Source organism: Dermacoccus sp. CCH2-D9 (assembly GCF_001556795.1).
GTDB lineage: Bacteria > Actinomycetota > Actinomycetes > Actinomycetales > Dermatophilaceae > Dermacoccus > Dermacoccus nishinomiyaensis.
The window spans coordinates 1-57,671 of record NZ_LSJT01000004.1 but is presented as its reverse complement, the minus strand read 5'-3'; the positions used below and the strand labels follow the sequence as shown (position 1 = coordinate 57,671).

The 57,671-nt window shown below is 69.3% G+C and carries 50 protein-coding genes and 1 riboswitch (1 of these 51 running past the window's edge); of the genes, 36 read left to right on the top strand and 14 right to left on the bottom strand.

The features are described from left to right. Both AX669_RS00450 and AX669_RS00445 read left to right on the top strand, forming a co-directional pair. On the top strand, positions 1 to 114 hold the final stretch of the coding sequence (locus AX669_RS00450) for a hypothetical protein (RefSeq protein ID WP_136788323.1). It extends 513 nt beyond the left edge of the window; the window shows 114 of its 627 coding nt (coding positions 514-627); the start codon falls outside the window, past its left edge; its stop codon occupies positions 112 to 114. A gap of 177 nt (positions 115 to 291) precedes the next feature. Beyond that, positions 292 to 690: a hypothetical protein gene (locus AX669_RS00445; RefSeq protein WP_231729351.1), complete on the top strand. Its 399-nt coding sequence runs from the start codon at positions 292 to 294 to the stop codon at positions 688 to 690. A gap of 60 nt (positions 691 to 750) precedes the next feature. Here the strand turns inward: AX669_RS00445 and AX669_RS00440 are convergent, their stop codons facing one another. Beyond that, on the bottom strand, positions 751 to 1,152 hold the full coding sequence (locus AX669_RS00440; protein WP_006946872.1) for an uncharacterized HhH-GPD family protein: 402 nt from the start codon (positions 1,150 to 1,152) through the stop codon (positions 751 to 753). 98 nt (positions 1,153 to 1,250) lie between these two features. Here AX669_RS00440 and AX669_RS00435 point away from each other — a divergent pair, with 98 nt between their 5' ends. Continuing rightward, on the top strand, positions 1,251 to 2,525 hold the full coding sequence (locus AX669_RS00435; RefSeq protein WP_062255899.1) for an AI-2E family transporter: 1,275 nt from the start codon (positions 1,251 to 1,253) through the stop codon (positions 2,523 to 2,525). A 27-nt stretch (positions 2,526 to 2,552) separates the two neighbouring features. On the opposite strand, the gene AX669_RS00430 is transcribed toward AX669_RS00435, so the two are convergent. After that, positions 2,553 to 3,434: a sucrase ferredoxin gene (locus tag AX669_RS00430; protein ID WP_082740396.1), complete on the bottom strand. Its 882-nt coding sequence runs from the start codon at positions 3,432 to 3,434 to the stop codon at positions 2,553 to 2,555. Positions 3,435 to 3,684: 250 nt separating this feature from the next. Further along, positions 3,685 to 6,285: a DNA topoisomerase (ATP-hydrolyzing) subunit A gene (locus AX669_RS00425; RefSeq protein WP_062255895.1), complete on the bottom strand. Its 2,601-nt coding sequence runs from the start codon at positions 6,283 to 6,285 to the stop codon at positions 3,685 to 3,687. A gap of 270 nt (positions 6,286 to 6,555) precedes the next feature. On the opposite strand from AX669_RS00425, the gene AX669_RS00420 reads away from it, so the two are divergent. The 11 genes from AX669_RS00420 (at position 6,556) to AX669_RS00370 (ending at position 23,047) form a co-directional block, all read left to right on the top strand. Beyond that, complete coding sequence (locus AX669_RS00420) at positions 6,556 to 7,710, top strand: Fic family protein (protein WP_062255894.1); 1,155 nt, start codon at positions 6,556 to 6,558, stop codon at positions 7,708 to 7,710. 55 nt (positions 7,711 to 7,765) lie between these two features. After that, positions 7,766 to 8,638 carry a hypothetical protein gene (locus AX669_RS00415; protein ID WP_062255892.1) on the top strand — a complete coding sequence of 291 codons (873 nt, stop codon included), beginning with the start codon at positions 7,766 to 7,768 and terminating at the stop codon, positions 8,636 to 8,638. A gap of 69 nt (positions 8,639 to 8,707) precedes the next feature. Further along, on the top strand, positions 8,708 to 10,660 hold the full coding sequence (locus tag AX669_RS00410; RefSeq protein ID WP_062255915.1) for a class I SAM-dependent DNA methyltransferase: 1,953 nt from the start codon (positions 8,708 to 8,710) through the stop codon (positions 10,658 to 10,660). Next, complete coding sequence (locus tag AX669_RS00405; RefSeq protein ID WP_156444876.1) at positions 10,657 to 11,877, top strand: hypothetical protein; 1,221 nt, start codon at positions 10,657 to 10,659, stop codon at positions 11,875 to 11,877. Before AX669_RS00410 ends, AX669_RS00405 begins: the two co-directional genes overlap by 4 nt. Continuing rightward, positions 11,874 to 14,882 (top strand): type I restriction endonuclease subunit R, encoded by a 3,009-nt coding sequence (locus tag AX669_RS00400; RefSeq protein ID WP_062255888.1) that lies wholly within the window; start codon positions 11,874 to 11,876, stop codon positions 14,880 to 14,882. Before AX669_RS00405 ends, AX669_RS00400 begins: the two co-directional genes overlap by 4 nt. Continuing rightward, positions 14,879 to 16,228: a sialidase family protein gene (locus tag AX669_RS00395; protein ID WP_197418811.1), complete on the top strand. Its 1,350-nt coding sequence runs from the start codon at positions 14,879 to 14,881 to the stop codon at positions 16,226 to 16,228. The genes AX669_RS00400 and AX669_RS00395 overlap by 4 nt, the downstream gene beginning before the upstream one ends. 12 nt (positions 16,229 to 16,240) lie before the next feature. Continuing rightward, complete coding sequence (locus tag AX669_RS00390; RefSeq protein WP_062255884.1) at positions 16,241 to 18,913, top strand: bifunctional GNAT family N-acetyltransferase/acetate--CoA ligase family protein; 2,673 nt, start codon at positions 16,241 to 16,243, stop codon at positions 18,911 to 18,913. Between the two features lie 41 nt (positions 18,914 to 18,954). Further along, on the top strand, positions 18,955 to 19,557 hold the full coding sequence (locus tag AX669_RS00385) for a DUF5998 family protein (protein ID WP_062255913.1): 603 nt from the start codon (positions 18,955 to 18,957) through the stop codon (positions 19,555 to 19,557). Positions 19,558 to 19,565: 8 nt separating this feature from the next. Further along, positions 19,566 to 20,684, top strand: coding sequence for an alkaline phosphatase family protein (locus AX669_RS00380; protein WP_038567839.1), 1,119 nt, complete (start codon positions 19,566 to 19,568; stop codon positions 20,682 to 20,684). A gap of 11 nt (positions 20,685 to 20,695) precedes the next feature. Then, positions 20,696 to 21,421, top strand: coding sequence for a thymidine kinase (locus AX669_RS00375; RefSeq protein WP_062255883.1), 726 nt, complete (start codon positions 20,696 to 20,698; stop codon positions 21,419 to 21,421). Positions 21,422 to 21,427: 6 nt separating this feature from the next. Then, complete coding sequence (locus AX669_RS00370) at positions 21,428 to 23,047, top strand: MFS transporter (RefSeq protein WP_062255881.1); 1,620 nt, start codon at positions 21,428 to 21,430, stop codon at positions 23,045 to 23,047. Here AX669_RS00370 and sepH read toward each other — a convergent pair. Then, a complete protein-coding gene (sepH, locus tag AX669_RS00365) occupies positions 23,016 to 24,731 on the bottom strand; it encodes a septation protein SepH (protein ID WP_062255879.1) in 1,716 nt (571 codons plus the stop codon). The genes AX669_RS00370 and sepH overlap by 32 nt on opposite strands. 87 nt (positions 24,732 to 24,818) lie before the next feature. On the opposite strand from sepH, the gene AX669_RS00360 reads away from it, so the two are divergent. The 8 genes from AX669_RS00360 to AX669_RS00325 all read left to right on the top strand — a co-directional run bounded on the left by AX669_RS00360 (position 24,819) and on the right by AX669_RS00325 (position 30,376). Continuing rightward, positions 24,819 to 25,457, top strand: coding sequence for a trimeric intracellular cation channel family protein (locus AX669_RS00360; protein ID WP_062255877.1), 639 nt, complete (start codon positions 24,819 to 24,821; stop codon positions 25,455 to 25,457). Then, positions 25,454 to 26,572 carry a ferrochelatase gene (locus tag AX669_RS00355; protein WP_062255875.1) on the top strand — a complete coding sequence of 373 codons (1,119 nt, stop codon included), beginning with the start codon at positions 25,454 to 25,456 and terminating at the stop codon, positions 26,570 to 26,572. Before AX669_RS00360 ends, AX669_RS00355 begins: the two co-directional genes overlap by 4 nt. Before the next feature lie 4 nt (positions 26,573 to 26,576). Next, positions 26,577 to 27,455 (top strand): inositol monophosphatase family protein, encoded by an 879-nt coding sequence (locus AX669_RS00350; RefSeq protein WP_062255873.1) that lies wholly within the window; start codon positions 26,577 to 26,579, stop codon positions 27,453 to 27,455. Between the two features lie 99 nt (positions 27,456 to 27,554). Continuing rightward, positions 27,555 to 27,851: a DUF4193 domain-containing protein gene (locus tag AX669_RS00345; RefSeq protein WP_006945221.1), complete on the top strand. Its 297-nt coding sequence runs from the start codon at positions 27,555 to 27,557 to the stop codon at positions 27,849 to 27,851. 2 nt (positions 27,852 to 27,853) lie between these two features. Then, complete coding sequence (gene dut, locus AX669_RS00340; protein WP_062255871.1) at positions 27,854 to 28,339, top strand: dUTP diphosphatase; 486 nt, start codon at positions 27,854 to 27,856, stop codon at positions 28,337 to 28,339. Between the two features lie 2 nt (positions 28,340 to 28,341). After that, positions 28,342 to 29,208, top strand: a complete 867-nt coding sequence (locus AX669_RS00335; RefSeq protein ID WP_062255869.1) for a DUF3710 domain-containing protein — start codon at positions 28,342 to 28,344, stop codon at positions 29,206 to 29,208. Beyond that, positions 29,208 to 29,606, top strand: coding sequence for an OB-fold nucleic acid binding domain-containing protein (locus tag AX669_RS00330; protein ID WP_051805820.1), 399 nt, complete (start codon positions 29,208 to 29,210; stop codon positions 29,604 to 29,606). The genes AX669_RS00335 and AX669_RS00330 overlap by 1 nt, the downstream gene beginning before the upstream one ends. After that, positions 29,603 to 30,376, top strand: coding sequence for a DUF3159 domain-containing protein (locus AX669_RS00325; RefSeq protein ID WP_062255867.1), 774 nt, complete (start codon positions 29,603 to 29,605; stop codon positions 30,374 to 30,376). The genes AX669_RS00330 and AX669_RS00325 overlap by 4 nt, the downstream gene beginning before the upstream one ends. Before the next feature lie 31 nt (positions 30,377 to 30,407). Here the strand turns inward: AX669_RS00325 and AX669_RS00320 are convergent, their stop codons facing one another. Both AX669_RS00320 and AX669_RS00315 read right to left on the bottom strand, forming a co-directional pair. Then, positions 30,408 to 31,109, bottom strand: coding sequence for a TrkA family potassium uptake protein (locus tag AX669_RS00320; protein ID WP_062255865.1), 702 nt, complete (start codon positions 31,107 to 31,109; stop codon positions 30,408 to 30,410). A 41-nt stretch (positions 31,110 to 31,150) separates the two neighbouring features. Further along, complete coding sequence (locus AX669_RS00315) at positions 31,151 to 31,891, bottom strand: TrkA family potassium uptake protein (protein WP_006945206.1); 741 nt, start codon at positions 31,889 to 31,891, stop codon at positions 31,151 to 31,153. Between the two features lie 84 nt (positions 31,892 to 31,975). Here AX669_RS00315 and AX669_RS00310 point away from each other — a divergent pair, with 84 nt between their 5' ends. The 4 genes from AX669_RS00310 to AX669_RS00295 all read left to right on the top strand — a co-directional run bounded on the left by AX669_RS00310 (position 31,976) and on the right by AX669_RS00295 (position 37,355). Further along, positions 31,976 to 33,259 (top strand): class I SAM-dependent RNA methyltransferase, encoded by a 1,284-nt coding sequence (locus tag AX669_RS00310; RefSeq protein ID WP_062255863.1) that lies wholly within the window; start codon positions 31,976 to 31,978, stop codon positions 33,257 to 33,259. Positions 33,260 to 33,512: 253 nt separating this feature from the next. Continuing rightward, complete coding sequence (gene acnA, locus AX669_RS00305) at positions 33,513 to 36,317, top strand: aconitate hydratase AcnA (protein WP_006945233.1); 2,805 nt, start codon at positions 33,513 to 33,515, stop codon at positions 36,315 to 36,317. Positions 36,318 to 36,462: 145 nt separating this feature from the next. Next, the gene (locus AX669_RS00300) at positions 36,463 to 36,615 is read left to right on the top strand and encodes a CopG family transcriptional regulator (RefSeq protein WP_062255911.1); all 153 of its coding nucleotides are present in this window, start codon (positions 36,463 to 36,465) and stop codon (positions 36,613 to 36,615) included. Continuing rightward, positions 36,612 to 37,355 carry a VOC family protein gene (locus AX669_RS00295; protein WP_062255861.1) on the top strand — a complete coding sequence of 248 codons (744 nt, stop codon included), beginning with the start codon at positions 36,612 to 36,614 and terminating at the stop codon, positions 37,353 to 37,355. Before AX669_RS00300 ends, AX669_RS00295 begins: the two co-directional genes overlap by 4 nt. A gap of 121 nt (positions 37,356 to 37,476) precedes the next feature. Here the strand turns inward: AX669_RS00295 and AX669_RS00290 are convergent, their stop codons facing one another. The 3 genes from AX669_RS00290 to AX669_RS00280 form a co-directional block, all read right to left on the bottom strand. Continuing rightward, positions 37,477 to 38,436, bottom strand: coding sequence for a phosphotriesterase (locus AX669_RS00290; protein WP_062255860.1), 960 nt, complete (start codon positions 38,434 to 38,436; stop codon positions 37,477 to 37,479). Beyond that, on the bottom strand, positions 38,433 to 39,923 hold the full coding sequence (locus tag AX669_RS00285; protein ID WP_231729350.1) for an AMP-binding protein: 1,491 nt from the start codon (positions 39,921 to 39,923) through the stop codon (positions 38,433 to 38,435). The genes AX669_RS00290 and AX669_RS00285 overlap by 4 nt, the downstream gene beginning before the upstream one ends. Positions 39,924 to 40,111: 188 nt before the next feature. Continuing rightward, on the bottom strand, positions 40,112 to 40,819 hold the full coding sequence (locus AX669_RS00280) for a B3/4 domain-containing protein (RefSeq protein WP_062255854.1): 708 nt from the start codon (positions 40,817 to 40,819) through the stop codon (positions 40,112 to 40,114). Between the two features lie 443 nt (positions 40,820 to 41,262). Here AX669_RS00280 and AX669_RS13495 point away from each other — a divergent pair, with 443 nt between their 5' ends. Both AX669_RS13495 and AX669_RS14025 read left to right on the top strand, forming a co-directional pair. Next, on the top strand, positions 41,263 to 41,571 hold the full coding sequence (locus tag AX669_RS13495) for a hypothetical protein (protein ID WP_197418810.1): 309 nt from the start codon (positions 41,263 to 41,265) through the stop codon (positions 41,569 to 41,571). Beyond that, positions 41,496 to 41,825, top strand: a complete 330-nt coding sequence (locus tag AX669_RS14025) for a M15 family metallopeptidase (RefSeq protein WP_255356498.1) — start codon at positions 41,496 to 41,498, stop codon at positions 41,823 to 41,825. The genes AX669_RS13495 and AX669_RS14025 overlap by 76 nt, the downstream gene beginning before the upstream one ends. Before the next feature lie 213 nt (positions 41,826 to 42,038). Here AX669_RS14025 and AX669_RS00265 read toward each other — a convergent pair whose 3' ends face one another. Continuing rightward, complete coding sequence (locus AX669_RS00265) at positions 42,039 to 42,668, bottom strand: hypothetical protein (protein ID WP_156444875.1); 630 nt, start codon at positions 42,666 to 42,668, stop codon at positions 42,039 to 42,041. An 89-nt stretch (positions 42,669 to 42,757) separates the two neighbouring features. Continuing rightward, on the bottom strand, positions 42,758 to 44,035 hold the full coding sequence (locus AX669_RS12835; protein ID WP_369815045.1) for an MFS transporter: 1,278 nt from the start codon (positions 44,033 to 44,035) through the stop codon (positions 42,758 to 42,760). A gap of 44 nt (positions 44,036 to 44,079) precedes the next feature. After that, a riboswitch (TPP riboswitch) is annotated at positions 44,080 to 44,185 on the bottom strand. 112 nt (positions 44,186 to 44,297) lie between these two features. On the opposite strand from AX669_RS12835, the gene AX669_RS00260 reads away from it, so the two are divergent. The 3 genes from AX669_RS00260 (at position 44,298) to AX669_RS00250 (ending at position 47,920) form a co-directional block, all read left to right on the top strand. Further along, positions 44,298 to 44,675 (top strand): hypothetical protein, encoded by a 378-nt coding sequence (locus tag AX669_RS00260; RefSeq protein WP_074039193.1) that lies wholly within the window; start codon positions 44,298 to 44,300, stop codon positions 44,673 to 44,675. Positions 44,676 to 44,847: 172 nt separating this feature from the next. After that, positions 44,848 to 46,884, top strand: coding sequence for a 1-deoxy-D-xylulose-5-phosphate synthase (dxs, locus tag AX669_RS00255; protein WP_062255847.1), 2,037 nt, complete (start codon positions 44,848 to 44,850; stop codon positions 46,882 to 46,884). A gap of 13 nt (positions 46,885 to 46,897) precedes the next feature. Further along, positions 46,898 to 47,920 carry a phosphotransferase family protein gene (locus AX669_RS00250; protein WP_062255845.1) on the top strand — a complete coding sequence of 341 codons (1,023 nt, stop codon included), beginning with the start codon at positions 46,898 to 46,900 and terminating at the stop codon, positions 47,918 to 47,920. Between the two features lie 20 nt (positions 47,921 to 47,940). On the opposite strand, the gene AX669_RS00245 is transcribed toward AX669_RS00250, so the two are convergent. Both AX669_RS00245 and AX669_RS00240 read right to left on the bottom strand, forming a co-directional pair. Further along, positions 47,941 to 48,333, bottom strand: a complete 393-nt coding sequence (locus AX669_RS00245; protein ID WP_062255843.1) for a VOC family protein — start codon at positions 48,331 to 48,333, stop codon at positions 47,941 to 47,943. 231 nt (positions 48,334 to 48,564) lie between these two features. After that, positions 48,565 to 49,350 (bottom strand): glycerophosphodiester phosphodiesterase, encoded by a 786-nt coding sequence (locus AX669_RS00240; RefSeq protein ID WP_062255841.1) that lies wholly within the window; start codon positions 49,348 to 49,350, stop codon positions 48,565 to 48,567. 276 nt (positions 49,351 to 49,626) lie between these two features. Here AX669_RS00240 and AX669_RS00235 point away from each other — a divergent pair, with 276 nt between their 5' ends. Then, complete coding sequence (locus AX669_RS00235) at positions 49,627 to 51,555, top strand: BCCT family transporter (protein WP_006945296.1); 1,929 nt, start codon at positions 49,627 to 49,629, stop codon at positions 51,553 to 51,555. 76 nt (positions 51,556 to 51,631) lie between these two features. Here AX669_RS00235 and AX669_RS00230 read toward each other — a convergent pair whose 3' ends face one another. Further along, positions 51,632 to 52,414, bottom strand: a complete 783-nt coding sequence (locus tag AX669_RS00230; RefSeq protein WP_038567879.1) for an IclR family transcriptional regulator — start codon at positions 52,412 to 52,414, stop codon at positions 51,632 to 51,634. A gap of 153 nt (positions 52,415 to 52,567) precedes the next feature. Here AX669_RS00230 and hutH point away from each other — a divergent pair, with 153 nt between their 5' ends. The 4 genes from hutH to AX669_RS00210 form a co-directional block, all read left to right on the top strand. Beyond that, positions 52,568 to 54,130, top strand: a complete 1,563-nt coding sequence (gene hutH, locus AX669_RS00225; RefSeq protein WP_062255909.1) for a histidine ammonia-lyase — start codon at positions 52,568 to 52,570, stop codon at positions 54,128 to 54,130. 103 nt (positions 54,131 to 54,233) lie between these two features. Further along, a complete protein-coding gene (gene hutU / locus AX669_RS00220) occupies positions 54,234 to 55,889 on the top strand; it encodes a urocanate hydratase (RefSeq protein ID WP_062255839.1) in 1,656 nt (551 codons plus the stop codon). Positions 55,890 to 55,989: 100 nt separating this feature from the next. Further along, positions 55,990 to 57,231 (top strand): allantoate amidohydrolase, encoded by a 1,242-nt coding sequence (locus tag AX669_RS00215; protein WP_062255837.1) that lies wholly within the window; start codon positions 55,990 to 55,992, stop codon positions 57,229 to 57,231. Then, a partial coding sequence (locus AX669_RS00210; RefSeq protein WP_156444874.1) for an amidohydrolase family protein occupies positions 57,228 to 57,671 on the top strand: 444 nt, incomplete at its 3' end. The genes AX669_RS00215 and AX669_RS00210, both read left to right, overlap by 4 nt.

The window sequence follows — 57,671 nt, the reverse complement described above, 5'->3', positions numbered from 1 at the left end:
ATCACCCCCTCGGCCGTCAGCCAACGCGCGCGGGCCGCAGCCGTCGAGGAGAGCGACGCCGGCATGCGCCTCGCCACGCGCCTCATGGACGCTGCGCGCGCTCAGCCCTGCTGAGGGGCGGCGCCGCTCGAGAGGCGACATGGTCTGAGCGTGTGCGCCCGCGGCATGACGGCTGTGGGCGCGCTCGGATCACCAGCCCGGCCCTCACCCGGCTCGGCGTTGCGCCTGACGGAACGGGTCGTCCCGGCCTGTGTCTTCACCACTGTCGGTGGCGGCGTCTACCGTCGGGCCATGGATGTCAGGGGTGTTCTCGTCGTCACGCTGTTCGGGTCACTGGCGCTCGCGGGTGGTGGTGTCATGACGACGCTCGTGTTCCGCAGCGTCGATCGTCGGTCGTCCGAGGTGGGGGAGAGCCTGCCGGAGTCCTCGGACGGGGTCGAACAGGCCGCCACGATCCTGCGCGGCGGCGCGTGGATCGGTGCGCTTGAGCGGTTGGCGATCTTCGCGGGGCTCGTCGCGTCGTGGCCGGAGGCGATCGCGATCGTTCTCGCCGTCAAGGGGCTCGGGCGTTATCCGGAGCTGCGCAGCGGCGAGAAGTCGGCCGTCGCCGAACGGTTCATCATCGGCACGTTCGTCAGCGTCCTGTGGGCGTGCGGCTGCGCGGGTCTCGTGGCGTGGTTGCGCACCTGAGCCCCCCTGGCAGCGCGGCGTCCCTCGCCCAACGTCGGCGAGGTGCCGCTGACGCCGCCGTCACGATCGGGCTGCGGCCTTCTTCGCCGCCTTCATCTCACGTTTCGTCTCGCGAACCTTCTGCAGCGAGTCGGCGGCGTCGTCCGTCGCCCATATGGGGTGGGTGCCGCCGTCGTAGTCGTCGCGCACGGCGGCGAGCTTCTGCACGCGCTCTGCCATCGAGCGGCCGTGACGGTGAAGGGCGGGAGGCGTCGTGCACTTCTCGACGAACTCACCCGGTTCGATCGCGGCGATCTTCGTCGGATCGAGCGTGCCGAACCGGTCGTAGATCTTGGCGGGGCCGGAGAACGCCACCTCCATCGCGATCTGCTGCTCGAGCAGCATTCCGACGAGCAGCCCGAACAGACGCTCCGAGATGACGGCGTCGGCACGGTCGTTCTGGGCGATGTGCAATCGGGGCATGCAGGCATCGTAGGGCGGCGCGGCCCAAGGAACATGTCGATGTCACCACCTCGTGAGAGGATCACGCCAGATCACTCAGCGAGCGAAACGACGACGACATGACACTGTTCAGGCGCGCCGATGTCGGTGACGACGAACCGCAGCACCTCAAGGTCTCTCTGGACCTCAAGTCGGTGTGGCATGCCACCTGGATCGTCATCGGCGCCCTCGCCCTGCTCACCGCCCTCGGTTATCTGACGGGGTCGGCGGGTTCGGTCGTCTTCAACGTCGTCATGGCGTTCTTCCTCGCCGCAGCCATCGAACCGGCCGTGTCGCGCTTCGCGATGCACATGCCGCGTGCGCTCGCGACGGGTCTCGTCGTCCTGCTGCTGGCGTGCGCCGTCGTCGGGTTCTTCGCCGCGTTCGGGGGCCTCCTCGTCGACGAGGTGCAGGCGCTCATCAGTGCGGCGCCCGGCCTCGTCACGGATTGCGTCGACTGGGTCAACCGCAAGTTCGACACCGACTACGACATCAACAAGCTGCTCTCGAGCGTCAACCTGACGCCCGACAACGTCGCGAACTACGGTTCGCAGCTGGCCGGCGGCGTCCTCGGGCTCGTGACGAGCGTCGTGTCCACGGCGTTCAACCTGTTCGTCCTCATCTTCTTCACCTGTTACATCTCGGCCGGCCTACCGCGTCTGCGCACCTGGGTGGCAGGGCTGTTCCCGCCGCGTCAGCAGCGCGTCGTGCTGACGGTGTGGGAGGTGTTCGTCGCAAAGGTCGGCGGGTACGTCGCGGCGCGCTTCATCCTCGCGACGATCTCGGCGACGATTCACGGCACGTTCATGATGCTCATCGGCATGCCGTACTGGCTGGCGCTCGGGTTGTGGACGGGCATCATCGCGCAGTTCGTGCCCAACATCGGCACGTACATCTCGATCGTCCTGCCCGTCCTCGTCGGCGCGACGAGCGACAAACCGATCACCGGCCTGTTCATCCTCATCTTCGCGATCGTCTACCAGCAGATCGAGAACGTCACGATCGAGCCGAACATCAGCGCACGCGCCGTCGACGTCCACCCGGCCGTCTCGTTCGCATCCGCCCTCGCCGGCGCGAACATGTTCGGCCTCGCCGGCGGTTTGCTCGGTGTGCCCGCCGCCGCGACGGCCATGGCCATCCTCGACCTCTACAAGACGCGCTACGAGGTGAAGAGCTCGACGCTCGACGCCGCGCAACGCGACGCGAAGAAGGATCTCGACGACGACGACTCTGCGACGAATGACGACCCACCGGGCCAGCGCGACCCCGTCGAACTCGCGGGGGCCGATTCAACAGCCGATGCTGCGCCTGACAGTGCCGTCAACACGGAGGCAGGCGGGTCGACGAAGGCATGACGCCCTGAGCATGTGATCGAGGAGAACTCAGCTCACCCGCGCGCTGTAGGACGCGGACGGTTTCGCGTCCTTGAGGCACGAGTCGCGAAGCGGCTCACCGACGACCGACGTGACGGCCAGGGTCGTTCCGTCGGGCAGGGAGACGAGCCACCCGTCCTGGCGGTCGGCTACGGGTACCCCGATGTCGTTGACGGGGGCCATCGTCAGGCCCGGATGGCGCTCGCGCCACCACGTCTCTGCCACCTGAGCGACGGGCGGCAGGTCGATTCGCCCGCGGTGTGTGGTCGATGAGAACGACTGCTGCACAGCAGGATCGAGCGTCGACGTCATCGTCGTCCTCGCGAGCTGAGCGGCCACCTGACCAGTGAGCCGGCCAAACGTCTGGCCGCTCGGCAGATGGATCGCCGTCGGCGCGAACCGATGTCCGCCGATGTGCGAGATCTCCCACACGTTGTCGGGTGCGGCGGCATGCGCAGCCTCCGCGACGGGCCGGGCACGGACGGCACAGCAGGCATCGCGGCGGCCGTTTGTGCACACGAGCAGCACAGGCTCGGGGCGTGCGGCGAAACCGAAAGACGTCAACCTCGCGTGATCTGCCACATCGCCGGTGAGCAGACCTGTCACGTCTTCGCGTCGCAGGGCCGCTTCGACGAGCCACGGTTCGTCACCGAAACCACCGCTGACGAACACCCGGGCCGTCTCACCCGCCACGGCATGTCGCCCGACACGACGGATGAGGTACAGCGTTGCGTCCGCAGGTTGCGGCAGCCCGGAATCGCCGACGGCATCGCGTCCCCACGCGCCCGGCACCTCGACGGCGACGATGACGCGCGCCACCTTCGCCGTCCCCCACGCAGGCATGCCAGCCGCTTCCCAATCGAGCGAGCACGAACTGGGTGACGTCATCATGCCCCCAGCCTAGAGGCGCGCCAAGGCACGATGGGTCTCGCGCTCTGATGCGAGCGCCTCAGATGACACGCGCTCAGCAGAACCCTGGCCGTCACCCGGCGCGCCCGCCGCAGCTGCGTCACGTGGTGGTGGTTGTGTCAGTCCTGACTGACACAGCGGCAACCAAGTGACTCAGCTGTCGATCCGAACTGCACCAGGGGCCGCCATAGAGGCCCGCAGCGCCCCGCGCCAGCACCCACCCCGCCGAACGTCAGGCGTCGTCACCGTCGAACAGACTGAGGCGGCTTCCGTCGTCGCCGATCGCACCGTCGTCAGTCTCTTCGCCCGCCGTCACCGGCGTCTGCTCGGCCACTTCGGCGGACGACGCATCGGCGGCCACCGACGCGTAGGGCGCCGTCGTGCCGATCGCGGCGATCTGGCCGGGGGCGGTGTCGCCGGAACCGTCGCGCTTGCCGTCTGCGTCGTCGAGGGTGAGCAGCTTGCCGATCGCCTTGCCCGAAGCATCCGCCGCGCGCGCCGGCGCGGAACCGACCCACGCGAACGTCAGGTGGTTCTCGCCGCGCAGGAAGCGGTGGGCGCGGACGCCGGCTGTCGCGCGTCCCTTGGCGGGGAACTCGGTGAACGGTGCGACCTTGAGCGAGGTGATCTCACCGTTCGGCGAGCCCGGGTGCCCCGCGCCGGTGACGACGATGCCGTCGCGCGAGACGGAGCCGAAGAAGATCGCTCGTGCGCCGGCACCGAGCTTGATGCCGGCGACACCGCCGCCGGTGCGGCCCTGCGGGCGCACGTTCGCAGCGTTGAAGTGCAGCAGTTGCGCCTCGTTCGTGACGAACGTCAGCTCCTCGGTGCCGGTCTGCAGTTCGACGGCACCGACGACGACGTCGTCGCCCTTGAGCGTGATGACCTCCATGATCGGCTTGTTCGCGTACTCCGTCGTCACGCGCTTGACGACGCCCGCTGCGGTACCGAGTGCGAGGCCGGGGGAGTCGGCGCGCAGCGACGTCACCGTCAGCACCTTCTCGCCGGGTGCGAGGTCGACGAACGCGGCGACGGGCGCGCCGCCGTCGAGGACGGGCGCTGCGTGCGTGTCGACGAGGTGCGGCAGTTCGAGCGCGCTGACACGGAACAGCCGACCTGCGGACGTGACGACGCCGAACTCACCGCGCGCGCTGGTGCGCGCGGCGGCGAGGACGACGTCGTGCTTGCGGCGGCCACCGTCGGTCGACAGCGGATCGGCCGAGGTGGTGCGCGCGATGAGGCCGGTTGACGACAGCAGCACCCAGCACGGGTCGTCGGGGATCTCCAGCGGCATCGACGACTTGGATGCCGTCTTCGCCACCGCCTGCGTGCCGTTTCCCTCGAGCAGGACGGTGCGACGCGGCGTCCCGAATTCCTTGGCGACGGCGAGCAGTTCGTCGCAGACGACCTTGTGCAGCAGTTTGACGTCGGCGAGGATCGCGCGCAGCTTCTCGATCTCGGCGCGCAGCTCGTCGGCTTCCTTCTCGAGCTCGAGGCGGCTGAACTTCGTCAGGCGGCGCAGCTGCAGGTCGAGAATGTACGTCGCCTGCGCCTCGGACAGGTCGAACACCTGCATGAGGCGCGCCCGCGCCGTCGCGGAGTCGTCGGAGGAGCGGATGATCTGGATGACCTCGTCGATATCGAGGATCGCGATGAGCAGGCCGTCGACGAGGTGGAGGCGGTCCTCCTTCTTGCCGAGGCGGTGCGTGGTGCGCCGGCGTACGACGTCGATGCGGAAGTCGGTGTAGACGCGCAGCAGCTCTTTGAGCCCGAGGGTGCGCGGCTGGCCGTCGACGAGTGCGACGTTGTTGATGCCGAAGCTCTCCTCCATCGGCGTCAGCTTGTAGAGCTGCTCGAGTACCGCTTCGGGGTTGAAGCCGTTCTTCAGTTCGATGACGAGGCGCAGGCCGTGGTGGCGGTCGGACAGGTCCTTGACGTCGGAGACGCCCTGCAGCTTCTTCTGCCCGACGAGGTCTTTCATCTTGTCGATGACCTTCTCGGGCCCGACGAGGTACGGCAGTTCGGTGACGACGATGCCCTTGCGGCGCGGGGTGACGTTCTCGATGGTCGCCGTCGCGCGCGTGCGGAACGTACCGCGGCCGGTGAGGTAGGCGTCGCGGATGCCGTCGAGGCCGATGATGCGCCCGCCCATCGGCAGGTCGGGGCCCGGCACGAAGCGCATGAGGTCGTCGAGGCTGCAGTCGGGGTTCTTGATGAGGTGGACCGCGGCCTGCACGACCTCGCCGAGGTTGTGCGGCGCCATGTTCGTCGCCATGCCGACGGCGATACCGCTCGCGCCGTTGACGAGCAGGTTCGGGAACGCGGCGGGCAGGACGGACGGTTGCTGCAGCGAGTCGTCGTAGTTGGGCACGAAGTCGACGGTGTTCTCGTCGAGGCCGGCCACGAGCGTCAGCGATGCGGGCGCGAGACGCGCCTCGGTGTAACGCGACGCCGCGGGGCCCTGGTCGAGCGAGCCGAAGTTGCCATGGCCGTCGATCAGCGGCAGGCGCATCGTGAAGTCCTGCGCCATGCGCACGAGCGTGTCGTAGATCGCCGAGTCGCCGTGCGGGTGGTACTTGCCCATGACCTCGCCGACGACGCGCGAGGACTTGACGTGGTTCTTGTTCGGCGTCAGGCCGAGTTCGTCCATCGAGAACAGGATGCGCCGCTGCACCGGCTTGAGCCCGTCACGCGCGTCGGGAAGGGCACGCGAGTAGATGACGGAGTAGCTGTACTCGAGGAAAGCCGCCCGCATCTCGTCCTCGACATCGATGTCGATGATGTTCTCGACGATGTCCTCGTCCGGCATCTCGGGCTTCTTCGTGCGTGCCACTGCGCTTCCTCACTAGCTCGCTGACGCCCGGTGCCCGGGCAGGGTGCATCGCTCATCCTCGCGCATCCGCGCGCTGACGGGGGTTCGCGACACGCGGCGGAGGTGTGGGTGCATCCTGTGGCAGTCATGTCTCTATGTCGTTTGCATTAGGACATAGAGACGCGGCGGGTTATTGTCTCTATGTCCTAATGCAAACGACGCGGCGGGTTACTGTCTCTATGTCCTAATGCAAACGACATCGAGAAATCGGGACACGACGGAGGGGTGGCCATGTTGTACGAGACACCGGACCTCGACGAGGTCGACGTCGCTGTGCTCGACGAGATCGATGCCATCCGTCGCGAGATGGCCGCTGTGCTGCGCGCCCCGAAACGATGGTCCGGGGGCCTGCGCCGGACGACCCAAGCGCGTGCCATCAGGGGGTCGAACAGCATCGAGGGGTACGACGTGACCCCCGAGGATGCGGCGGCTGCAGTCGAGGGCGATGAGCCGCTGACGGCGGATGAGCGCACGTGGAAGGAGATCGAGGGCTATCGGCGCGTGCTCACGTACGTGCTGCGTATGGCGACGTTGCCGGGGTTCGCTCTCGATGCTCACACGCTCAGGACGATGCACTTCATGCTCCTCGAACATGACCTGTCGAAGAGCCCCGGCGAGTCTCGGCGGGCAGCCATCTACGTTCAAGACGAATCGACCGGAGCCAACGTCTACGAGGGGCCCGATCCGGACGACGTGCCGGCTCTCATCGACGCCCTGGTCGGCGCCATGAGTGCGTCATCGGGGGAGCACAGCATGGTTCGTGGTGCCATGGCTCACTTGAACTTCGTCATGATCCACCCTTTCCGTGATGGCAACGGACGTATGGCCCGCGTCCTGCAGACGCTGGTGCTCGCCACCGACGACATTCTCGAGCCGGAGTTCTCCAGCATCGAGGAGTGGTTGGGCGCCAACACGCGGGCCTACTACGACGTCCTGGCCGCGACGGGGCAGGGTGCCTGGAACCCCCAGCGCGACGCGACGGCGTGGGTGAAGTTCTCCCTCAGAGCCCACCACCAGCAGGCCCAGACGCTCCGGCGGCGCTTCCGCGACGCGGAGAACGTCTGGAGCGCGCTCGACGGCCTGGTGGCGACGACAGGGGTGCCGGAGCGCTCGGTCGATGCACTCTTCGACGCTGCCCTGGGCATCCGCATCCGGCGCAGCACCTACGTCAACCGCACCGGTGTGGAAGAACGCACGGCGACACGTGACCTGGCGGCGCTGGCAACGGCGGGTTTGCTCAGCCCCGAGGGGACGACGCGCGGCCGTGGCCGCTACTACCTTCCGGGCGAACTCTTGCAGAACGTCGTGCGCGAAGCGCGCGGCGAGCGCACCCTCGTCGACCCGTACCCCGACCTCATGCGGCAGATCCGCAATTCCCTCCCTTAGTGGCCTCTGAAGCGATCAAGACCGTAACCATGCAGACCCGATCGAGGGAGAACAGATGGTCTGGAGCATCTTGTGGGGCGGCGGCATCGCGCTCGGGCTTCGGTGGTTATACCGCTACCTGTCAGTGGAGTGGCCCGAGAGGTACGTTGCGCCCGATCAGCTCGTCAGCATCATCGTGAGCAGAACATGGTGGACATACGCGATGTTTCGGTGCGGACCGGTGGCCATGGCTGGGATCCTGACCGTCCACGGTGCTGATCAGCTCGCCCTGCCGTCGCTGGCTGCGCTAGTCGCCATGACTGTGGTTCACGTGCTTTCTTCGTCTGTCTTCGCGATGTGGACGATGCCGAAGAATGAATGGGCCCGGCAGGCGAGGCTGCAATTTCACGCAATTAGCGCGGTGGGAGTAATTCTCACAGCGGGCCTGGTGTGGTTCACTCGCGGATGGACGGCGGGGTTAGCGCCGGACGTCCATGGTCTGAGCACGAACATTTGGGCGACGGTGTTGGGCCTGATTCTGGCGAAGGGCTGCTACGACGTGCTCTCGAAAACGCCCCGGCGAGAATATCTGCATTCCTGGGCTGCCAGATCGGTGGACCAGGAGCTGCTTGCAAGGATTACCAGCGCAGGGTGCAGCCACACTGGCGCTCTCGAGGCCATCGCTCTGGCTGAGGCAGTAGAGCGGCCCCGCTGGTTCCGCCGGATAGAGCGATTCGCGCCAGGTGTCGAGTCGACCGGTGTCATGCAGATCAAGGGTGGGGGCATCCTGACCGACCAAGAGTCGGTCGATCTGTTTCTCGTCAGACACCAGCAGGACTGTGGGCGCCTGGAGCGCGAGGGCGCGACGGATGATGCCATCTACCGGCACCACAACCCTGATCCTCACTTCGTGGAAATGTGTCGCCAACTGCGGCCGGAGTGGGGGTAGGCCGATTGACACGCCCGACCAACGGCCACGACGCCCCCTGGCGTTCGACCGGCTGATTGAATGGCCCGCATGGCATCACCGCAGGGTTTCGAGGACAAGGTCGCGTTCGTCTGGAAGGTCGCCGACACGCTGCGCGGCACGTTCCGTCAGCACGAGTACGGCCAGGTGATGCTGCCGCTGCTCGTGCTGCGCCGCATGGATGCGGTGCTCGTCGACACCAAGCCCGCCGTGCTCGCGAAGGCGAAGACGTTCGAGACGATCGCCGCCCCGCAGGCGATGATGCTGAAGAAGGTGGCGGGGCAGCGGTTCTACAACATCTCGCGCTTCACGTTCACGAGCTTGCTCAGCGACGACAAGGCGCTCGCGGAGAACCTGTCGAACTACATCCGCGGTCTGAGCAGCGACGCGTACGTCGTCATGGAGGCGTACAACCTCGACGACAAGATCGCCCGCATGGATCGCGCGGGCATCCTTTACCGCGTACTCGCCGACTTCGCCGACCTCGACCTGCGCCCCAGCGTCGTGAGCAACGAGGCAATGGGTTACATCTTCGAAGACCTGTTGCGGCGCTTCTCGGAGATGAGCAACGAGACGGCTGGTGAGCACTACACACCGCGTGAGGTGATCCGCCTCATGGTCGAGCTGCTCGTCGGCGGCGAAGCGCACCGCGAACTCGTCGAGAGCCCCCTGCCGGTGCGCACCGTCTACGACCCCGCGGCGGGCACGGGCGGCATGCTCATGACGGCGATGGAGCACATGAGGGCGCTCAATCCCGAAACCGAGGTGAAGGTCTACGGCCAGGAGCTCAACGACGAGACGTGGGCCATCGCGCAATCGGACCTCATGATGCAGGACATCGACCCCAAGCAGATGCGCAACGGCAACTCGCTGACGCAGGACGCGTTCGGCGCCGACCACTTCGACTTCATCCTCGCCAACCCGCCCTACGGCGTGAACTGGGCCGGCTACGCGGCGCCGATCAAGGAGGAGCACGCCAAGCAGGGCATGAACGGACGCTTCGGCGCGGGCCTGCCGCGCTCGTCCGACGGGTCGCTGCTGTTCCTGCAGCACATGCTGTCGAAGATGAAGCCGACGGGTTCGCGCGTCGGCATCGTGCTGTCGGGCTCGCCATTGTTCTCCGGCGCAGCCGACTCGGGGGAGTCGCGCATCCGCCAGTGGATCCTCGAGAACGACTGGCTCGAAGGCATCGTCGCGCTGCCCGACCAGATGTTCTACAACACCGGTATATCGACGTACGTGTGGATCCTGACGAACGACAAGGCCGACGCCGACCGCGGGCTCGTCAAGCTCCTCGACGCGCGCGCCATGGGCACGAAGATGCGCAAGTCGCTCGGCGACAAGCGCAAGGAGTTGACGGCCGACGCCATCGCAGAAATCGGGCGCCTCTACGGCGGTGCCCTCGACGAAGCGGACGACGACGCGCGCGTCAAGGTGCTGCCGCGCGAGGCGTTCGGGTTCCAGCGCATCACGGTGGAGCGCCCGATGCGCCGTCGCTGGGAGGTGACGGCGGAGGCCGTCGCGGATACGCCGTTCGATGTGTTCGCGCCCCTGGCCGGTCAGCGGTTCGAGACGGAGAAGGCACTGCTCGCCGAGGCCGACGCGATCGCGAAGCTGACGGCGGCGCAGCGCAAGAAGTTCGCCACCGCGTGTGCCGTGGCCGACCCCGACGCGCCGATCGTCACGAAGAAGGGGCAGCCCGAACCCGACGCCGACCTGCGCGACACCGAGAACGTCCCCCTGCCCGACGGCTGGTTCTCCCTGGCCCCCGACGAGCGCACCGCCGCGCTGCGCGAGACGGCCGAGGCGCACCTCGAATCCGAGATCCGGCCCTACGTGCCGGACGCGTGGATCGACCACACGAAGACGAAGATCGGCGTCGAGATTCCCTTCACGCGCCAGTTCTACGTGTACGAACCACCCCGCCCGGTGGAGGAGATCGCCGCCGAGATCCGCGACCTCGAAACGCAGATTCAAGGCTGGATGAAGGACTTGGGGCTGTGAATGTCGCAGACATCCTTTCGTCAGGGATGCCCACCCGCAAACTAGGGGCGATGGCGAGCCGAGTTCAGGACGTGGGGCATGCGGGCGAAGAGCCACTTTCTGTGTTTCTTGAGCGTGGAGTCGTTCGCCGCAGCGATACCGAGGGTAACCACAATGTGCTCGGCGCTGATCTAGCCAAGTACCAACTCGTGCAACCAGGTGACTTGGTATTCAACCGATTGCGAACTTGGCAAGGGGGGTTCGGGGCGAGTGGCTATCGCGGAATCGTCTCTCCGGCCTATATTGTCCTGCGTCCTCGTGACGCGGACGCGCGTTTCCTGCAGTATGTCCTCTTGAGTCGCCCCTATCTAGCCGAACTTACTCGACTCAGCAAATGGATGCCGCCATCGCAATTCGACATCCTGTGGGCGGATCTCAAGACGATCGAACTACCCTGTCCGACGTTGACGGAGCAACGGCGAATCGCTGACTTTCTCGACGACCGCGTCGCACGTATCGACCAAATCATTGCCGCGCGGCGACTCCAGAGGGCTCTCGCGTTCGAGGCTCTACGAGCAGAGTTGGAGACCAGGCTGTGGCCTCAGCGAGAATCGGTTCCCTTGAAGACTCTCGTTGCGGATGTTACGAGCGGGCCGCGTGGATGGGGCGATCTAGTCTGCGAGGAGGGCGCGGAGTTCGTCAGGATCACCAACCTACGCCCCCTCGGCATCGAGCTCGATCGCACAAACCTTCTTCACGTTGCTCCACCCCCCGGGGCTGAGGCGACGCGCAGCCGGTTGGAAACGGGTGATGTTCTGTTGAGCATCACGGCTGTCTTCGGAGAGGTCAGTGTTTGGCGAGGTGGCACGGGTGCCTTCTCGCAACATGTGGCGCGCATCCGTCCGCTCAACCGCCGCGACTCCGATTGGATCGCCTGGGTGCTGCAATGTCACTCGCTGCACGACCAATATGCCCTGTCGGGTTACGGCGGGACGAAGGCGGGTATGGGGCTGGAACAGGTGCGCAGTCTCGCCGTCCCCCGAGTCGCAGCCGAAGAGCGGCGACGGGTCGGCGAATCGCTGAACGCCCTATGGGCGACTTACCAAACGGGATTGGATGGTCTGAACGGTTCAATGGCTGCTCTCGCCGAATACAAGCAGTCCCTCATCACAGCCGCCGTCACGGGTGAGTTCGACGTGACGACGGCATCCACGAAGATCCCTGGGGAGCACGCATGACCGTCACGCAGGAAAAGGCGTTCGAGGCGAACATCGAGGCGCACCTGCTCGGGGCGGGGTGGGTCAGCGTCGACCCGAAAACCTATGACCGCAAGCGCGGCCTGTTTCCCGACGAGGTGATCGCGTTCGTCGAGGCGTCGCAGCCGAAGGCGTGGGCGCAGCTCGTCACGCGTCACGGCGGCGAGCCTGCGGCGCGGGAGAAGTTCGTCACCGTAGTGCAGCAGCAGGTCGACCACCGCGGCACGCTCGACGTGCTCCGGGGCGGCGTCAAGGATTCCGGCGTGCCGGTGAAGCTCTGCTACTTCAAGCCCGCCTCGGGGCTCAACGACGAGATGCAGCGCAAGTACGACGCGAACCGGCTCGGCGTCGTGCGTCAGCTGCACCACTCCGAGTCGAACCCGCGCGATTCGCTCGACCTCGCGCTCGTCGTCAACGGCCTGCCCGTCGCGTCGGCCGAACTGAAGAACCCGCTGAGCGGGCAGGGCATCGAGCACGCGATGGCGCAGTACCGCAGCGACCGCAACCCGGCCGACCTCATCTTCGCGAGCCGCATGCTCGTCCACTTCGCCGTCGACCCGCACGCCGTCGCCATGACGACGCGGCTCGCAGGCTCGGCGACACGCTTCCTGCCCTTCAACCAGGGCTCCGCGGGCCCCGGCCACCCGGGCAGTGCCGGCAACCCGCCCGTCGACCCCGCGAGCGGTGGCTACCAGAGCGCCTACCTGTGGGAGCAGGTGTGGCAGCGCGACGCGTGGCTCGATCTGCTCGGCACGTTCCTGCACGTCAGCGACGGCACGGTGCTGTTCCCGCGTTTCCACCAGTGGCACGCGGTGCGCTCGATCCTCGACGCCACCCGCCGCGACGGCGCGGGCGTCGACCGGCTCATCCAGCACTCGGCGGGCTCGGGCAAGTCGAACACCATCGCCTGGACGGCGCACTCCCTCTCGCGCCTGCACGGCGAGGACGACACGCCGATCTTCGACAAGGTCGTCGTCATCACCGACCGCACGGTGCTCGACCGTCAGCTGCAGGAGACCGTCGCCGGCCTCGACCACACGCCCGGCACGATCGTGCGCATCGACAAGAACTCCGCGCAGCTCAAGAACGCGCTCGAAGGCAACGCCGCGCGCGTCATCATCACGACGCTGCAGAAGTTCCCCGTCGTCGTCGAACTCGCGAAGAAGGCAGCCGCCGAGGGGGAGACGAGCGAGGTGGCCGGCAAGCGGTTCGCCGTCATCGTCGACGAGGCGCACAGCTCCACCGGCGGCGACGGCATGAAGAAGCTCAAGGGAGTCCTGCGCGGCGACGTCCGCCTCGAGGCCGAGGAAGCTGCGCAGGCCGAAGCGGAGGAAGCCGAAGAGGCGAACGATGCGTTGCTCGCCTCCGCGAAGCAACGCGGCAAGAGCACGAACCTGTCGTTCTTGGCGTTCACGGCCACGCCGAAACCGAAGACGCTCGAACAGTTCGGGGAGAAGGACGCCGACGGTGACTACCGGCCCTTCCACACGTACTCGATGCGCCAGGCCATCGACGAGGGCTTCATCCTCGACGTGCTCGCCTCCTACACGACGTACGACGTCTACTACCGCCTCGCCAACACCGAGCCGCGCGACGACATCGACCTCGACACCCGCAAGGGCCGCGCCGCGCTCGCCCGGTTCGCGTCGCTGCACCCGTACGAGCTCGACGCGAAGGCCGAGGTCATCGTCGAGCACTTCCGCGCCAAGACGATGAGCAAGATCGACGGGCAGGCCAAGGCAATGGTCGTGACGCGCTCGCGGCTGCACGCGGTGCGCACGCAGGAGGCCATCGCGCGCTACATCGAACGCATGGGGTACGACACGGGCGCTCGTCCGCTGCGCGCGCTCGTCGCGTTCTCCGGCACCGTCACCGAGGACGGGGCGCCCGACGTCGTGCTCACCGAGGCGTCGATCAACGGCTTCGCCGAGTCGCAGCTCCCCAAGCGGTTCAAGGAGGACGACGACGCGAAGTTCCTCGTCGTCGCCGAGAAGTACCAGACCGGGTTCGACGAGCCGCTGCTGCACACGATGTACGTCGACAAGAAGCTCGCCGGGGTGAAGGCGGTGCAGACGCTGTCGCGGCTCAACCGCACGCGGCCGGGCAAGCAGGACACGTTCGTGCTCGACTTCGCGAACACCGCCGAGGAGATCCGCGACGCGTTCGCGCCGTTCTACGAGCAGTCGTTGGCGGCGCCGACCGACCCGAACATCCTTTACACGCTGCAGCACGACCTCGAATCGGCGGGCGTGCTGTCGCTCGCCGAGATGGAGGCGGCGGTTGTCGCCCTGCTCGACGGGGCGGACGCGAAGCAGCCCGCCATCTACGCGAACGTGGGCGCGGCCGTCGGGCGATTCATCGCCCTCGACGACGACGCGGCCGAAGAGTTCCGCAGCACGCTCGAACAGTTCGTGCGCGCGTACGCGTTTCTCGCGCAGGTCATGCCGTGGGTCGACGCGACGCTGGAGCGGCTGTTCCTCTACGGCAAGCTGCTGCTCGCCGACCTGCCGCAGCGCGAGAGCGACCCGATGCCTCAGCTGTCGAAGGCCGTCCAGCTCACGCACCTGCGGCTGTCGGTCTCGCACGAGGGTGACATCGGGCTCGAGGCGAGCGACGAGGCGGGCGTCGCACTGCCCGGTGAGGGCAAGGGCTCGCAGAACGAGCCGGAGAAGGACAAGCTCTCGGCGCTCATCGAGGCGATGAACGATAAGTTCGGCGCCGACCTGGGCGAGGGCGACCGCATCTGGATCGACCAGCAATGGGCCGCCGTCAAGGACAACGACCGCCTGCGCGTCGTCGCGCAGTACAACGACCGCTCCGCCTTCGAGCTGGTGCTCGAACAACTGCTCGCCGACGTCATGCTCGAACGGCACGACGCGAACGAGCAGTTCGTCAACTCCTACTTCGAGAAGCCGGGCCTCAAGCGGGCGCTGATCGGCCATCTCGCCGGCACGTACGACGAGTTCCGACGGGAGATGGTGGGGTGAGCGGGCAAGGCCGGCGCCCGTCCACGGCGGACCGGTGGCATCGACTGCGCCGCTCGCCGAGCATGCGGGCGGCGCTCGCGCTCGTGCTTGCGGCCCTGGGCGTCGTTGCGGTCATCTACGGCGCGCGCGCCATCGTCCGCGACCCGCTGCGCCCGGGCACCGTTCGCGCCGGCGAGCCGGTCGGCGGGGGCGTGGCGGCCGAGCCGTCGTCCGGCTCGTCGCCGAACGTCGAGATCGCGCAGGCCGCGACGCCGGCGTCGACGTCGTCGATCGTGTGGGCGCTGTCAGCGCGCTTCGGCCAAACCCAGTTCGCGCTCGCGCAGACGACGTGCGCGGGCACACCCTGCCCGGCCCTGCTGCGCACCCAGGACGGCGGCCGCACCTGGCAGCAGGTGCACTCCTTCACGCAGGCCGACGTGTCGTCCGCGCAGGGCGACGCGCAACCCCTCATCCAACCCGCCGGCGCGATCAGCGACTTGCGCTTCCTCGACGCGCGCACCGGGTACCTGTTCGGCTCCGACCTGTGGGTCACCCACGACGGTGGTCGCAGCTTCACGCAGGTGCAGCACCCCGGCGTCAGCGTTCTCGACGTCGCCGTTCACGACGGCCAGGCCCACGCCCTCACCGCCGCGAGCTGCATCCAAGGTGGCTGCACCGGACGCCTCGAGGTCGCCCGCATCGGCACCGGCCGCACGCCCGCCGTCACCGACGCCGTCGCGGGCGTCACGCCGCCCGGCGAGGTGAGCGACGCCGGCATCGTGACGGCCGGCGAGAACCTGCTCGTCCTCGCGCACGCCGAACGCAGCGGCGGCGAAGCCTCCGGCGCGTGGCGACTCACGGGCGACGCCCTCACGCCGCTGTCGACCCCGCCCGCGTGCAACGGCAAGACGATCGAAGCGGCGACCGGCCTCGGCGCGACGTCACGGATGGTCGCCGTCTGCGACGCCGTCGTCACGTCCCGCTCGACGAGCTACTCCACCGTCACGAGCGTCGACGGCGGCGCGACGTGGCAGCTCGTCGGCGCCGGCAACCTCACACTGCCCACGCAGGGGCACGTGACGATCGCCGCGAAGGATCCGACACACGTCGTCGCCGTCAGCGGCGGCCCACGCGAAGCCCTCGACGGCACGACGCGATCGCTCAGCGACATCGCCGTCGCCGCGAGCAAGGACGGCGGCGCGTCGTGGACGGAGGGTTCCCCGACGTCGCGCCCCAGCCCGGGAGGGTTCGACTCCCTGCAGGCGAGCCAGCCCGGCGTCGCCGCCGTCACGCGCCATGACGGCGACATCTGGACCTCCGCCGACGACGGCGTGCACTGGTCACGCCACGCTGTCGGCGCACGGTGATTGAATGACGACATGAGCGATGTGGAGCCCAGCATCCCGGCCGACTACCCCCGCGAGTGGGAGGCCGACGTCGTCCTGCGCGACGGTTCGGTGGCCCACGTGCGCCCCATCCGCCCCGACGACGCCGAACGCATCCACCGCTTCCACGCCGCGCAGAGCGAGGAATCGATCTACCTGCGCTTCTTCGCCCCGATCAAGCGCCTGAGCGATCGTGACGTGCGCCGCTTCACGCACGTCGACTACGTCGAACGTGTCGCCCTCGTCGCGACCGTTGGCGACGACATCATCGGCATCGGCCGCTACGACCGCCTCGGAGGGCGCGACGCGACGAGCGCCGAGGTCGCGTTCAACATCGCCGACAGTTTCCAGGGCCGCGGCGTCGGCTCCGTCATGCTCGAGCATCTCGCGGCGATCGGCGCCGAGAGCGGCGTCGCCGAGTTCGTCGCCGACGTGCTGCCGCAGAACCGCAAGATGATCCAGGTCTTCACCGAGGCCGGCTACGACGTCAGCCGCAACTTCGACGACGGCGTCATCTCCGTGCGCTTCGAGATCGAGCCCAACGAGAAGTCACAGGCCGTGCGCCTCGCGCGCGAGCAGCGCGCCGAGTCGCAGTCGGTGCGTGCGCTGCTCAACCCGTCGTCGATCGCCGTCGTCGGCGTCTCGCGCGACGGACGCTCCGTCGGCGGTCGTGTGCTTGCCAACCTCGTCGAGGGCGGCTACCGCGGCACGCTCCACGTCGTGCACCCCGAGGCAGAGACGATCGAGGGCCTGCCGACAGTGCCCTCGATCAGCGCGATCGGGAAACCGGTCGATCTCGTCGTCATCGCCGTGCCGGCTCCGAAGGTGCTCGACGTCGTCGCCGAGTGCGGCGGCGCGGGCGTGCGAGCGCTGCTCGTCGTCTCCGCAGGGTTCGCCGAGTCGGGCCCCGAGGGCGCCGAGCGTCAGGCCCAGCTGCTCGCGCTGGCCCGCCGACACGGCATGCGCGTCGTCGGGCCGAACAGTTTCGGGCTCATCAACACGCGCGAGGACACGCGCCTCAACGCCTCCATCGCCTACGAGATGCCGCCCGCCGGCCACCTCGGGCTGTTCGCGCAGAGCGGCGCGCTCGGCATCGCCGTGCTCGCGAGCGCCGGACGGCGTGGCCTCGGCCTGTCCGATTTCGCCTCCGCCGGCAACCGCATCGACGTCTCCGGCAACGACCTCATGCAGTACTGGATCGACGACGACGACACCCACGCCGTCGGCCTCTACCTCGAATCGGTCGGCAACCCGCGCAAGTTCACGCGTATCGCGCGGCAGCTCGCGCTGCGCAAACCCGTCGTCGTCGTGAAGTCCGAGGTCTCCGCGTTCGGACGCCCGCCCGGGCACCGCGTCCGGGAGACACGGACGCCTCCGCGTGCCTTCCGCGAGATGCTGCGCCAGAGCGGCGTCATCCGCGTCGGCAACGTCCACCAACTCTTCGACGTCGCGCAGCTCGTCGTCAACCAGCCGCTGCCGAAGGGGCGGCGCGTCGCCGTCGTCGCCAACTCCGACGCGCTCGGCGCGCTGTGCGGTGACGCGGCGCTGAGCTGGAAGCTCGACGTCACCCGCGGCCCCGTCGCCGTCGCCGCGGACGCGAGTGAGGACGCGTTCCGTGACGCGCTCGTCGCCGCGTTCGAGGACGAGAACGTCGACTCAGTCGTCGCGAGCTTCATCCCGCCGCTCATCACGGGCGGGCGTGACGTCGCGCGCACCGTCGCCGCCGTCAGCGCGCAGTACGACAAGCCCTGCGTCACGACGTTCCTCGGCATCGACGGTGTGAGCGACGACCTGTCGGCGTCCCCGCCCGACGGCTCGACGCGCATCGTGCCTTCCTACCCGATGCCCGAGGACGGCGTGCGAGCGCTCGCCGCCGCGACAAACTACGCCGAGTGGCGCGGGCGCGATCGCGGTGAACCCGTCGCGCCGCTCGGCATCGACCGCAAGGGCGTGCACGAGATGGTGCGTTCGATCATGGCCGAATCGCCCGACGGGCGGGAGCTCACCGCCGACGAGACCGCGCAGCTGCTCGCGCTCGCCAAGATCTCGGTGTGGCCCTCCGTCCCGGCGCGCTCGCCCAAGGAGGCGGTCGACGCGGCCGAGGAGCTGGGCTTCCCCGTCGTCGTCAAGTCGATCGCGCCGCAGGTGCGTCACCAGGTCGCGAGCGCGCTGCGCGCCGACCTGCGCTCGCCGCTCGCCGTCGTCGAGGCCTACGAGGCGCTCGCGGAGCGTCTCGAGGAGTACGGCCCCGACCAGTTCGTCGTGCAGAAGATGGCGACCCCCGGCATCGGCTGCTCCGTCACGAGCGTCGAGGATCCGCTGTTCGGTCCCGTCGTCTCGTTCTCCGTCTCCGGCCCGCCGACCGACCTGCTCGACGACGTCGGTTACCGCAACCCGCCGCTGACGACCGGTGACGTGAGCGAACTCGTCAGCTCGATCAAGGCGTGGCCGCTGCTCGACGGCAGTCGCGGGCGCGGCATCGACCGCGCCGCCATCGAGGATCTCGTGGCGCGGGTGTCCGTGCTCGCCGACGAGAACCCCGAGATCGCCCACCTCGAACTCAACCCGGTGAGCACGCACCCCGGCGGCCTCGACGTCCTCGGCGCGCGCATCACGCTGGCGCCCGCGTCGCTGCGTCAGGACTCGGGCCGACGGGCCATGACGTGAGGTCGCCCTCCAGAGGCGAGCGCGGGCCGCAGGATGGGATGATGGCAGGCATGGCTCAGAACCTTCCCACCGACCTCGCTCGTGCCATCGACAAGGCCGGCTACTTTCCTGCGCTCGTGCGCGACGTCGTGGCCACCGCGCTCGCCGGTGACGAGGTGCGCCAGCACCTCGTGCACGTGGAGACGACCTTCGAGCAGGACGAACTGCTGCGTCACATCACGGTGCTCGTGCTGACGCCGACGAAGCTCGTCATCGTTCACGCCGACGACCACGACGACTCAGCCGCCGGGGGTGTGCGCTCGACGCGTCAGGCCGTGACGGCGACATCGGAGACGGTCGCGCTGTCGTTCGTGCGCGGCGTGACGCTGACGCACGTCGTCACTTCCCCGGAGCGCTACCGCTCCGGCAGCCTCGGGCGCGAGGTGACGCTGACGATCGGCTGGGGCACGATCAGCCGCATCGACCTGCTGCCCGCGACGTGCGGCGACCCGAACTGCGACGCCGACCACGGCTACGACGGCACGATCACCGGCGACGACATCAGCCTACGCATCTCCGCCGACGCCGAGGGAGAGGGTCACCTGCAGCAGGCGATGACGTTCGCTCACGCCCTGTCGGCCGTCGTCGGCTCCGCGGCCCGCTGACGCCCGCGATGAAGGCTCCCCGCTACGACGCCGACGGGCTCGCCGGTGTGCTGCCGTCCGTGGCACGCAGCCTCGACCCCGTCGCGTTCGCGGGGGCCGGGCGCAAGCTGCCGCAGGCGCGCGCGGCGATCGTCGTCCTCGCCGACGGGCTGGGCGCGCGGCTGCTGCGCCGTCAGAGCGCGCACGCACCGTTCCTGCGCGAGCACCTCGAGCGGATGCAGACCCTCGCCGCGGGCTTCCCGACGACGACGGCGACGTCGATGGGCACGTTCGGCACCGGCCTGCCCCCCGGTGCGCACGGCCTGGCCGGCTACCTCGTCGTCGACCCCGCGACGGGGCGCGTGTTCAACGAGCTGACGTGGAAGGACGGGCCGAATCCGCAGGCGTGGCAACCGAACCCGACGGTGTTCGAACGCGCCGACGCCGCCGGGCTGCGTCCCGCCATGATCGGACCCGGCTACTTCGACGGCTCGGGCCTGACGAACGCCGCCCTGCGCGGCGCGACGTTCTACCCGGCCGAGGGGCTCGACGACCGCGTCGACGCGGCGCTGGCCGCCACCCGGCGCGGTCACCGACTCGTCTACCTCTACTGGGGCGAGATCGACAAGGCCGGCCACGTCCACGGCGTCGGCTCGCCGCAGTGGGCGCACGAGCTCGCCGTGTTCGACGACGCGATGGCGCGCCTCGACTTCGGGCGCCCCGCGGGCACGTCTCTCACGCTGACCGCCGACCACGGCATGGTCGACGTCCCCCTCGACGCGCGCGTCGACATCGCGACGACGCCGCACCTGCGAGACGGCGTCCGACGCGTCGGGGGAGAGATGCGCGCGCTGCACCTGTACGTCGAGCCGGGGGCGCTCGCGGACGTCGAGTCGCGTTGGCGCGCCGAGATCGGCGCGCACGGACACGTCTTCACCCGCGAACAGCTCGCCGACGCCGGCTGGGTCGGCGCGCTCGATCCCGCCACCGCCGGACGCTTCGGCGACGTCGTCGTCTCCGTCACGAGCGCACGCGGGTACGTCGACTCGCGTGTCATGAGCGACCGCGTGCTCACGCTGCTCGGCCAGCACGGTGCGATGACGCCCGACGAACTCGACGTGCCGTTCCTCCACCTCGGCGCGCGCTAGGGTGACTAACCGTGGCTGAGCTCGTGTTTTTCACCGGAACGATGGATTGCGGCAAGTCGACGCTGGCGCTGCAGATGGATCACAACCATGCCGCGCGCGGCCGTCGCGGCATCGTCCTCACCCAGCACGACCGCGCCGGTGAGGCCGTCATCTCCTCCCGCCTCGGCCTGCGCCGCGAGGCCCTCGAGGTGAACGCCGGCCTCGACCTGTGGGATCTCGCCGTCTCCGCGCGCGTCACCCTCGGCGAGCTCGACTACGTCATCGCCGACGAGGTGCAGTTCTACGAGCCCGAGCAGATCGATCAGCTCGCGCGCGTCGTCGACGAACTCGACGTCGACGTCTTCGCGTTCGGCATCACCGCCGACTTCAAGACCCAACTGTTCCCCGGCTCGCGTCGCCTGTTCGAACTCGCCGACCGCACACAGCTGCTGCAGGTCGAGGCGTTGTGCTGGTGCGGCAAGCGCGCGACGCACAACGCCCGCGTCGTCGACGGCACGATGGTCGTCGAGGGCGAGCAGGTCGTCGTCGGCGACACCGGCGACCAGGGCGAGACGCCGCTCGTCGAGTACGAGGTGCTGTGTCGTCGCCACTTCATGCGTCGGATGACGTCACATGCCGCGCGCACGATCGGGGCGCAGCAGATGCCGTTCGACCTCGACGTCTGCCCGGTGCCCGCCTCGACGTTCGTCGCGTCCGAGCCTGCGGGCGAATCGTCGACGGCACACGAAGGCCCCTGACTCGCCATGTCCACGCCAGGCTCCGGCCCTCGAGACGACGACGCCGACGACAAGACGCCGTACTGGGCGCGCGGTTCGTACGCTCCGAGTTGGCGCGCCGGGCGACCCGCCGCGGACGATGACACCCGCGGGTGGGACGAGACGACCGCGCGCGGTGACGCCCGGGAGCTGGACGAGACGCGCGAGCTCGCACGCGCGGCTGCATCGAATCGAGGCGACGAGACGGACGGCCCGGCGCCTGACGCCACCCAGGGCACGGCCGGAACGTCCGCATCCGACAACGCCCGACGCATGGCCGGTGGCGCACTCGCCGCGGGGCGCCTCGCCGGCCAGGGCGTGCGTGGTGCTGCTCGCCTGAGCGCGGGGGCGACGAAGGCGTCCCTGCGCGCGGCCCGCCGCGCGAGCAACGCCCAGGGCGCCGGCGAGAGCGGCCTGGGGCGCCTCATGGAGGTGCACGCGCTGTCGAACGCCGGGGACGCCGCCGTCACCGTCGGACTCGCCGGGACGCTGTTCATCTCCGCCCAGCCGGGGGAGGCGAAGAGCCACGTCGTGCTCTTCCTCGTGCTCACGATGCTGCCGTTCGCCATCGTCGCGCCCCTCGTCGGACCGCTGCTCGACCGCTATCGTCACGGTCGTCGGTGGGCGATGGGTGCGACGTTCGCGCTGCGCGGCTTCCTGTGCTGGGTGCTCGCCGACGCGATCGAACGCGACTCCGTCTGGCAGTTCCCCGCGGCGCTCGCCATCCTCGTCGCGAGCAAGGCCTACATCGTCACCCGATCATCGGCGACGCCGCGGTTGCTGCCCGACGGAATGACCCTCGTGCGCGCCAACAGCCGCATGAGCCTCGCGGGCGTCACGGGCGCGACGATCGGTGGCCCGCTCGCCGGTGGCGCGGCCGCGCTGTTCGGGGCGACGTGGGCGTTCCGCGCCGCGTTCCTGCTGTTCGTGTTCGGCACCATCCTCGCCATCCTGCTGCCGGCGAACATCGACTCCGACCGCCACGACGGTTCACTGCGCGCCCCGAAGCTGACGATGCCGCCCGCCGTCGTCGCTGCGCTGCGCACGAACACCGGGCTGCGCTGGGTCAGCGGCTTCCTCACGATGTTCATGGCGTTCCTCATGAAGACCCATCCGCTGCCCGGGTGGGAGGACAAGGTGACGACGCTGCTCGCCATCGTCGTCGGCGCCGCCGCCATCGGCAACGCGCTCGGTTCCGTTGCCGGAGCTGTCGTGCGCGCGCTCGCGCCGCGCGTCGTCATCCTCGCGTGCCTGCTCGCGGACACCGCGGCCGTCGTCGTCGCCGCGGTGCACTTCGATCTCATGACGGCCGTCATCGTCGGGCTCGTCGCCGGCCTCGGGCAGGCGCTCGGCAAACTGGCGCTCGACACGCTGATCCAGGACCATCTCGCCGAGGCCGTGCGCACCAGCGCCTTCGCGCGATCGGAGACGGTGCTGCAGCTCGCGTGGGTGCTCGGCGGCATCTTCGCCTGCATCATCCCGACCGACGCGACGATCGGCATGTACGCCGCCGCGGTCGTGCTGCTGACGTGGACCGCACTCGTCGTCGCATGGAACGCAGGGCGCGGTCCGCGCCTCACTTCTTGGGGCCGCGGCCCCCGAACATGATGTCGTCCCAGCTCGGCACGCTCGGACGCGAGCTCTTGCGGCTCTGACTCGCGCGCGGCGGCACCGCGGGCGAGGCGCCCTTCGAGGTGTCCTTCGACGACGCGTCCCTCGATGTGGTGTCGTTCTTCGTCGGCGCAGCTTCGCGGGTGTCGGTGCCGGAGGTTTCCTCGTGGGCCGCCGACGCGCTCATCTCGGCATCGTCGGAAGACTCGTTCTCGGCCTGTGCCGCTACCTCGTCGTCGAATTCCGCGGACGAGTCGGTCGCGACGTCATCGAACTCGTGTTCGCCGTCGTGCTCCGCGTCGATGGCATCGTCCTCGTAGACGTCGCCACCGTCGTGGTGGCCGGGCAGTTCGCCGAAGAGCGACTCGTCGTGCTCGTCGTCGTCATCGCGCAGTGCGCCACGCACAGATGCCTGTTCGACGCGGGCGCGCGGGCGGCGCGACTTGCGACGACGGGAGCCGCGCGCGGCCTTGCCGGACGCCTCGTCGACGTCTACATGGTGCGACGTCTCGCTGTTCGTGTCGTCACTCTGCGCGCCGGCGTGCGAGTCGTCGTCGCTCGCGCCGGTCACGCCCCGAGCGTCGGCACCAGAACCCGCGGCACTCGTCGTCACCGCATCGTTCGTGACGGCGTCGCCGTCACGACCCGACGAATCACGTTTGCCCCCAGCGGTATTCACGGGCGCCTCACGCGACTCGTCGCCGGATTCGGTGAGTTCTTCGGGACGCGGGTGAGAGGGCAGCGGCGGGGGAGTCGTGCCCACGTCGATGCGCTCGGTGCGTTCGGTCGGTGCCATCGACGCCGGCAACTGGGTGGCCCGTGACGTCGCCGACGTCGTGCCCGCGCCGCCGCTCGAACGCTGCGACGACGAGCGGCCACGGCCGCGGCTGGCCTGACGTGCGCGCATCGACGCGGTGAGGTCACCGGCGCCGGCGCGCGGGTCGGAGGGTGACAGGCGCGCACCGAGGTGCGGGTCCTGGGCATCGGCGAGGCCACCTTCGGCCTCGACGTCGTAGACGGGCGCGTCACGGTGCGTGCGGGCGCCGCCCTTGCGGGCGGCGGCCTTCTGACGCTGCGGGGAATCCTCGTCGGCCGCGGCGATCTCGTCGCCGCCGAGCCAACGGGCCTCGTCGTCGACGGTGCGCAGCGCGCGGTTGACCGGGTCGAACAGCCACGTCGCTTCGCGCTGACGGCCGCCTGCGGGGAAACGCACGATGACGGTCCAGTGCGTGTCGTCGTTCTTCCAGCTGTCCCACACGACGCGCTCGGCCTCGACGCCGCGTTCGGCGAGACGGCGGTCGGCGCGCTCGCGCAGCGTCGTCGTCTCACCGCGACCGAACAGTTGCACCCTCTGGGCAAGTTCGGAGACGTAGTCGCGCTCGGCGCGGATCGGGCCCTCGTAGCGCTGCACCTTCTCGAGCGACCAGCCGGCGCGCTCGGCGATCTCCTCGAGCGGCACGCCGCCGCGAATGAGGCCCTGCACGTCGCGCGGACGCAGCGGGTTCTCCTGCTTGGCCTGGCGGTCGGCGCTGGCCGGCTCACGACGATCGCGCCGGATCGTCGTGCGCAGCTCGTCGGTGATGGCGAGGGTGAAGCGCCCGCCGTCACCGTCGGCGAGCAGGAGGTTCGCCCCGTCTTCCGCGACCCCCACCAAACGCAATTCCTGCACGACGAACTCCATCCGTAACCAGACCTTGGGCGTTACCCTGCCATGCTCCCACGAACGATTCCGGGAGGCCGCCCCGCCCGCGGTAGCGTGTCGCCTGCCATGGTGCTCACGCAAAGCCACTCGTTGCAGCTCGTCCTCGACCTCGTCGGCGTCTTCGTCTTCGCCCTGTCGGGCGGGCTCGTCGGGGTGCGCAAACGCCTCGACGTACTCGGCGTCATCGTCCTCGCCGGCATGTCAGGCCTCGGCGGCGGGGTGCTGCGCGACCTGCTCATCGGCCAGACGCCGCCCGTCGGCGTCAGCGACTGGCGCCTCATGGGCGTCTGCGTGCTCGCCGGCATCTGTGCGTTCGTCCTGCACCCCGAGGTGAGCCGCATCGCGCGCCTCGTGCGCATCCTCGACGCCGCGGGCCTCGCCCTGTTCTGCGTCGCCGGATCGATCAAGGCGCTGGCGTACGGGATGGGTGCGACGACGTCGATCTTCGTCGGCGTGCTGACGGCTGTCGGCGGCGGGCTCATGCGTGACGTCATCGTCGGCCAGGTCCCCGAGGTGCTGCGCCGCGAGTTGTACGCGGTGCCGGCGCTGCTCGGTTCGTCCCTCGTCGTCGTGGCCCACGAGAGCCACCACTACAGCGTGCCCGTACTGTGGTGCTGCGTCGTCATCGTCTTCGTGCTGCGCATCGTGGCCGTCATCCTCGACCTCAACGCGCCGCAGCCCCTTCGAACAGGAGATCGCCCATGACCGAAGCGAACGCCCTCGAGCCCTACGACGCGGTGCTGCTTGCCTCGTTCGGCGGCCCCGAGAAGGCCGACGAGATCATGCCGTTCCTGCGCCGCGTGACGGCCGGGCGCGGCATCCCCGACGAGCGGCTCGCCGACGTCGCGCACCACTACGAGATCATGGGTGGGCGCAGCCCCATCAACGATCAGAACCGTGCCCTCATCGCGGCGCTGCGCGCCGAGTTCGAGCGTCGCGGCATCACGACGCCGATCGTGTGGGGCAACCGCAACTCCGAACCGTTCCTCGCCGACACGCTGCGCGAGGCGTACGCTGGCGGCGCGCGCCGCGTCGTCACGCTGACGACGAGCGCCTACTCCTCCTACAGTTCGTGCCGTCAGTACCGCGAGGATCTCGCGGCGGCCTCGCACGAGCTGTCCGAGGACGGCAGCGTCCCCGAGGGTGCCTTGAGCATCGACAAGGTGCGTCAGTTCGCGACGCACCCGAGCTTCGCGCGCACCAACACGCGCCTCGTGACGGACGCCCTGCGTGAGTTCGCGGGCGTTGCCGACGAGCAGGTGCAGGTCGTGTTCGTCACCCACTCGATCCCGCTCGCGATGGACGACACTTCCGGCCCCGGTGACGGCGACGGCAACCTGTACTGGCAGCAGCACGACGAGCTGGGCGCGGCGATCCTCTCGGAGGCCAACGCGACGCTGTCACGCGAGCTCGAAGGTGCGCTCGTGTACTGCTCGCGTTCGGGCCCGCCGTCGCAGCCGTGGCTCGAACCGGACATCAACGACCACCTCGAGAACCTCGCCGAGCGCGGTGTGACGCACGTCGTCGTCGCGCCGATCGGGTTCGTCTCCGACCACATGGAGGTCGCGTTCGACCTCGACACCGAGGCCGCCGAGACCGCCGAGCGCCTGGGGCTGACGATGCGTCGCGTGCCTACGGTCGGCGTCGACCCCGAGTTCGTCCACGGCCTCGTCGACCTGCTCGAGGAACGCGCCGCGGAGACACGCGGCGAATCGCCCGAGCACCCCGCGTGGCCCGGTGAGGCGCGGCCCAGCGTCTGCGAACCCGGCTGCTGCCCCAACCTGCGCGCCACGAAGCCCGCGCTGTGCGGCCGGGACTGACGCGGTGAGCGAACAGGCCGGCGAGCGCGGCCTCGGCGCGCTGACGCACCTCGTGCCGGATGACGCGACGGTGCGCGTGTTGCGCGATTTCGCGTTCGATCTCGCGCGCGAGGCGGGCGAGCTCATCGTCGACGAACGCCCCGACGCGCTCGGCGTCGCCGACACGAAGTCGAGCGAGGTCGACGTCGTCACCGTCATGGACCGTCGCAGCGAAGAACTGCTGCGCGCGCGTATCGCCGCGGCGCGCCCCGACGACGCCATCCTCGGTGAGGAGGACGGCGCGAGCGCCGGCACGTCCGGGCTGACGTGGGTCATCGACCCGATCGACGGCACCGTCAACTACCTCTACGGCCACCCGTTCTACGCCGTCTCCGTCGCCGTGTGCGTCGGCGACACCGCCCGCGAGGGCGCATGGCTGCCGGTCGCGGGCGCCGTCGCGGTGCCGGAGCTGGATCGCACGTACGTCGCGGGCCACGGCCAGGGCGCCGAGGTCGTCGACCGGGCGGGACGGCGACGCCCACTCGCCGTCAGCGGGTGCAAGCGGCTCGAGCTTGCCCTCGTCGGCACCGGGTTCGGCTACGAGGCCGACAAACGCCGCGAGCAGGGGCAGATGCTCGCATCGTTGCTGCCGCAGGTGCGTGACGTGCGTCGCGCCGGCGCGGCCGCCATCGACCTGTGCTTCGTCGCTGAGGGCATTCTCGACGCGTACTACGAGTCGGGGATCAACGCCTGGGATCAGGCCGCCGGCCAGGTCATCGCAACCGAGGCGGGCGCTCTCATGAGCGGCATGCCCGGGCTTCCCGCGGGTAAGACCATGGCCGTCGCGTCGACCCCGAAGATTCACGAGGCGCTTCGCGGTTGCCTTTTCCCCGCGGCGCGTTAGTATGCGGGCACAAAATGGCTCAGCCGCGCGTTACAGCGGGGAATCAAGTGATGGGGGCGCTTCGCCCACCATCACGCACGCAGCGAAGAAAGAACACTGATGGCAACTGATTACGATGCCCCCCGCAAGAACGACGACGACGTCAACGAGGATTCGATCGAGGAGCTGAAGTCCCGGCGCACCGACAAGTCGTCCGGCAGCGTCGACGTCGACGAGACCGAGCACGCCGAAGGCTTCGAGCTGCCGGGAGCCGACCTGTCCGGCGAAGAGCTGTCCGTCCGCGTCCTGCCGCGTCAGGCCGACGAGTTCACCTGCAGCAAGTGCTTCCTCGTCCACCACCGCAGCCAGCTCGCCGAGGAAGACGGCGGCCTGCCGGTCTGCAGCGACTGCGCCTGAGGATGAGTGCCGCCGAAGCCCTGCACGTCGAGGTGCTCCAGCTCGACGCCGGTCTCGAGCCGCTCGCCTACGCCTACGACGGTGATGCGGGCGCCGACCTGCGTGCCCGCATCGGCCTGACGCTCGCGCCCGGCCACCGTGCGCTCGTCCCGACGGGCGTCGCGCTCGCACTGCCGCCTGGCTGGGCCGGTTTCGTGCACCCCCGCTCGGGGCTCGCGGCGCGCCACGGCATCACGGTGCTCAACGCACCGGGCGTCGTCGACTCGGGGTATCGCGGCGAGATCCAGGTCAACCTCATCAACACCGACGCGCGCGAGTCCTTCACGATCTCACGCGGCGATCGCATCGCCCAGCTCGTCATCCAGCGCGTCGAGCCCGTGGTGTTCGAGCACGTCGAATCGCTGACGAGCACGCAACGCGGTGAATCCGGCCACGGCTCCAGCGGTGGTTTCGACACGGGGCGCGCGCCCCAGCGAGAGGGAAAGTGAACATGGCCGTTTTCGGACGACGCAAGAAGGGCGCCGACGCGGCGCAGGACGCTGCGACGAGCGAAGAGGTCGAACCGACCACGCCCGCTGACGACGCTTCCACGGACGTTGATGACCTCGACGCCGGCGACCTCGATGCCGAGGCTGTCGACCTCGACGAGCCGAGCGCCGAGGACGACGAGGCTGCGCGCCGACGCCGTTCGAAGCTGCGTCCGCGGGAGGAGGTCGACCTGAGCGACGGCCCCTTCGACTCCGCCTCGGCCCCGACGCGCGATGAGATGGACTTCGGTTCGCTGCGCCTCGTGCCGACCGCGGACATCGAGTTGCGCCTCGACGTCGACGAGACGTCCCAGACCCTCACGGGCATGACGGCCGTCTTCGGCGAGGCCGGCACGTCTGCGGTGCAGCTGCAGGTGTTCGCCGCGCCCAAGACGACGGGCGTCTGGTACGGCATCCGGCGCGAGATCGCCGAGGCGATCGTCGCCGGCGGAGGCACGGCCGAGGAGGTCGACGGACCGCTCGGCACGGAACTGCACGTGCGGATGCCCAGCCAGGGACCCGACGGACGCACGACGTTCTCGCCGGCTCGTTTCGTCGGCGTCGACGGCCCGCGCTGGTTCCTGCGCGCCGTCCTCTCCGGTGACGCAGCCACTGACGACGAGGCCGCAGCCCGCGCGATGGAGTTCGTCCGCACCGTCGTCGTGCACCGTGGTTCCGACCCGCGCGCCCCGCGCGAACTGCTCGAACTGACGTTGCCGCCCGAGCTCATGGCGCAGGCTCAGGCGAGCGCGCAGGAGCACGAACAGCACACCGACGCCTCCACCGTCGGCCCCCTCGAGCGCGGCCCGGAGATCACGGAGACCCGCTGATGCGTCCGTGGCTCGCGCGCCGCGTCGCGCCCACCGGGTTGCGACGCCGCGTCGAGCGCCGGCGAGGCTCGCACCGCCTCGACTCGCCACCGGAACGCGAACCGGCGTCGATGCCGGGCCTCGCGCCGGTGCGCACACCGCGCGTCGTCGAGGGCGTCATCGCCTCCGTCGACGAGCGAGCCGCGGACGGTCACGTGCCCGCCGTCGTCGCCCAGGTCCGCGAGGCGGACGGCGACGAGGTCGCGCTCGTGTGGTTGGGGCGACGCCACATCGGCGGCATCGAGCCCGGTGTCGTCGTGCGGGCGCGCGGTCTCGCCGCGACGCACCGCACCCGGCCTGCCATCTTCAACCCCGCGTACGAACTGGTGCCGAGCCCACGCACCGAGGAGCAGCCGTGAACGCACCGAACACCGTCGAGGCCGTCATCCGCGAGCGGTTGTCGACCGCGATGGGCGGCTGGCGCGGTTCCTGTGAGGCCGCGCTGCCGACCGTCGCCTTCGTCATCGTGTGGACGGCGACGAAGAACCTCAACGCCGCGTTGCTGGCCGCCGGCGCCGTTCTCGTCCTCGCCGCGCTACTGCGTCTCGTGCAGCGTCAGACGCTGAGGTTCGTGCTCATGGCGGCGTTCGCGACGGCCCTCGCGGCGTTCCTCGCGAAGCGCTCCGGGCACGCCTCCGACGTGTTCCTGCCTGGGCTCATCCAGGGCGGCGTCATGCTCGCGATCAGCGTGCTGTCGATCGCCGTGCGCTGGCCGCTCGTGGGCTTCATCGTCGCGGGCGGCGACCCGAACCTCAAGGACGACCCGACGGCATGGCAGCGCAGCCACTCGATGGTGCGCGTCTGCACGCGCCTGACGTGGGTGTTCGCCGCGCTGTTCGCCATCCGTCTCGCCGTCATGGTGCCGCTGTACCTCGCCGACGACGTCACCGCGCTCGGCGTCTGCAAGATCGTGCTCGGTTGGCCGCTGTACCTCGCGGCGCTCGGGCTCATGGTGTTGTTGCTCGTCAAGGGTGAGACGCCGCTCGAGTCGCACGACCCGCTGCTGCACGACGACCCCGAGGGCCACGAGCGCCTTGAACACGCCGAGCACGTCGAAGACATCGCCCGTGAGGAGAACCTCGGGCGCGGGAGGAACATCCGGCCCGCCGAGGTCGACGAGGGTCGCTGACGAACGTCGCTGCCGCGAGCCCGGAGCGGCCTCAGGCCTGCGGGCCGGAGTGCACCGTCGAGATCTCCTCGGGGCGCCGGCCCGTCAGCGTCGCCGCGAGCTCGCGCTCGGCCGACGGGGTCGCGAGGAACAGCAGTTCGTCGAGGGCATGCAGGGTGTCGTGGGGGCTCGGTGCGATGGGCAGCTGGTCGCGGATGATGCCGACGAGCACGCAGTCGGCGGGCAGGTGCACCTCGTCGACGCGGCTGCCGACGAACGGCGCGTGAGCGGGCAGCGTCAGCTCGACCATCGTCGCTTTGCCCTGCTGGAACTCGAACAGGCGCACGAGGTCACCGACGCTGACGGCCTCCTCGACGAGCGCCGTCATGAGCCGCGGCGTCGAGACGGCGACGTCGACGCCCCAGCCGTCGTCGAACATCCACTCGTTCTTCGGGTTGTTGACGCGTGCGACGGTGCGCGGCACGCCGAACTCGGTCTTGGCGAGCAGAGAGACGACGAGATTGACCTTGTCGTCACCGGTCGCGCAGACCACGACGTCGGCTGCCTCGAGCTGGGCCTCGTGCAGCGTCGTGACCTCGCACGCGTCGGCGAGCAGCCAGGTGGCCTCCGGAATCGACTGCACGCGGGACTCGCGAGCGTACTTGTCGATGAGTAGCACCTGGTGGTCGTTGAGCAGTAGTTCGCGGGCGATGGAACGTCCGACGCTGCCTGCTCCGACGAGGACGACGCGCATGCTGGGCCTTTCGGTTCGGATCGGACGGGCGGCGGGTCGACTCAGGGCCGGCGGGTCGTCGGGTTGGACGCTTCTGCATGTCCGGAGGACGCGGTTCCTGACGACGCAGGGCGCACACCCGTGATGCTCGACGGCGGTGCCGCGAGCACGGCCTCGACACGCTCGACGTCGCGGGTGGCGAGGACGAGATGCACGGTGTCGCCGTCCTGATGCACGAGATCCTCGCGCGGAAGCAGCGCCGTGCCGGTGCGCGCGACGTACGCGACGCGCGTGCCCGTCGCGGCTTCGAGGTCGCGGTAGCGGGTGCCGATCCACGCGGCGTCCACGGGCATGTCGACGATGCTGACGCTGCCCGTACGGTCCTGGTGGACCGTGACGGCCTGCTGCGGTACGAGCCGCCGCATCACCTGGTCGGCGGCCCAGCGCACCGTCGCGACGGTCGGGATGCCGAGGCGCTCGTAGATCTCGGCGCGGCCCGGGTCGTAGATACGGGCGACGACGTGGTCGACGCCGTACGTCTCGCGCGCGACGCGTGCGGCGAGGATGTTCGAGTTGTCGCCGCTGGACACGGCGGCGAACGCATACGCCTGCTCGATGCCCGCGGCGACGAGGGTGTCGCGGTCGAAACCGATGCCGACGACACGCCTGCCCTCGAACGAGCTCGGCAGGCGACGGAACGCCGCCTCGTCGCGGTCGACGACGGCGACGGAGTGGCCGGCGTCCTGGAGGTTGCGCGCGAGGTAGGAGCCGACGCGACCGCAACCCATGATGACGTAGTGCACGCTTCGACCTTATCGAAGCCGTGTCCATCCGAGCCAAGCCCACCTTCGTTGCGTTTCGCGGCGACGACAGGAACCCTGGGGCGTATGGCAACCTCTCGCACCGCACCCGGGCGCCGCAGCGCGCAGAACCGTCGACGCACTCGCAAGGGCACTGCGATGGAGGGGCAGCGCCTCGAGCTCGACGTCGAGAACGTCGCGCACGGTGGTCACTGCGTCGCGCGTCACGACGGGCGCGTCGTGTTCGTGCGGCACGCGCTGCCGGGGGAGCGCGTCGTCGCGCGCATCACGGACGGCACGAGCGAGTCCAAGTTCCTGCGCGCCGACGCCATCGAGATCCTCAGCGCCTCACCGGATCGGGTGACGCCGCCGTGCCCGTTCTCCGGGCCGGGCCTGTGTGGGGGCTGCGACTGGCAGCACGCGAGTCTCGACGCGCAGCGCCGCCTCAAGGCCGACGTCGTGCGCGAACAGCTCACCCGCATCGCGAAGCTCGATGTTGACGCACGCTTCCCCGACTTCACCGTCGAGGCCCTGCCCGGTGACGGCCCGATAGCCGAAGGTCTGCGCTGGCGCACCCGCCTGGAACTCGCCGTCGACGGTGGCGTGGCCGGACTGCGTGAGCACCGCTCGCACCGCCTCGTCGAGATCGACGACTGCCTCATCGCCGATGCCGGGTTCACACCCGCCCTGCACGAACGCTTCGACGCCGGCGTCACCGGGTTCGACCTGGTGCGCCCGAGTGTCGGCGACGACATCATCGGCATCGAACTGCCTCAGCCGAGGGGTGAGATCACGCCGACCGTCCGCGAGGTCGTCGAATCGGCGCACGGCAGTGCGGAGTTCGACGTCAGTGCCCGCGGTTTCTGGCAGGTCCACCCGGGCGCCGCGGCGACGTTCCTCGACGCCGTCATCGACGAGACCGACCCGCAGCCGGGGGAGAGCGCCCTCGATCTGTACTGCGGTGTCGGCCTGTTCACGCGGGCGCTCGCCGACCTCGTCGGGCCTGACGGGCGCGTCGTCGGTGTCGAAGCCGACGCGGACGCAGTCGACCACGCGCGCACCAACATGGGCGGTGCGCGCCACGTCGACCTCCTCACCTCACCCGTGGAGAAGGCGCGCCTGCCGCTGGAGCGCGCCGACGTCGTCGTCCTCGACCCACCGCGCGCCGGTGCCGGACGCGATGTCGTCGCGACGATCGTCGGCCTCGCACCGCGCGTCGTCACGTACGTGGCGTGCGACCCGGCGGCACTCGCGCGCGACCTCGGCTACTTCGTGTCGCACGGGTACGAGCTGACGAACCTGCGCGGCTTCGACGCGTTCCCGATGACGCAGCACATCGAGTGCATCGCGACGCTGCGTCCGCGGGGTTGATCGTCAGCCGTTCTTCGGCGCGACGGCAGTGAGCAGGAACAGGCGCGACCAAGTGTGCGCACGGGCAGACAGGCGCGTCGGATCGGCCTACGATCGATCGTGAGAGCGGCGTCACGACGGGGCTGTCGAAGTTAGGCATGCCTTTGCTGAGGCCCGTTCCCGGCGTGTGATTTGATTATCTTGACGTCAAGATAAATGACGCGGGACGCGTGCCCGAGGGGTGCGTGCCCAGGCAACAGACGAAGGAGTCGGCGTGAGTCAGAGCACGGACAGCTTCGGAGCAAAGGGCAGCCTTGAGGTTGGCTCGAACAGCTACGAGATCTACCGCATCAACACGGTCGAGGGCAGCAAGAACCTCCCGTACAGCCTCAAGGTTCTCCTCGAGAACCTGCTGCGCACCGAGGACGGCGCGAACGTCACGAAGGAGCAGATCGCTGCTCTGGGCAACTGGGACGAGAACGCCGACCCCGACACCGAGATCCAGTTCACGCCGGCGCGCGTGATCATGCAGGACTTCACCGGTGTTCCCTGTGTCGTCGACCTCGCCACGATGCGTGAGGCCGTCGGCGACCTCGGCGGCGACCCGGCGAAGATCAACCCCCTCGCCCCGGCCGAGATGGTCATCGACCACTCCGTCATCATCGAGGACTTCGGCAACCCGCAGGCGTTCGAGAAGAACATCGAGATCGAGTACCAGCGCAACGAGGAGCGATACCAGTTCCTGCGCTGGGGCCAGACGGCGTTCAACGAGTTCGCGGTCGTCCCGCCGGACACGGGCATCGTCCACCAGGTCAACATCGAGCGCCTCGCCCGCACCGTCATGGTGCGCGAGGGCAAGGCCTACCCCGACAGCTGCGTCGGCACCGACTCGCACACGACGATGGTCAACGGCCTCGGCGTGCTCGGCTGGGGCGTTGGCGGCATCGAGGCCGAGGCGGCCATGCTCGGCCAGCCCGTCTCCATGCTCATCCCGCGCGTCGTCGGCTTCAAGCTGACGGGCTCGACGAAGCCGGGCGTCACAGCCACGGACGTCGTCCTCACGATCACCGAGATGCTGCGCAAGCACGGCGTCGTCGGCAAGTTCGTCGAGTTCTACGGCGACGGTGTCGCCGAGGTTCCGCTCGCCAACCGCGCGACGATCGGCAACATGAGCCCCGAGTTCGGTTCGACGTGTGCGATCTTCCCCATCGACGACGTCACGCTCGACTACCTGCGCCTGACGGGCCGTGACGACGAGCAGGTGGCTCTCGTCGAGGCCTACGCCAAGGAGCAGGGCCTGTGGCACGACCCGAGCAACGAGCCCCGCTTCTCCGAGTACCTCGAGCTCGACCTCGGCGACGTCGTCCCGTCGATCGCCGGCCCGAAGCGCCCGCAGGACCGCATCATCCTGTCCGAGTCGAAGAAGACGTTCCGCGAGCAGCTGCCGAGCTACACCTCGGGTGTCGAGGGCAACGGCGTCGAGGGCACGACGTTCCCGGCCTCCGACCCGATGCAGCCGGGCAGCGACGAGCAGGCCGACAACTCCACGCCCGTCACGCCCGTCGAGGCCGCGGTGCCGTCGGCCGAGGGCCGTATCTCGAAGCCGGTCGAGGTGAAGATGAACGACGGTCGCTCGTTCACGCTCGACCACGGTCACGTGGCGATCGCCTCGATCACGTCGTGCACGAACACGTCGAACCCGTCGGTCATGATGGCCGCCGGTCTGCTCGCGAAGAAGGCCGCCGACAAGGGCCTGACGCGCAAGCCGTGGGTCAAGACGTCGATGGCGCCCGGTTCGAAGGTCGTCACCGCGTACTACGACGCCGCCGGTCTGTGGGAGAGCCTCGAGAAGGTCGGCTTCTACCTCGTCGGTTACGGCTGCGCGACCTGCATCGGTAACTCGGGTCCGCTCGAGCAGGAGATCTCGGACGCGATCAACGCGAACGACATCACCGCGACGGCCGTCCTGTCGGGTAACCGCAACTTCGAGGGCCGCATCAGCCCCGACGTCAAGATGAACTACCTCGCCTCCCCGCCGCTCGTCATCGCCTACGCGCTGGCCGGCACGATGGACTTCGACTTCGAGAACGACGCCATCGGCAAGGACGACGACGGCAACGATGTGTTCCTCAAGGACATCTGGCCGTCCGCCGAGGAGGTCGACGCCGCGATCAAGGGCGCGATCAAGAAGGACCTGTTCACGAAGGAGTACGCCGACGTCTTCGCCGGTGACGAGCGCTGGCAGAGCCTGCAGACGCCCGAGGGCAAGACCTTCGCGTGGGACGAGAAGTCGACGTACGTGCGCAAGCCGAACTACTTCGACGGCATGAAGATGGAGACGACGCCGGTCACCGACATCAAGGGCGCTCGCGTGCTCGCGAAGCTCGGCGACTCCGTCACGACCGACCACATCAGCCCGGCCGGCAACATCAAGGCCGACAGCCCGGCGGGCAAGTACCTCGCCGAGCGTGGCGTCGAGCGCAAGGACTTCAACTCCTACGGCTCGCGTCGCGGCAACCACGAGGTCATGGTGCGCGGTACGTTCGCGAACATCCGTCTGAAGAACCAGCTCCTCGACGGCGTCGAGGGCGGCTTCACGCGCAACTTCCTCAACGGTGGTGAGCAGACGACGATCTTCGAAGCGTCCGAGGCCTACCAGGAGGCCGGCGTTCCGCTCGTCGTCCTCGGTGGCAAGGAGTACGGCTCGGGTAGCTCGCGCGACTGGGCTGCCAAGGGCACGCGTCTGCTCGGCGTCAAGGCCGTCATCGCCGAGTCGTTCGAGCGCATCCACCGCTCGAACCTCATCGGCATGGGCGTGCTGCCGCTGCAGTTCCCGGCCGGCAAGACCGCGGACGACCTGGGCCTCGACGGCACCGAGACGTTCGAGATCACCGGCATCGAGGCGCTCAACGAGGGCACGACGCCGAAGACGGTCAAGGTCGTCGCGTCGAAGGACGGCGGCGAGCCGATCGAGTTCGACGCGGTCGTTCGCATCGACACCCCCGGTGAGGCCGACTACTACCGCAATGACGGCATCCTGCAGTACGTGCTACGCAACCTGGTGAAGAACGCCGCCTGAGCGATCTGACCCACCTGCACGAGCGACGCGGCCCGGTTCCCCTTCGGGGAGCCGGGCCGCGTCGTCGTGTCGAGCAACTTCCTGCTTCTGGCGCGGTAACGTCGTCGTCCATGCTAAATTGCTAGCAAGATAACAAGGAGGGGTGATGGTCGAGAATCGTCCGAAAAAGGCACAGTTCAACGTCTACCTACCTGCGGACCTAGTTCGCGAGATCAAGCACCGCAGCATCGACGAGGGGCTGAGCCTGTCCGCCTTCGTCGAGCACGTCATGAGCGACTACCTCGAGGAGAAGCGATGAAAGAGCAGGGCACGCAGCGCGTGGCGGTGAGGCAGATCGTGTTCACCGGCGATGCCGAGCGATGGAGTGACCTGGCGCGGGCCTTGGGAGGCGACCCGGTCGTGACCTCGCCCGAGTACGCCGAGTTCGAGATGTCGGGCGGTGGGTTGCTGGGCGTGCATGCCGCCTCCGACGAGGCGCCGACCGGCTCCTGCGCGTTGCAGGTCGTCGTCGCCGATCTCGATGCCGCGCGCGGCGCCCTGGCCGCGGTGGGGGTTGGCGGAACGATGGTGACGGAGGACTTCGGCCGCGTGCTCGACGTGCACCGCGGCCCTGCGGGGCCGGACGTCGCCGTCGTCGAAGGACGGGTGCCGACGGGGCCGCGACGACCGGGTGCGCTCATGGTGACGCCGCTGTCGTTGGTCGGCGAGATTGACACGACCGTCACGGCGTTCGAGGCGTTGGGTCTCCACCCGGTCCTGCGCAGTGACGCGGGCACCTTCGTCGAGATGGTCGCGGCGGGCGGCGGCGAGGTGCTCGTCCACGAGGGGGAGGGCGGTGCCGCACTGTCGTTCCAGATCGACGCGCTCGACGATCTCGAGCGCCTGTGTCGCGAGGCCGGGGTGGAAGTCGAGATCGTCGACGAGACCTATGGGCGCACCGCGCTCATCAGCGCCCCCGACGGGCCTCGCGTCTGGGTGAACGAACGCCAGCGCGACTTCTACGGCTACGAACGACTCGCCGACGCTGCGTCCGTCTGAGGCCGCGGGCCCCTCGGCGGCGCGGGAGGTTGAGGTGATTCGCGCTCCATGGAGCGCGAATCACCTCAACCTTCGGGCGGGTTTCGTGCGGACACAGGTGCCGGAGTGCTCGGCGCCAGGGTCAGCCGCCGAAGTGGCGGCGCGGGTTGTCGACGAGCATTGTCGTGATCTGAGCATCCTCGACGCCGCGCTCACGCAGGGCCGGCAGGACGTCCTCGCTGATGTGGCGGTAGTTCCAGTTCGGCGCGGCCGCCTTGCGTGCCTCGGCGGGAAACCAGTCGATGGAACACGACGCGTCATGCGCGAGGACGACGCGCTCGGTGTACCCACGTCGGCACAATTCCGCGACGGTGTCGACGCGTTCTTCGAAGGGCAGCAGCACGTCGAGGCCGAAGCGGTCCATGCCGAGGTAGCTGCCTGCGTCGGCGAGGCGGCACAGGTAGTCGAGGTCCGTCGAGTCGCCGCTGTGACCGATGATGACCCGGCTCAGGTCGGCGCCTTCCTCCGCCAGCACGCGTTGCGCGACGAGCCCCGATTCGCTCGCGGCGTGCGTGTGCACCGTGATCGGCGCGCCGCTCTGCGCGCTCGTCGCGCCGACGGCACGCATGACGCGTTCGACGCCGGGCGTCAGGCCCTGCTCCTCGATGGCGCACTTGAGGAATGCGGCACGCACTCCGGTGTCCGCGATGCCGTCGTTGAGGTCCTTCAGGAAGAGCTGCACCATCGGCTCGGGCTGGTCGAACAGCAGCCCCGGCCCGCTGTGGTGGAACTGGAACGGCACCTCGTTGTAGGTGTAGACGCCCGTCGCGACGATGATGTTCAGCTTCACCTGCTGCGCGATGCGCTGCACCCGGGGGATGTAGCGCCCGAGCCCCAGCACGGTGGGATCCATGATCGTGTCGATGCCGAGCCCCTCGAGCTGCGTCAGCTGCTCGACGGCATCGGCGATCTGGGCCTGATCGTCCCACTCGGCGTAGTTGAGGCGGTATTCCTCGTTCATCACGAAGATGTGCTCGTGGACGAGAGTCGCACCCATCTGCTCGACGTCGATGGGGCCGGTGACGGTCTGGACCTGCGTCATGGTGTTGCTCCTTCGTCGGTGGTCCATTCGATGGCGCGCTTGAGGATCTTTCCGGTGGCGCCCTTGGGCAGTGCGTCGTCGAAGCGGATGAGGTGGGGCACCTTGTACGCGGACAGCTGCTCCTTGAGCCACGCGCGCAGCTCGTCGGCGCTCAGTTCGCGCCCCGGCGCCAGGACGACGACGGCTGCGACCTCCTCGCCGTAACGCTCGTCCGGCACGCCGATGACGGCTGCCTCGACGACGTCGGGGTGGCTGTAGAGCACCTCCTCGACCTCGCGGGGGTAGACGTTGTACCCACCGCGGATGATGAGGTCCTTCGCCCGGTCGACGATCGCCAGGTAGCCGTCCCCATCGAGACGGCCCAGGTCGCCGGTGCGCAGCCAACCGTCGCTCAGGTCTGCGGCGGTGGCCGCCTCGTTGTTCCAGTACCCCTTCATGACCGTCGGGCCCTTGACGAGCACCTGTCCGACCTCACCGACGGGCGCGCGGCCCCCGTCGAGGCTCTCGATGACGATCTCGGTGTCGGGCAGCGCGACGCCGACGGTGCCGGCGCGCTGCTCGATGCCGTCGCGGTGGTAGCTCGCGGCGCCCGTCGTCTCCGTCAGGCCGTACCCCTCGAGGATGGTGCAGGCGAAGCGACGCTCGAAGGCGGTGATGACCTCGACAGGCAGGCTCGCACCGCCGGAGGCCGCGAGGCGCAGGTCGGGGCAGTCCTTCGGCCCGAAGTCACCCTCGACGTGGACGAGGTAGTTCCACATCGTCGGCACACCCGCGACGACGTTGATCTCGTGGTCGCGGATCATCGCCAGCATCGCGCGTGGTTCGAAGGGGGAGAGCACCGAGAACGACCCGCCGGCCAGCATGGCCGTGTTCATGCACACGCACTGACCGAAGACGTGGAACAGGGGGAGCGCGGTGCCGAACTTCTCCGTCGGCGCGAAGTTCAGCTGCGTGATGAACGCGCTCGCCACGGCGAAGAGGTTCGCCACCGTCAGCTGGACCCCCTTGGGGCGGCCGGTCGTGCCGGAGGTGTACAGCAGGATGGCGGTGTCGTCGTCAGCGCGCTCGACGGGTTCGTCGAGCGGGGCCCGCGTGGCGGCGTCGGCGCCGGCATCGAGGATGACGAGGTCCATCGTCAGCTTGCTCGCGACGCGTTCGCCAGCCGCGGCGCTCGCGTGCCACGCGACGATGTGCCGAGCGCCCGAGTCCGTCGCCACGTATTCGATCTCTGCGGGAGTGGACATCGTGTTGAGAGTCACCGCAATCGCCCCGACGGCCTGCGCGGCGTAGTAGGCGACGGCGAACTCCGGAACGGAGGGGGCGATGAGCAGGACTCGGTCGCCCTGGCTGATGCCGTGGTCACGTAGATGCCCCGCGAACGCGGCCACCTTGTCCCTCAGCGTGGCGTAGTTCCAGGTCGTGCTCGGGCTGCGAAGCGCGGGGCGCTCGGGTGCGCTCGTTGCGTGCGTCCAGATTGGGTCGGCCATGTTCGGCATGCGTCACCTCTTGTCATCGTGATGTGAATCACAGTAGAGGTGAAAGGCGACTCTTGGGCGTTATTCGGCAGTTTTAGTGAGTCGGCAGGCGCGCGACGTGACGTCGGCCGCCCCGATGTTGCCCGGGAAACGGGGCGCCGATGTCGCGAAACCCGGGCAACATCGGCGCCGCCGATGGATCAGAGGATGCGGCTCGTCAGCGTCACTCCGGGGCTGACGGCCTCGAGCGCCTCGCACAGCGCGTCGCGCACCTCGGTGGCGCGCTGCTCGCCGTCACCCGGTTCGACGTCGAGGATGTCGCAGATGAAGATCGCGTTAGTCGTCTCGTCCGTCAGGCGGGTGCGATAGCACTGACGCCAGTTCCAGCGGCGGCAGGTGACGCCGGCGTCGTCACGCCAGACGACTTCGCCGGCGTCGGGGTGCTCGATCGTCTCGGCGCCCGACGACATCGTCGAGAACTCCTCGTCGCCGGTGGCGCGCGTGAGGCGCAGCGCACCGTCGTAGGCGTCGAGATCCTCACCGCCGAGGGGCGTCTGGTGACGCACGGACACCGCGTTGTAGGCATCCGTCAGCGCGTTGACGCGGGGGAGGGCGTCGGCTCGGCGCAGCAGCGCCTCCGCCGAGTTGCGTGTGCGCTGCGGTTTCGCGCCGAACGCGCGGTACGCATCGCGCCAGGCCGCGATGTGCGGCAGTTCCTCGGGAGGCGTGTGCCCGAGCACGCCGCGTACGTGCTCCTCGGCGGCGAACAGCAGCGTCTCGCTCTCCTCGTTCGACTCACCGCCGTGCAGGCCCTGCGCGACGACGAGAACGGCACGGTAATCGGGGCGCAGTTCGCGCACGGAGTCATCGATGGAAGCGGCTTCGAGCCAGGCGTCGAAAGAAGTCATGGGCCCATTCTCGCGCGGACGGCACGACGCGTGGGTGCCCCCGGGTGGGGGTGTGTCTCGAGGCGGTGGCCGCACCGGTGCTGCCGCAGCGCGCCGCTGTTTCACGAGCGTGACGCACGATCCCGCGAGCCGCGGTGATGTGTGTCACACTCAAGAGCTGATGGCGGGGCGGGCAGCGCGCCGACGAGTGACGGGGGAATTCTGCGATGGAGACACTGACGCGACGTGGCGCACTTCGACACGCCGGCCTCGCTGCGGCGACGACGGCCCTCGTGATCGAAGGGGCGCCGCAGGCTTTCGCAGCGGTTCCTGCGTCGAGGCAGGTGGTCCGTGCGGGGGCAACGTCGGTCCTCGTGCGACGGGCGACCGCGACGCTTTCCTACCGCGTCAATGTGCGCGATCAGCCCACGCTGGAACCGCGCGCCCGGATCGTCGGGACGCTGGTGAACACCACGACGCTGACAGGCTCCTACGACGCGAGCAGCCTGTGGTTCCGCATCGCCGAGGGTGCGTTCAAGGGGCGGTGGGTGACGTCCGCAGTCCTCGTCGCGACGACGGCGCGCGCGGTGAACGGCCGTCTGCCGATGTCGGCCGTCACGCGACTGCCGAGCTGGAGCGTCAACGTCAGCAACCTGCCGCACGAGCCGCGGTATCTCTCGCGCGCGGCGGCCGTCGGATATCTCGGACTGGCCGCGGCTTTCAAGGCTCGTTTCGGTGTGGCGCTGACGATCACCGAGGCCTACGCACCCTGAGCCGCCAGCAGCTGCTGTACCGCACTCTCGGCTACCCCCGCGCGGCCGTCCCCGGCACCTCGAACCACGGGTTGGGCAGCGCGATCGACTTCGGCATCGCCCGCACGAACGCGATCAACTCGCCTCTGTACTTCGGGCGTTCTCACGACGTGTGGCTGACGGCCAACTCCAAGCGCTGGGGATTCGACCGCCCCGACTACATGGATCGGCGCGGGTCCAACCCCGAGTGGTGGCACTACAACTTCGTCGGGTGACGGAGGTTGCAACCGCTGGGTGAACCGCGCCGGCCATCAGTTGCTCGACGATTACGCGTCTGCTCGAAGAATGTGCCGCACATTCGTCGTGCAGGTGCGTGATGGTCGAGCGGCTCTCGGGGCGGGTGGCGGTTGCCGTCAGTCGACACGCGTCGGCCGCCAGCACCCGTGGGGTACCGGCGGCCGAGATGATGCGTGTGAGGCTGGCCGTAATCAGCCGTGCGGCGTGAGCGTCATGTTGATCGTGTTGCCGGGGCCGGCCACCTGGCTGTTGACGAGGCTCGTCGACAGGCCGCAGTTGGCGAAGTTGGGGATGGTGAACGTGCCCGAGAGGTTGATCGGGTCGAACAAGCCACCCTGCTTGCCCGTCACGGTCAGCGTGATGGGGCTGCTCGTGCGGCAGTTCTTGCCGACGAGGTTGATGAGGCCCTTACCCGTGGCCGAGACATCCTTGATGTGGAGGTTGACCTTCTGGGTCTGCACGATCTTGTGCGTGTTCGGGTCGATCGTTCCGACGGCCTTGCCGACGGGTTCCTGCGAGATCGTCGCGATGGCGATCTGCAGCTTGCCGAGCTTCACCGGCATCTTGAAGTCCTTGAGCATGATGTCGGAGCTCAGGTCGCCCTTCTCGACGTGGAGGGTGGAGAAGGTGAAGCCGGTCGTCGTCGAGGACTGCCCGGACTTCTTGATCGTCGTCGTCGCCGACGTGTCGTAGCCGAGGTTCCAGATGGTGTCCTTCGTGTCGCTCGTCGCGGCCTGCGCGCCGGGCGCAGCCATCGTGACGGTGCCGGCCACGGCGGTGGCGACGAGGGCGATCTTGGCGGTACGGCGTGTGGTGAACATGCTCATCCTTCGATAGTCGATGTGAACCGAGTCACGACGTTAGCAAGATCATCACGGCGTCGCCACCGGTTCGAGCTGATTTCACCCACTCAACTTACTTTTTCGTAACCACGAAGGTTACTTCCGCGTATCCACGCGGGGGCAAGGGTGACGAGGAGTCCCGCGACGCACAGCACGAGCGGGACGGCGGCCGAACGGCCGAGCCACTGCGTCACGGTGGGCAGCCAGAACGGGTACAGGCCGGGCAGCACGATCGACGCCGAATAGACGCTGCCGTAACCGCGCGAACGTCGCGACTCGGGGAAGTGTTCGGCGAGGTAGGCGCCGACCGGACCGTAGGCGGAGACGGTGACGATCTGGACGGCCGCGGCGGCGATCGTCGTGGCGACGACGCTGCCCGATGACGCGGCATGCATTGCCACGAGATAGGCGGCGGGGGCGGAGATGCAGGCCAGTGCTCCGAACGCCATGAAGAAGCGTGAACGGCCCACACGCGTCGAGACGACACCCGCCGCGGCCATCGTCGGCGCACTGACGGCCGTCGCGACGAGCATGACGAGCCCGACGTCACGGGGGGAGAAGTGCGGGCGCAGCGAACTCGTCAGCGCCGAGACCCCCATCATCGTGAACAACCACAACCCCGTCATGAGGGTGAACAATGCGGCCACGACACGGCCCGTCACGCGCTCTTCCTCGTCGTCGGTCGCGTCGTGCGCGGCGGGATCGCGCTTGTCGGATTCGTGGGGAGAGTGGCTGTGACCTGCCGGCCCGGCGTGCGCCGACCTCGCGGTGAGGGCCAGGATCAACGGCAGGAGTGCGCCGACGACGAACAGCAGGCGCCACCCCCACGTGGTGTACGCGCCGCCGAGTGAGGCCGTCAGCATCATCGTGGCGGCGGCGATGGTGGCGTTCGCGAGGGGTGACATCGCCATGACGAGGCCGCTCAGGTGGCCGCGTCGTTGCGGCTCTGTGAGCGCGAGGGCGCGGGGGATGGCCGCGGAGTACTGCCCGCCGAGGAAGAATCCGGCGGCGAAGCGCAACGCCAGGAGAGCGGCCACGGCCCACGTCGAGGTGTGCAGCGGGAGCGTCACCATGAGGCCGGTGCACACGCTCAGGCCGAGCAATGCGCCGCGTGACACGCGGGCTCGTCCGCGACGATCGGCCAGGGTGCCGAGGATGAACGCGCCGAGGGGGCGGCCCAGGAGTGTCGCGGCGAAGACGAGGCCGTCGGGAATCGTCGAACTCGTCGACAGCACCCCACCGAGCGCAATGACGGGCAGGAAGATGTCGAACTGGTCGACGAAATTTCCGACGAGGGCGCTGCGGCGGGCCTCGCGCCGTTCTGGGGTGGCGGCGGCCGGCGTCAGGCGCGGCGCATCGTCGTGGGCAGGGGAAGGGGCAGGCGTCAGGGTAGCCAGGATCGAACACTCCCTACGGCGGCATGAACCGCATCAGGTTGGACGGTCGGCATGGCGATGCCCTCTCAGCCCGCGCCTCGGGCTCCCGTGTGACGGGCTCAGCATGCCACAGAGCACCCGGCTTCGGGGGCGTGTCTCGCGCCGGTCTGCGGGTCTCGTGGGGCGGTCATAGAATAGAACACGTGTTCGAACAATGGGGTACGCTGGGGTCATGTCGGACGAGGTGAACACCGGCCCTCCGGGCTGGCCGAGAGGTGTGCCGCCGCCGGGTGCACCGGGGTGGCAGGAGGCGGCGACGCAGTGGCTGCTCGATCAGTGCCCCTCGGATTTTCGGGCCTACGACGCATGGCGCCGTCACCCGGTGGCGCTCGCTTGGGTGGCGACGTGGCATGTCGACGCTCAACTCGGCGCGATGCGCGAGTCATATCGCCGCATCCGCGTCGACCTCGCTGACGAGCTGCCACCGCGCGCGGTGCCGCAGGTGATGGAGCACCTGTCCGCGGAGGGGCTGCGGTTGCGTGCCACGGCGCGCGCCGTCCGTCTCGTGCACGAGGCGATGCGCGGCAAGACGTTCGTCCCTCGGCTGTGATGCGCCGGCGTTCGGGGCGGGTGCGTGGGCGGGCCGAGTCCCGGCTTCTGATCTCCGACGGCGCTACCGGCTCCGACGGGGGCGCGACGGGAGGGTGCCCCCGCCCGCATGGCGGCTGCGCGGTCGACGACCTAGACTCAGGAGACTGCACTTTCGAAAGGCTGAGTGAGACGTGACGCTGCTGGAAACCATCTCGGGTCCGGACGATCTCAAGCGAATCCCCGCCGAGGAGCTCGACGCGCTCGCCGCCGAGATCCGTCAGTTCCTCGTCGAATCCGTCTCCAAGACGGGTGGGCATCTGGGCCCCAACCTGGGTGTCGTCGAATTGAGCATCGCGATGCACCGTGTCTTCGACTCGCCGAAGGACACGTTCGTCTTCGACACCGGCCACCAGAGCTACGTCCACAAACTGCTCACCGGCCGCCATGACTTCAGCAAGCTCAAGAAATCCGGCGGCCTGTCGGGTTACCCGAGCCGCGAGGAGTCCGAGCACGACGTCGTCGAGAACTCGCACGCCTCGACGTCGCTGAGCTGGGCCGAGGGCATCGCCAAGGCGCGCCGCCTCAAGGGTGAGAGCGACCGTCACACCGTCGCCGTCATCGGTGACGGCGCCCTGACCGGCGGCATGGCGTGGGAGGCACTCAACAACATCTCCGCCGACGCCGACCTGCCGCTCGTCATCGTCCTCAACGACAACGAGCGCTCCTATGCCCCGACGATCGGCGGGATGGCGCACCACCTCGCGACGATGCGCACGATGCACACCTACGACCAGGTGCTCGACTGGGGCAAGAACCGCCTGCAGGCGACGCCGAAGGTCGGGACGAAGATGTACGAGGCGCTGCACGGCGTGAAGCGTGGTCTCAAGGACATCGTCTACCCCGACACGGGCGTCTTCGAGAGCCTCGGCATCAAGTACCTCGGCCCGATCGACGGGCATGACGAGGCGGCTGTCGAGGCCGCGCTGCGCCGCGCTCGCGACTACGGCCGGCCGACCCTCGTGCACGTCATCACGCAGAAGGGCCGCGGCTACGAGCCCGCGTTCTCCGACGAGGCCGACCAGTGGCACGGCATCGGCAAGTTCAACCCCGAGACGGGCCTGCCGTTCGAGGTGAGTGGCCGCATCTGGACCGACGAGTTCAGCGACGAGATGGTCGCCCTCGGCGCCGAGCGCGACGACATCGTCGCCATCACGGCTGCCATGCTCATCCCCGTCGGGCTCGACGGGTTCGCGAAGAAGTACCCCGAGCGCGTGTTCGACGTCGGCATCGCCGAGCAGCACGCCGTCACGATGGCGTCCGGGTTGTCGTACGGCGGCCTGCACCCCGTCGTCGCCGTCTACGCGACGTTCCTCAACCGCGCGTTCGACCAGCTGCTCATGGACACCGCACTGCACCGTCAGGGCGTGACGTTCGTGCTCGACCGTGCCGGCGTCACCGGCTCCGACGGCGCCTCGCACAACGGCATGTGGGACATGTCGATCTGCTCGATCGTGCCCGGCCTGCACCTCGCCGCCCCGCGCGACGGCGCACAGGTGCGCGAACTGCTGCGCGAGGCCGTCGACATCGACGACGCGCCGAGCGTCATCCGCTTCCCCAAGGGCGACGTCGCCGACCCGCTCGTCGCCGAGCGACGTCTCGGTCGCCTCGACGTCATGCGTGAACCCGACGGCGGCGACGGCGTGGACGTGCTGGTCGTCGGTGTCGGGTCGATGGTCTCGACGGCACTCGGCGTCGCCGATCTGCTCACCGATCAGGGCCGTCGCGTCCAGGTCGTCGACCCGCGCTGGACCTACCCGGTGGCCGACGAACTCGTCGACCTCGCCCGCGCCGCGGGCCGGGTCGTCGTCATCGAGGACAACCTCGTCGAGGCGGGCGTCGGCAGCGCCGTCGCGCGACGCCTGCGTGAAGCCGGTGTGCGCACGCCGCTCGACACGTTCGGCATTCCCAAGGAGTTCCTCGTCCACGCCTCGCGCGGCGAGGTGCTCGCGACCGTGGGGCTGACGGCCGCCGACATCGTCGACGCTCTCGGGCGCGACGACGCAGCACTCACGCGCGCCGATGCGTACGACGGTGGTGCACACGCGCCTGACGGCGGTGCAAGCACCCGCGACGGTGACGCAGGCACGCCGGCCGCGGGACGTGATGCCGGTGCGACGGGTGATCTCGGGGACGCCATGCCGGTCGCCGCTCACGCCGACATCGACTGAGCGGTCGAACGACGTGGTGAAGTCACCCGATCTTCCTGTTCTCCCCGGCTCTGATCAGGTCGCGCCCGCGAGCGCGATCTGGAGCAGTGAGACGTGGCGCTGGGAGGCCGTGCGCTGGATGGACACGGCCCTCGCGCGGCGCGGTCTCGAACGTGTGCCGACGACGCCGTTGCAGCCGCGGGTGCGTCCCTGGTCGACGGTGCTCGTCGCCGAGACGACCGATCAAGGGCGCGTGTGGTTCAAGGCGACGAGCCCGGAGATGAGCCCCGAGGCCGCCATCCTGCGCGCGTTGCGTTCCGTCACGCCCGACGCGGTTCCGGTCGTGTGGGCCGACGACCCCGAGCGCGGCTGGCTGCTCATGCCCGATCAGGGCCCGGTGCTGCGTGACGTCCAGCGTGACGACGACGCCGTCAGCCTCATGTCGTCCGTGGTGCGACGCTACGCGCGACTGCAACGCTCGTCGACGCGGGTCCTCGATCAACTGCGCGACGCGGGCGTGCCCGACATGTCGCCGCGCGAATCTGCTCGCCGGTGGCAACGCCTTGGGCTCAAACCCGACACGACACGTGAGGTGCGCCGCGCCGCGCAGCGGCTCGACGCCGTCGGGTTGCCGCTGACCATTCAGCACGACGACCTGCACGCTGGCAACGTCTTTGCCGACGGCACCTCGGCGGGCGCTCACGACGCGCGCATCTTCGACTGGGGCGACGCGAGCGTCGGCAACCCGCTGTGCTCGCTGCTCGTCCCGCTCGAGCGCATCGGCCAGGGCCTCGACGACGACGCCGCCCGCGCAGCCCGTGAGCGCATCATGCGCGCCTACCTCAGCGTGTGGAGCGACGTCGTCTCGAGCACTGCGCTGAGCGCAGCCGTCGACGACGCCCTGCTCATCGCCCGGGTCGGGCGCGTCTTCACGTGGCAGCGCGCCCTGACGCGCGCGAGCGCCGACGAGCGGCACGCGTGGGGTGTGCACGGACGCCGGTTGATCGCCGAGATCAACCGTTCCCTCGGGCATGCGCCCGAGCCGTCGCACGACTGACGCATCGCGCTCGCGAGCCGTCAGGGCTCGGGCGTCAGCACCTCGACGCGGTTGCCGAACGCGTCGCGGCAGTGGAAGCGTTCGTAGCCGTCGAGGGTGTGGCGCTCGGCCCAGTTCACGTCGAAACCGGCGTCCTCGATGCGCGCGGCAAGGGCCCCCAGGGCAGCTGTCGATTCGACGACGAGGGCGGGGTGGGCCTTCTTGGCGGGGACGAACGGTTCGTCGATCCCGAGGTGGATCTCGGCCGCGACGGCGCCGTCGGCAGCGAACGCGCGGAACCACGCGCCGCCGCGCTGTGCGAGCACGCCGGGTTTGGCGACCTCGTCGAGGCCGAGGGCATCGCGGTAGAAACGTCGGGCGTCGTCCTCGCGACCCTCGGGCATCGAGACCTGGACATGATGCAACGTGAGCATGAGGCGCCTTCCGGTGAAAGTATCTTGACGTCAAGATACTTTCACCGGATACCCGCCGCGTCAACGATTCTCGACGGTCGCGGCTCAGCGATCGCGCCTCGCCACTTCGGCGCGCTCCCAACCACGTGCGTCCAGCACACCGCACCTGGCCTCTGCACGGTCACGCCATCAAAGACGAGGTCCGCGCTGCAGGCTGCCGAAACCAGGCGATCGCCCATCGAGCCGCTCTGCTCAGACCCATTCACCCCGTTCGACGAGGATGTCCTTAAGCACGTCGGCGCGGTCGGTGATGAGGCCGTCGACGCCGAGGTCGAGCAGACGCTCCATGTCGGCGCGTTCGTTGACCGTCCACACGTGGACGTCGAGCCCGGCGCCGTGCAGGGCGCGCAGGAGTCTCGGCGTCAGCACGCGCAGGCGGCCCTGACGTTCGGGGATCTGCACGGCGTCGATGCCGTGCGCGAGGCGCGCGACGAGGGGCGAACCGAGCACCGGCAGGTGCGCCGCGAGCCACAGCGCGATGGTGCGCGACTGCCCTGGCGATGAACGGACCGGTCGCGTCAGGCCGGCGAGGACGGCTCGGCGCCGCGCGTCGGAGAAGGAGGCGATGCGGACGCGATCGTGCGCGCCGCACCGTTCGATGCACTCGATGAGCGGTGTGACCGCGCCGGCCGATTTCACGTCGATGTTGACGCACACCTGCGGCAGTTGCGTCAGCAATTCCGCGAGTCGCGGGATCGGCTCGTGCCCGGCGATGCGCGCCCGTGCGACCACCTCCCATGGCAGGTGCGCGATCGCGCCGGCCCCGTCGCTCGTGCGGTCGAGGGTCGTGTCGTGGAAGGCGACGAGCACCCCGTCGACGGTGGCGTGCACGTCGGTCTCGACCCACCGGTAGCCGAGCTCGGCGGCCGCGCGGAACGCCGCCATCGAGTTCTCCAGCGCATGCGAGGTGCCACCGGAGAAACCGCGGTGGGCCAGGGCGACGGGCCCCGACGCGAGATGCGAGGTTGCCTTGGTCATGAGCAGCGGTCCTCACGTGCGACGGGAGACGAAACGGGTTCCCGCATCGTGCCACAGTCGGGCGTCCGGGGCGCTCATTCGGCATCGCGGGCATCAGCAGTGTTCGGTCGACAGGCGGCATCGTCCAGCACGCACGGTCGCGGCAGACCACCGCGGACCGAACTCGATCGCGAGCAGATCCGACCGGGTACCGGCCAGTAACAACTTGAGATGTGGCCTGCGATCCGGAAGAGTCGTGACTTCCGACCGCACGATGGACACCAGGGAGGACATCGCATGCAAGACGAAGAACCGAAGGCCGACGGCCCGCCGGGCGCCACCCCGGCAACGGCGATCACCGACGACAGCGCTGCGCCGGAGACGGAGGCCGCAACCCCGCAGACACCCGAGGAAGCGGCGCGCCACGAGGGCGAGTCGTCGGACCCGCTGCCCTCCGATCTGTCTGACGCCGCGCAGATCGCCGAGGACGACGACGACGAGGTCATCGCAGAGAAGTTGCGACGCCAGGGCGTGCGCCTCGGCAAGGGCGGAGTTGCGCCACGCGTCTTCTGGCCGGCACTCATCGTCATCCTCGCGGTGGCCGTGCTCGGCGTCGCCTTCCCCGACGGCACCGGTGAGGTGCTGACGAACATGCAGTCGTGGATCGTCACGAACTTCGGCTGGTACTACATGCTCGTCATCGGCGGGTTCATCGCCTTCGCCGCCTTCATGGGTCTCAGCCGCTACGGCTCGATCAAGCTCGGCAACGACGACGAGAAGCCCGAGTTCGGGGTCTTCTCCTGGTTCGCGATGCTGTTCGCCGCGGGCATGGGCATCGGCCTGGTCTTCTACGGCGTCGGTGAGCCACTCACCTACGCGACGACGATGCCGAAGCCCGGCTGGCCCGAAGGCGAGGCCGAGCGTTCACAGCTCGCGATGGCGCAGACCTTCGTCCACTGGGGTCTGCACCCGTGGGCGATCTACGCCGTCATCGGGCTGGCCCTCGCGTACGCGATCCACCGTCGCGGCCGCCCCATCTCGATCCGGTGGGCTCTCGAGCCGATCCTGGGCGAGCGCGTCAAGGGTTGGATGGGCGACCTCGTCGACATCCTGGCCATCTTCGGCACCGTGTTCGGTGTCGCGACGTCGCTGGGTCTCGGCGTGCAGCAGATCGCCTCCGGTCTGAAGTCCATCGGCATCCTCGACAGCACGGACAACACGATCCTCGTCATCCTCATCGTGTGCATCACGTTCCTGTCGACGCTGTCGTGTGTCTCCGGCCTCGGCAAGGGGATCAAGTGGCTGTCGAACATCAACCTCAGCCTCGCCGGTCTGCTGCTCATCTCGGTGCTGCTGCTCGGCCCGACGCTGTTCCTGTTCCAGAACCTCACCGAGGCGCTCGGCGTCTACCTCGCCAACGTGCTCGGCATGACCTTCGACGTCGGTGCCTACACGGGGGAGAAGGGCGCTGACTGGAACTCTGCGTGGACGATCTTCTACTGGGGCTGGTGGATCAGCTGGGCGCCGTTCGTCGGCGTCTTCATCGCCCGCATCTCCCGCGGGCGCACGATCCGCGAGTTCATCGCCGGCACGCTTCTCGTGCCCACGCTCGTCGGGTTCGTCTGGTTCGCCGTCATGGGCGGCGCCGGCATCCACCGTCAGCTCTTCGGTGACGGCGGTCTCGTCGACAAGACCGACGGTGTCGTCGCGGAGAAGGTGCTGTTCACGGTGCTGCAGGACATGCCGCTCGGGCAGGTGCTGTCCGTCATCGCGATCCTGCTCGTCGCCGTCTTCTTCATCACCTCCTCCGACTCGGGTTCACTCGTCGTCGACATGCTCGCCTCCGGTGGTCACCCCAACCCGCCGACGTGGTCGCGTGTGCTGTGGGCCCTCATGGAAGGTGCCATCGCCATCGGCCTGCTCCTCGCCGGCGGGCTCAAGGCGCTGCAGGCGGCGTCTCTCGCGACGGCATTGCCGTTCAGCGTCGTGCTCGTGCTCATGTGCGTCGCGACGTTCAAGGCGGTGCGCTACGACTACCGCCGTCGTGAGGAGAAGGAGTTCCTCGGTCGCGTCGAGTACGTGCGTCAGGAGTTGCAGTCGAACTTCGACGAGCACTTCGGCCGCCAGGTCGACCACCGCGTCGACAACCGCATCGACTACCGCATCAGTCGCACGACGGGCCCGTGGGGCGGCGGCAAGCACGCCAAGGACGACGGGCGCTCCTGAGCAGCGCGCCGTTCGCCCGAGGCCCCCGTGGAGTTCACCTCCACGGGGGCCTCGCGCCGTTCAGCCCCGCAATCATTCACCCGTTCAATCGGCGAGTGAGGGCCTGCGCGCTCGCTCGACACGCCGCGACGAACCGATCGTGTCGCTCGGCCGGATCCTCACCGTGGCGCGCGAGACGCCCCTCGTCCCACGTCACCGCGAGGCTCGCGGCCGGTAGCTCGTTGTGGTCGAGCACCGCGCACCCCACGGACGCGAAGCCCTCCGTCACCGAGCCGTTCTCCCAGGCATGGCCGCGTTGGCGCACCTGCGTGAGTTGTGAGCGCAGCTCCTTGAGCGTCCCCGGCGCATTGCCGCTCTCACGGCGTCGGACGAGGTCGTCGCTGCGCGGAAACAGCGCACGCACCTGCGCAGCGGGCAGGGCCGCGAGAATCGCAAGGCCACTCGCCGTCACGGTCGCGGGCAGCCGCACGCCGACGTCGGTGACGAGTGGCGGCACCCCGAGCGGTCGCTCCTCGAGCACGTACACGACGTCGCGCCCGTGCAGGACGGCGAGGTGCGCGCAGGCCCCCGTCCGCTCCGCGAGGTCGGTGACGATGCTCTGCGCCGCGCGCTGCAGCGGCGCCTGACGCCGGTAGGCCGAGCCAAGCTCGTGCGCGGCTGGCCCCAACCCCCAGCGTCGTGTCCCCTCGTCGTGCGTGACGAACCCTGCGGCGCGCAGCACGCCGAGCAACTTGTAGACGGACGAGCGGGGCAGGTCGAGCTCACGGGCGAGAGCCGCCGCCGGTGCGGGCGAGGGGCGCGCGGCGATGCGCTGCAAGAGCGCGAGGACGTGCTCGGCGGCGGGGACGGACGACGACATGCGCCCAGTGTCTCGTATCCGAGACAAAAAGCGCGTCCTGGGTCACGCACGAGTGTGGTCACGGGCGAAGGTGGTGTCATGACGAACGCCTCGATGCCTCAGCACCACCACGACCCCGCCGCGACGCCCGGCGCCGGCGTCACGCCCCCTGACATGAGCGCTGCCTGCGAGGTCGAGGTCGGCATCGGCGCCCTCAGCATCGACGACGTCGTCGCCGTCGCCCGCCATGACGCGCGCATCGTGCTCAGCGAGGCGAGTCGCGCGGAGGTCGCGAAGAGCCGCGCGATCATCGACGCCCTCGCCAACGACCCGGTGCCGCACTACGGCATCTCGACCGGTTTCGGTGCGCTCGCGACGCAGCACATCCCGCTCGAGAAGCGTCAGCAGCTGCAGCGCAGCCTCGTCGCCTCGCACGCCGCGGGCAGCGGTGAACCGGTCGAGTGCGAGGTCGTGCGCGCGCTCATGCTCCTGCGCATCTCGACGCTCGCGACCGGGCGCACCGGCATCCGTCCCGAGACGCTCGACGCGTATGTCGCGATGCTCAACGCCGGCATCACCCCGGTCGTGCGCGAGTACGGCTCGCTCGGTTGCTCCGGCGACCTCGCGCCGCTCGCGCACTGCGCGCTCGCGCTCATGGGCGAGGGCGAGGTCGTCGACGCCGCCGGCCACCTGACGAACGCCGAGAACGCGCTGCGCGCCGCCGGCATCGAGCCCGTCCAGCTGCAGGAGAAGGAGGGCCTGGCGCTCATCAACGGCACCGACGGCATGCTTGGCATGCTGTGCCTCGCCATCGCCGATCTACGCATGCTCTTGACGAGCGCCGACGTCGCCGCCGGCCTCAGCGTCGAGGGCCTGCTCGGCTCGGACGCCGTCTTCGCCGACGACCTGCAGCAGCTGCGCCCACACCCCGGCCAGGCGCTCTCGGCGGCGAACCTGCGCAAGGTGCTCGCGGGCAGCGGCATCCGCGAATCCCACCGTGAACCGGGCGCCTGCACCCGCGTGCAGGACGCCTATTCGCTGCGCTGCTCGCCGCAGGTCATCGGCGCGGCCCGCGACACCCTCGAGCACGCGACGACCGTCGCGAACCGTGAGCTCGCGGCCGCCGTCGACAACCCCGTCGTGACGCTCGACGGCCGCGTCGAGTCGAACGGCAACTTCCACGGAGCACCCGTCGCGTACGTCCTCGACTTCCTCGCCATCGTCATCGCCGACGTCGCGTCGATGAGTGAGCGCCGCACCGACCGCTTCCTCGACGTCGCCCGCAACCACGGCCTGCCGCCGTTCCTCGCCGACGACCCGGGCACCGACTCGGGCCTCATGATCGCGCAGTACACGGCCGCGGGCATCGTCAGCGAACTCAAGCGGCTCGCGAGCCCCGCGAGCGTCGACTCGATCCCGAGCAGCGCGATGCAGGAGGATCACGTCTCGATGGGCTGGGCCGGCGCCCGCAAGCTGCGTCGGGCCGTCGACGGTCTCGCCCGCGTCCTCGCCATCGAGACGCTGACGGCGACGCGCGGCATCCAGCTGCGCGCACCGCTGACGCCCGGGCCGGTCGCGGCCGCCGTCATCGCCGCGCTGACGGACGAGGCTGGCCAGACCGCCGGCATGCCGGGGCGCGATCGCTACCTCTCGCCGGAGATCGAACGCGCCGTCGCACTCGTCAAGAGTGGCGCCGTCCGTGACGCCGCCGCCCGAGCCGCGGGCTCGCTCGACTGACACGTCCGGGACGGTTTTTTTCGCGCACACCAGCGGGCGATCGTCCCTCCACCCTCCGCATCGACCCACCCGCAGTTCCGCCGAATCAGACCGAGGAGCACCCATGGAAGGCGCCCGCCCCGTCCGCGCACCCCGCGGCACCCAGTTGAACGCTCGCAGCTGGGCCACCGAGGCCCCCTTGCGCATGCTCATGAACAACCTCGACCCGGAGGTCGCCGAGCGCCCCGACGACCTCGTCGTCTACGGCGGCACCGGCCGCGCCGCACGTGACTGGCGCAGCTTCGACGCGATGGTGCGCACACTCGAGACGTTGAAGGCCGACGAGACGATGCTCGTGCAATCGGGCCGGCCCGTCGGCGTCATGCAGACGCACGAGTGGGCGCCGCGCGTGCTCATCGCGAACTCGAACCTCGTCGGCGACTGGGCGACGTGGCCCGAGTTCCGCCGCCTCGAGCAGATGGGTCTCACGATGTACGGCCAGATGACGGCCGGGTCGTGGATCTACATCGGCACCCAGGGCATCCTGCAGGGCACGTACGAGTGTTTCGCGGCGATCGCCGAGCGCACGTTCGGTGGCACCCTCGCGGGCACGCTGACGCTCACCGGCGGCTGCGGTGGCATGGGCGGCGCCCAGCCCCTTGCCGTCACGCTGAACGGTGGCACGTGCCTCATCGTCGACGTCGACCCGGCGCGTCTGCACCGCCGCGTCGAGCACGGCTATCTCGACGAGATCGCCGACGATCTGGACGACGCCATCGACCGCGCCGTCGCTGCGAAGAACGCGAAGAAGGCCGTGTCGATCGGCGTCGTCGGCAACGCCGCCGAGGTCTTCCCGGAGCTGTTGCGCCGCGACGTGCCCATCGACATCGTCACCGACCAGACGAGCGCGCACGACCCGCTGAGCTACCTGCCGATCGGCATCGACGTCGCCGACTGGTTCGAGTACGCCGCGAAGAAGCCCGAGGAGTTCACCGAGCGAGCGCAGGAGTCGATGGCGCGTCACGTGGAGGCGATGGTCGGTTTCCAGGACAAGGGCGTCGAGGTGTTCGACTACGGCAACTCGATCCGCGACGAGGCACGCCAGGGCGGTTACGACCGCGCGTTCGAGTTCGAGGGCTTCGTGCCGAAGTACATCCGCCCGCTGTTCTGCGAGGGCAAGGGCCCGTTCCGCTGGGTGGCGCTCTCGGGCGACCCGAAGGACATCTACGCGACGGACGAGGCGGTGCTCGACCTGTTCCCGGACAACGAGCGCCTGCACCGCTGGATCAAGGGCGCCCGCGAGAAGGTGCACTTCGAGGGTCTGCCGGCGCGCATCTGCTGGCTTGGCTACGGCGAACGCGACAAGGCCGGCCTGCGCTTCAACGACATGGTTGCGAACGGCGAGGTGAGCGCCCCCATCGTCATCGGGCGCGACCACCTCGACTGCGGCTCTGTCGCCTCGCCCTACCGCGAGACGGAGGCCATGCAGGATGGCTCCGACGCCATCGCCGACTGGCCGCTGCTCAACGCCCTCGTCAACACGGCGAGCGGCGCGAGCTGGGTCTCGCTGCACCACGGCGGCGGTGTCGGCATCGGACGCTCGATGCACGCGGGGCAGGTCTCCGTCGCGGACGGCACGCCGCTGGCCGCGCAGAAGCTCGCGCGCGTGTTGACGAACGACCCCGGCATGGGTGTCATCCGCCATGTCGACGCAGGCTACGACATCGCCGAGAACGTTGCCGCCGAGCGCGGCGTCCGCATCCCGATGAGCGAGGGCTGAGCGGGACGACGTCGGACGCGGGGGCGTGGCGTGCTCGGCATGCCCCGCCCCGCTTCCGAGCCGGACATGTCCGATGACGACGAGGACCCGGAGGGTTTCGATGACCGAGCGCACGTTCGAGGGCCTGTGGGCCGACCTCGCCCCGGTGGGGCGCGACAAGCACAGTGGCGGATACCGCCGATTCGCCTGGAGCCGTGAGGATTCCACGCTCCGCGAATGGTTCGACGGGGAGTGTGAAGCGCTCGGTCTCGACGTCGTCGAGGACCGCGCAGGCAACCAGTGGGCGTGGTGGGGCGAGCCGGATCGGACGCCTGGCGTCGCCACCGGATCGCACCTTGACTCGGTGCCCGACGGTGGGGCGTTCGACGGACCCCTGGGCGTCGTCTCGTCGTTGCTCGCGGTGCGCCGACTCAAGGAGTCGGGGTTCGCGCCCGCGCGCCCGATCGGTGTCGTCAACTTCGTCGACGAGGAGGGCGCGCGCTTCGGCGTCGCCTGCGCGGGCTCGCGCCTCATCACCGGAGCGCTGACGGTCGAGCGCGCCCTCGGCCTGCGCGACACCGACGGTGTCACGATGGCACAGGCGTGGGAGCGCGCGGGGCGTGAGCCGTCGGATCTCGGGCGGGACGACGCGGCCCTCGCGCGCCTCGCGTGCTTCGTCGAGGTGCACGTCGAACAGGGGCGGGCACTGATCGACCTGCCCCGTGACGCAGCGGGCGATCCGTTCGGCGCCGCCGTCGCGGTCGGCACCGACATCTGGCCGCACGGACGGTTTCGCGCCGACCTGACCGGGCGCGCCGACCACGCCGGGACGACGGCGCTCGGCGACCGCGACGACGCCCTGGTCAAGGCCGCCCGGTTCATCGAGCAGGTGCGGGCGGCGGCCACCTCGCGTGACGACGGTGCCGTGCGCCGCGTCGTCGCGACCGTCGGAAAGCTCGACGTCACGCCCGGCGGCATCAACGCCATCGCCTCCCACGTGACGGCGTGGGTCGACGCCCGCGGCGTCCGCGAGGACGACGTGCGCGCAGCGATCGACGAGATCGCAGGTCGCGCAGCGGAACTCGGTGGCGAATGGCGGGAGGAGTCATGGACGCCGACGACCCCGTTCGACGCCGACCTCGTCGCGCGCGTGCACCGCACGCTCGGTGAGGGTGTGCCGATGCTCGGCACCGGCGCCGGCCACGACGCCGGCATCCTCGCCAACCACGGCATCCCCAGCGTCATGTTGTTCGTGCGCAACCCGACGGGCACGTCGCACTCGCCCGAGGAGTTCGCGCAGACCGACGACTGCCTGCGCGGCGTCGACGCACTCGTCCGCGTGCTCGAGGATCTCGCGTCATGACCATCTACCACGTGCCGTTCGCGCACCTTCGCGACGGCCTCGCGCGCGATGTCCGACTCGTCGAGGAGGACGGGCGATGGGTCGAGGTGACGGCGAATGCGTCACCGAGAGATGGGCTGTCGGGTGGATCGACGGCTGGCGGTCCGAGTGGCGGGACGCCGAGTGGCGTGTCCTCTGACGACGCATCCTCGGACGACGTGATCAGGCTCGACGGGGTCGCACTGCCCGGTTTCGCGAACTGCCACAGCCATGCGTTCCACCGCGCATTGCGCGGGCGCACGCATGACGACGGTGGCACGTTCTGGATGTGGCGTGAACGTATGTACCGCGTTGCGGCGCAGCTCGATCCGTCGACATACCTCGCACTGGCGCGCGCCGTGTACGCCGAGATGGCGCTGGCCGGCGTCACGGCGGTGGGGGAGTTCCACTACGTCCACCAC

Coding starts and splice junctions, on each gene's coding strand:
- AX669_RS00440 (WP_006946872.1), bottom strand. CDS start 1,152: ATGCCCCGATTGCACATCGCCCAGAACGACCGTGCCGACGCCGTCATC.
- AX669_RS00400 (WP_062255888.1), top strand. CDS start 11,874: ATGACCGTCACGCAGGAAAAGGCGTTCGAGGCGAACATCGAGGCGCAC.
- AX669_RS00245 (WP_062255843.1), bottom strand. CDS start 48,333: ATGCTCACGTTGCATCATGTCCAGGTCTCGATGCCCGAGGGTCGCGAG.
- AX669_RS00240 (WP_062255841.1), bottom strand. CDS start 49,350: ATGACCAAGGCAACCTCGCATCTCGCGTCGGGGCCCGTCGCCCTGGCC.
- AX669_RS00290 (WP_062255860.1), bottom strand. CDS start 38,436: ATGACGCAGGTCCAGACCGTCACCGGCCCCATCGACGTCGAGCAGATG.
- AX669_RS00260 (WP_074039193.1), top strand. CDS start 44,298: ATGTCGGACGAGGTGAACACCGGCCCTCCGGGCTGGCCGAGAGGTGTG.
- AX669_RS00430 (WP_082740396.1), bottom strand. CDS start 3,434: ATGATGACGTCACCCAGTTCGTGCTCGCTCGATTGGGAAGCGGCTGGC.
- AX669_RS00380 (WP_038567839.1), top strand. CDS start 19,566: ATGAAGGCTCCCCGCTACGACGCCGACGGGCTCGCCGGTGTGCTGCCG.
- AX669_RS00390 (WP_062255884.1), top strand. CDS start 16,241: ATGAGCGATGTGGAGCCCAGCATCCCGGCCGACTACCCCCGCGAGTGG.
- AX669_RS00320 (WP_062255865.1), bottom strand. CDS start 31,109: ATGCGCGTCGTCCTCGTCGGAGCAGGCAGCGTCGGACGTTCCATCGCC.
- AX669_RS00280 (WP_062255854.1), bottom strand. CDS start 40,819: ATGACTTCTTTCGACGCCTGGCTCGAAGCCGCTTCCATCGATGACTCC.
- AX669_RS00410 (WP_062255915.1), top strand. CDS start 8,708: ATGGCATCACCGCAGGGTTTCGAGGACAAGGTCGCGTTCGTCTGGAAG.
- AX669_RS00360 (WP_062255877.1), top strand. CDS start 24,819: ATGGTGCTCACGCAAAGCCACTCGTTGCAGCTCGTCCTCGACCTCGTC.
- AX669_RS00300 (WP_062255911.1), top strand. CDS start 36,463: ATGGTCGAGAATCGTCCGAAAAAGGCACAGTTCAACGTCTACCTACCT.
- sepH (WP_062255879.1), bottom strand. CDS start 24,731: ATGGAGTTCGTCGTGCAGGAATTGCGTTTGGTGGGGGTCGCGGAAGAC.
- hutU (WP_062255839.1), top strand. CDS start 54,234: ATGGAAGGCGCCCGCCCCGTCCGCGCACCCCGCGGCACCCAGTTGAAC.
- AX669_RS00295 (WP_062255861.1), top strand. CDS start 36,612: ATGAAAGAGCAGGGCACGCAGCGCGTGGCGGTGAGGCAGATCGTGTTC.
- hutH (WP_062255909.1), top strand. CDS start 52,568: ATGAGCGCTGCCTGCGAGGTCGAGGTCGGCATCGGCGCCCTCAGCATC.
- AX669_RS00235 (WP_006945296.1), top strand. CDS start 49,627: ATGCAAGACGAAGAACCGAAGGCCGACGGCCCGCCGGGCGCCACCCCG.
- AX669_RS00285 (WP_231729350.1), bottom strand. CDS start 39,923: ATGGCCGACCCAATCTGGACGCACGCAACGAGCGCACCCGAGCGCCCC.
- AX669_RS00330 (WP_051805820.1), top strand. CDS start 29,208: ATGCGTCCGTGGCTCGCGCGCCGCGTCGCGCCCACCGGGTTGCGACGC.
- AX669_RS00420 (WP_062255894.1), top strand. CDS start 6,556: ATGTTGTACGAGACACCGGACCTCGACGAGGTCGACGTCGCTGTGCTC.
- AX669_RS00230 (WP_038567879.1), bottom strand. CDS start 52,414: ATGTCGTCGTCCGTCCCCGCCGCCGAGCACGTCCTCGCGCTCTTGCAG.
- AX669_RS00345 (WP_006945221.1), top strand. CDS start 27,555: ATGGCAACTGATTACGATGCCCCCCGCAAGAACGACGACGACGTCAAC.
- AX669_RS00445 (WP_231729351.1), top strand. CDS start 292: ATGGATGTCAGGGGTGTTCTCGTCGTCACGCTGTTCGGGTCACTGGCG.
- dut (WP_062255871.1), top strand. CDS start 27,854: ATGAGTGCCGCCGAAGCCCTGCACGTCGAGGTGCTCCAGCTCGACGCC.
- AX669_RS00415 (WP_062255892.1), top strand. CDS start 7,766: ATGGTCTGGAGCATCTTGTGGGGCGGCGGCATCGCGCTCGGGCTTCGG.
- AX669_RS00335 (WP_062255869.1), top strand. CDS start 28,342: ATGGCCGTTTTCGGACGACGCAAGAAGGGCGCCGACGCGGCGCAGGAC.
- AX669_RS00385 (WP_062255913.1), top strand. CDS start 18,955: ATGGCAGGCATGGCTCAGAACCTTCCCACCGACCTCGCTCGTGCCATC.
- AX669_RS00310 (WP_062255863.1), top strand. CDS start 31,976: ATGGCAACCTCTCGCACCGCACCCGGGCGCCGCAGCGCGCAGAACCGT.
- AX669_RS00265 (WP_156444875.1), bottom strand. CDS start 42,668: ATGTTCACCACACGCCGTACCGCCAAGATCGCCCTCGTCGCCACCGCC.
- AX669_RS00355 (WP_062255875.1), top strand. CDS start 25,454: ATGACCGAAGCGAACGCCCTCGAGCCCTACGACGCGGTGCTGCTTGCC.
- AX669_RS00435 (WP_062255899.1), top strand. CDS start 1,251: ATGACACTGTTCAGGCGCGCCGATGTCGGTGACGACGAACCGCAGCAC.
- AX669_RS00370 (WP_062255881.1), top strand. CDS start 21,428: ATGTCCACGCCAGGCTCCGGCCCTCGAGACGACGACGCCGACGACAAG.
- AX669_RS00215 (WP_062255837.1), top strand. CDS start 55,990: ATGACCGAGCGCACGTTCGAGGGCCTGTGGGCCGACCTCGCCCCGGTG.